This is a genomic window from Bilifractor sp. LCP21S3_F8 (assembly GCF_052117805.1).
GTDB lineage: Bacteria > Bacillota > Clostridia > Lachnospirales > Lachnospiraceae > Bilifractor.
The window spans coordinates 1-57,671 of the sequence record NZ_JBQKIK010000022.1 but is presented as its reverse complement, the minus strand read 5'-3'; the positions used below and the strand labels follow the sequence as shown (position 1 = coordinate 57,671).

Below are 57,671 nucleotides of genomic sequence, written 5' to 3'. Positions count from 1 at the left end.
ATGAACCCGATCCGTCCGGAAGAAGACGTCTCACCGTTACGATATTGTCGTAATCTGCATTGGTGTAGGTAATTCCCTGTGCTTCATTCGCCGCATTGATGATCTGGCCGTCACCGGCATAGATACCTACGTGTCCATCATAACAGATCACATCTCCTACCTGTACATCAGAATAGGAAACCTCTGTTCCGTCGTTCTCAATATCCCACGATGTTCTGGAAGTATTGATACCGAAATGATTGTATACCTGCTGAACGAATCCGGAGCAGTCTACTCCGTTTGTCAGACTGTTACCGCCATAGACATACGGATTGCCGAGGAACTGCTGCGCATATGCCAGAAGCGCGGAACCGGATGCTGTAGAGGTGCTCCCGGTCGCCTGATATGCCTGCTGTGCTGCCTGTCTGGCAGTGGAAACATCTGTTCCCGTGCTTGCCGCGATCTGCTGCGCTGCCTGCTCAATTGCCGCAGACGCCTGCGCGCTGTTTCCGGATGAGCTTCCGCCTGCAGAAGCAGTTCCGTCCGATGATCCGCCCGCAGCAGAAGCCGTATAGGTATACGTATCTGCGGAACCGCCGTCAGACGCAGCTCCATTGTTCGATGATGCAGCTGTGCTGTTTCCGGATGAGCTTTCGCTGTCAGATCCGGAGGCTCCGTTTCCGGAACTCTGAAGAGCTACCACCTGACTGATATAACCGTTCTGCTGATCAACCAGCTGCTGATACTCCTGTGCCTTCTGATATGCGTCCGCGATTCTCTGATCTGCGTCACTATACTGTGCCTTTACCTGTGAGATAAGGTCCTCCAGACGGGCCTTATCCGTTGTCAGCGTATCCTTATTCTTCTGAAGTTCAGCTTCCTCATTGTTCTGCTGCTGCTGAAGGTCCGTTACCTTTGTTACAGAATCCGCATATGCCTGAAGCTGCTTGCGGTCGTAATCATACAAAGTTCCGGTATAACTCTTCGAATTCAGCCATGCATTCAGATCGCCATCCTCAAGGAACACCTTGATCCATCCAGCGTCGCCGCCCTTCTCGTAGATATACTGAATACGGAGCTTCATTGCCTCGTGCTGCGTATCTCTGTCCGAGATTGCTGCCGCAAGATCCGTCTTCGTCTTCTCCATATCAGACTCAAGAGTCGTAAGTTTGCTGTTCACAGAATTGATCTCGGCAACCGTTGTGACAAGCTGTGCTTCCAGGTCATCAATCTGCCCGAGAAGCGCCTGTTTCTGAGCCTCAAGCTCATCAATCGAGTTGTTCAGCGAACTCTCTGTCACCGCAGACCCCGTATCATCCGCGCTGACCGGTACTGCCGGCGCAGCCGTGAGAGCAATTATAAGTCCGATCACTGCAAGTTTATTTCTCTTCATCAAAAAATCTCCAAAAAGTTAAATACTATTTCTCCGTGGAAACCTTATACATATTCTGATGCTCGCTGCGGGGCATCACCGTTCTCTGTTCCATATTTCAGCCCCATAGAAAAGGGAGCATTAATAAAAATGAAACATTTCATTAATCTTTCTCATAATAGCATAACTTTTCAGGTGTTACAAGGGCGAACGAAATGAAATCGACGCATTCTTTTAATTTTTTTAATATCTTTTACCCAAAAAAGACACCGTTTCTTTACAAAGCCTGAATCGACATCCGTGCTGACTTCGCTCATCTTCACAATCAGCCCGGGCTCGCGAGCAGAATCACCATCTCAGCCGTCTCCACAATCTTTGTGCCGGAATCCATCGCGCATTTCTGCAGATACCGGTGGGCCTCTGGTTCCGTCATATGGTTCCTTGCCATAAGGATTTCCTTCGCCTGATCAATCTTTTTCTGATCCTCTTCATTTCTGGGAACCGGCTTGTCCTCTTTTCTCCTCTGCGGGACCTCACCCAGCATCGGAGAAAGCGTCTGGAGAAGCTCATGCACCTTTAAGGGTGTCGGCAGGTAAACCGTGTTGGCGGGGAGAACCTCGTCATCGACATTTCGCGGAGAGGTTACCAGAAGGATCTGAAAGCTGTCCGGGATGCCCTCGGCGAGATCGAGATATATGCCATCGGCAAGCCGATAACCGCAGATCACAACCCCGCCGTACAGAGTACCTGCCAGCGAGATGGCCCGGTCTACCGTTGTACATACGCCGTTAACATTCAATCCATGACGAACCAGAATTGCCCGTATTTTCTTAGCATCTTCCAGCTTGGAATAAGCAACAATAATACTTCGCAATCACATATCCTCAAATCATCCAAAAATACACAGCCGAAGAGTCAGTATCTGCCAAGATAGGTCTGAAGCTCCCAGTTTGTGATAACCGAACGGAAGTCTCTCCATTCGCCAAGCTTCTTCTCCTTAAAGCCGTCATAGATAAAATCGCCCAGAACTTCACGGATCATGGGATCCTTATCCGAATATTCCATTGCCTCTCCCAGTGTCTCCGGCAGAGTATCAAGATGCATATTCTTCAGCTCCCACCTTGATTTTCCGGACAGACGGACATCCGCCTTCTCCGGCGCCTTCATCCTGTTCCGGATGCCGTCCAGGCCGGCTGCCAGGATGACCGCAAATGCCAGATAAGGATTGCAGACTCCATCGGGGCTTCTGTACTCGATGCGGGCATTATTTCCCTTGCGATGGGGCACATTGATCACTGCCGAGCGATTCGCCAGATTATCTGACCACGCGATCTGCGTAGGCGCGTCAAAACCGGGAATCAGTCTCTTATAGGAGTTTACAATTGGATTTGTGAACAGCGTGATCGATTTGCTGTGTGCCAGAAGACCCGCCACGAACTGCTGACCGGTTTCTGACAGGTCTCCGCTTCCGGTTTCATCCGCAAAGAGATTCTTGCCAAGCAGATCCCGGCAGATAATATTGATGTGCATTCCGGATCCGTTGACCCCCTCCGTTGGTTTCGGCAGGAAGGTTGCATAGAGGCCATGCTTTTTGGCTATGGTCTTCACCACCATCCGGAAAGTCACTACGTCGTCAGCGATCCGGTCCGCGCGTCCCTCCGCAAAATCAATCTCATGCTGTGCCGGTGAAATCTCGTGATGAGAACCGAGCACCTCAAAGTCCATCTCTTCCAGCGTGAGGATAATATCTCTGCGCACATTCTCCGCCAGATCGAGCGGAGCTACATCGTAAAACCCGGCGATCTCATGTGTTGTCGTTGTCGGATGCCCTTCGTCATCGGTATGAAACAGGAAAAATTCCTGTTCCGGACGGATCTCGAACCTCAGGCCCATGTCAGCCGCTTCCTTCAGAACTCTTTTGAGCACCTGACGGCAGTCGCCTGCAAAAGGCTCTCCCTCTTCTGTGTAAATATCGCAGTACATCCGGGCAACCTTTCCTGTCTGAGGTCTCCACGGATAGATTTCAAACGTATCAAGATCCGGGTACAGATACAGCTCCTCCGCCCCGTCCCGGATACCTCCGATGGCAGATGCCTCGAAGGTGCATCCATTGTTGAGTGCCTGCTCCAGGTGGCTTGCGGTAATTGCCAGATTTTTCGGCATGCCGAAGATATCGGTGAACTGAAGACGGATAAACTCTACATCCTCTTCCTCTACGATCCTGAAAATATCCTGCTTCGTATACTTGCCCATATATACCCTTTCCCGGAACCTGTCCGTTCCATACAGTTTATCTGCAATTAACAGTATGCATCATAGCGTTCAGCCGTGCGCTTTCAAATACTTAATTTATATCATATCCGTTCTAAATTTGCATTACAAGTTGTAAAACGATGGAATATTCAAAAAGTCCTTGAAGTGCTGTCCTGTCTCTGCTAGAATAGTGATGTTACACAGTGGGTTTGGCTCATGTCCTTTACAGTGAGCTTCCCGCAGATCAAATACGGAGATGTACTCAAGTGGCCGAAGAGGTCGCACTCGAAATGCGATAGGTCGGGTAACCGGCGCAAGGGTTCAACTCCCTTCATCTCCGCTTCTTAAAAAGACCTGTCCGGTGATCCGGGCAGGTCTTTTTCATGTTCTGACAAACGCTTTCTCTTACTCTTCTTTAATATTCTCTTAAATGTATCAGCGCTTTCGCTTATTCTTTTACGTATTAGCGCTTTCGCTTACTCTTCTTTGATATTCTTTTTAACGTATTCGTGCTTTCGCCTGCTCTTCTTTGTTATTCTTTTTAATGCTTACTTTTCCTATGCTGCTTCATTTTATTTGCTTTGTAAGAAGGTCACATACTTTTTCCGTTATGCCAGCGTTTCTGATCACCAAAAAACCGGCACCCTTTCGGATGCCGGTTTCGTTTCTATGCTTCTATGCCGCGTTTTGAATGCGGCGTGTCAGTTTGCGATTTAGTAAACCTCTGCCCACTCTTCGATGTTGCTCGGATCGAACTTGAACGGCTGTCCAAGGATAACCTCAGAAGCACCGTCAGCGTTTGCGGTAATCTCATACGGATTGCCATCGTTCAGATCTCCTGCGGAGAAGGTGTCGCCTACAGCGCCGGTCATGGAGCCGTTAACCAGAGCTACGGAAGCATATGCTGCCAGAGCGCCGAGGTCAATCGGGTTCCACAGGAACATGTACGGGCAGGAATGAGAATCATCGTCACCGATGTACTCTTTCATCTCAGACGGAAGTCCAAGTCCGGTAAGCTTTACAGAAGACTTCTGGTCCTGAAGAACCTTTGCTGCTGCAGCGATACCTACGGTTGTCGGGGAGCAGATAACCTTCAGATCCGGATATTTGGTCAGAAGAGCCTGTGTCTGGTCTGTGGACTTCTGAGCCTCATCATCGCCGTATGCGATCTCGTCAAGCTTCAGATCCGCATATTTGTCATCGGACTCAGCGATCTCTTTCATCGCGGCGATCCATGCGTTCTGGTTTGTCGCCTGAGAGGTAGCGGAAAGAATCGCGTACTCGCCGGAGCCGCCGGAGATATCATAAACTGCGTCCATAAGAGCCTGCGCGATTTCCTTAACGCCGGCCTGGTTGCAGAATACAGAACGATAATCAGCGTCAACATCGGAGTCGAGGGTGCATACCTTGATTCCGGCGTCAGATGCCTGCTTCAGTGCCGCGTCAAGAGCGCTTGCGTCATTTGCCGCAACCGCGATGGAGCTTACACCCTGTGAGATCAGAGACTGGATAACTGTGATCTGCGCATCAGCAGTGGCATTATCCGGATAAGATACGATGATCTGGTCATCAGAGCATCCCAGTGCCTTCAGAGCATCCTGGAATCCGGAAGCTTCTCTCTCGTTGAACGGGTTTCCGGCTGACTTCGGAACCAGTGCATAGGTGCCGGATACATCACCGACTCCGCCGGCTGCCCCGGATGTGGAGGCAACGGCCTCAGCACTGCTGGAAGAAGCAGCTGCGCTGCTCGCGGATGAAGTGCCTGCTGTGGATGATGTGCTTGCCGAGGAAGCAGAACTGCCTGAGGATGACTTGCTGCTGGTGGAAGTAGATGTGCTGCTTCCGCATCCCGCTAACAGTCCGGCTGCCATAGCGGCCGTCAGTACTACGCTAACTACCTGTTTTTTCATTGTTAAACCCTCCTGAATCATTCTGGTCTCATCGACCATTTGCTGTTTCCGGTCTCGCCGACCGGTTACCCCCATCAGAAACCTCCTGTGATTTCTGACTGTAGATTAAGTGTAACATCACCATTTTTTTCTTGAAATGGTAATATTTTTAGAAAAAAGGTACAATCCAACGATGCAGGCTCCTCGAAATCGCAAACAGCTCACCTGTCGCAAAGCCCCGTATGAACCCGTCCTGTTGGTCCATATCATTCGGGCGCGGCTCCGGAGCTCGTCGCGAAGCGCGCGTATAGGACCCGATGCGATTCTCATTTCGCCGCAATCGTTTTTCTTCTGTTCTTTATAGACTGATTGATTCCCGGAATAAGGGCAGACACAATCAGCAGGATACCGATGATGACCAGAATCGTCTGGCCGCTCATGTTCAGCTGTCCGAGGGCGATGCGGAGACATACGATGGTGAATCCCGCGATCGTCGCGCCGACGAGATTTCCCTTGCCGCCGGTGGTGGCGATGCCGCCAAATACGCACATTGCGATGACGTCCATCTCAAAGCCCTGTCCGGTTGTGGTATTGGCTCCGAAGGAGGTCGCAAGAAGGAACAGCGCACAGATACCTGCCATGGTGCCTACCAGCGTAAAGCAGATCTGACGGATCTTCTGAACCGGGATTCCCGCGTACAGAGCTGCCGTACGGTTGGATCCGACCGCGTACATCTTCCGTCCGAATGTTGTCCTGGACAGGATGAAGATAAAGATGATCGCTGTGATAATAATAAGGAAGAAGGCAATCGGAAACGGTCCGACCATGCCTCCGATTTTTGAGAATCCCATCGGATCTGACAGAGATATCGATCCGCCGCTGCCCATGGATACCTCCGCGATTCCGCGGAAGATGATCTGGGTGCCGAGCGTGATGATCATGGTCGGCAGCTCCTGGAAATGCGTCGCGATCACTCCGTTCAGGCTGCCGCAGAGGAATCCTACGCCGATGCAGACGATAATCTGTACGATCAGCGGTGCTCCCGCCCGGTTTGCGAAGCAGGTCATTGTTCCGGCCAGACACACAATGGCTCCGACAGAAATATCGATTTCAGCGATGACAAGGATGAATCCCATCGCGTACATCATGAACAGTTCCGACAGATATTTCGGCATCTCACGGAGAACATTGGAAAAGGTGAAGCTCTTGGAGACAATCGATCCGAAAATCAATACTGCGATAAAAATAACGATCAGGCCACTCTCCCAGCTTAAGACTTTGCTCTTAATACTGGTCTTCGGGGTGGCATCTATGGTTCTTCCTGATTTTCCTGCCATGATTACATCTCCCTTCTTTCCAGTGCGGCTCTGTCCATCGTGCGCTGCGTCAGTACGTTAATAAGAACAACGGCCAGTACCACGACACCCTTGATCAGGTTCTGCCAGATGGAATCCAGGCCGACCAGCGGAAGTGCCTTTGCGAGAACCGCGTAGAACAGGGCTCCGAGGAAGGTTCCCACAACTGATCCGCGGCCGCCGTTCATGGATGTGCCGCCGATGACGCAGGCCGCGATAACATCCATTTCTTTTCCGTACTGCATGTTCGGCTGTGCGGAAGCATAGATGGATACCGAGAGGGCACCGGCAATTCCTGCCAGAAGACCCATCATCGTGTAGACCTGAATCAGAACGCGGTCTACATTAATACCGGACACCCGTGCGGCATCGGCATTCGAGCCGACCGCATAGATGCGGCGTCCAAAGGTCGTCCATTTCATGACGACGAAGAAGACAACATAGGCGACAATCAGAACAATGTACGGGCCGACCGATCCGTCCTTTCCGAACTCGGCGAATTTTGCCACGTCCGCGCCGGATGCCCACTGGTTGTTGGATACCACATAGGCAAGTCCACGCCAGATATACATGAAGCCCATCGTACAGATAATCGGTGCCAGATGGCCCTTTGAAATGATCAGTCCGTTCAGGAAACCACAGGCGATACCGATCAGCGCGGCCAGCAGGAACAGAACCAGTGTATTGGTGAATCCTGCTCTCTTCTGCAGCATTCCGATGATCATTCCGGTAAAAGCAAGCGTTGAAGTAATCGAGATATCAATGCCGGCGGTAAGCATGACACAGAGCATACCGAGCGCCATCAGCATGGTCAGCGCATTATTCCGGAAGATCTGTCCGATGTTCGTCGGCGTCAGGAATGTGCCCCGGCTGAGAATCTGAACGATAACCAGCATCACAATGAGGATCAGCAGCAGGCTGACTTCACGGGAACCGGTGATGATTTTCCATAATGATTTTTTCTGATTCATTATTTAACTGCCTCCTTCCCGGTAGTCCTGCTGTTTTCCATGGAAAGCTCCAGAAGGCTTTCCTGAGAAGCCTCATTGATATCGAGGCATCCGGTAATCCGGCCCTTGCACATCGTGTAAATCCGATCGCTCATGCCCAGGATCTCTGCCATCTCGGAGGAAATCAGAAGAATCGCATATCCCTTCTTCGCCAGATCTCCCATGATGCTGTAAATCTCTGCCTTCGCGCCGACATCAACGCCCTTGGTCGGCTCATCCATGATCAGCACCTTCATATTATCCTGAACAAGTGCCTTCGCAACCACGACCTTCTGCTGATTTCCACCGGACAGGCTGCTGCCCGGATCAAAGATCGTCACTGCCTTTGTATCAACCTCTTCCAGGTACTTCTTCGCGAGCTCCCGCTCCTTCGATTCGTTCTTTACCTTGAAGGGTCCCTTTGCAAGCTCATCCTGCACTGGAAGAATGACGTTGTCCCCAAGCCCCCAGCTGAGGATCAGGCCCTGTTTCTGACGATCCTCCGGAAGAAGGACGATTCCTTCCTTCATCGCATCCGCAGGATTCTTGATATGAACCTCTTTTCCATTGACGAATACCTTGCCGGCATCCGGCTTTGTGATGCCGCATACCGCTTCCATGGTCTCTGTACGTCCCGCGCCGACCAGACCGGTCAGTCCCACAATCTCTCCGGCATGAATATTCAGAGATACATCCTTGAAATATCCTGTACGGCTCATTCCCTCAATGCGGAATACCTCTTCACCGATTTTCACCTCCGGCTTCGGATACATATCCGAGATCTCACGTCCGACCATCGCCTTGATCAGATCCGCCTCGGTGATCTTGTCTACATCATAGGTTCCGATGTACTGGGAATCACGGAATACGGTAACTCTTGAAGCAAGCCGGTACATGTCCTCCATGCGGTGCGAGATGAAGATAATGGAAACTCCCTCTTCTCTGAGCTGATCCACGATCCGGTACAGCTTCTCGGACTCATTTGCCGTAAGCGCCGCCGTCGGCTCATCGAGAATGATGATCTTGGCGTTTGTGGAAAGTGCCTTGGCAATCTCAACCATCTGCTGCTGAGCTACCGAAAGCGTTCCCATCTCGTCGCTCGGCTTGAAATCCGCGTCGAGACGGTCGAGAAGCCTTTTGGCCTCCTGATTCATCTGTCTCCACTGGATCATCCCGTGCTTAATAAATTCATGACCGATAAAAATATTCTCGGTGACACTCAGCGTCGGATAAGTCGTCGGATGCTGATAAACGGCAGCAATACCTGCTGACAGAGCATCCTTCGGCCCTTTGAAATGCACCTCCTTGCCGTTCAGGTACATGTGGCCCTCTTCTGCCGCATGAACACCTGTGATAACCTTGATGAACGTAGATTTGCCCGCTCCGTTCTCTCCCATCAGAGCATGTACTTCTCCGCGGCGGAGCTGAAACTGCACGTTATTCAGCGCTTTCACACCGGGGAAAATCTTGGTAATACCTTTAAGTTCCAGAATCAAATCCTCTGACACGCTCTTGTCCTCCTTTCCATATGAAAGAAGTATAGCATCGGACCAGAGTATGCTTTAAGAGGAATTTTTTATGGAATCGGGTAATATTTTTTCCGAATCTGATTCATTCCGTGCTATCATATGTTTGTATATTGTTGATTTAAACGAAAACACGAACAAAAACCACACTCTTGCGTTTTTCAGGGAGGTATCACCATTAAACTTCTGATTGTAGACGACGAAAATCTGACCCGCACGGGACTGACCTCCTCCATCGACTGGATCCGGCTCGGCATCGACGAGGTCTATGTCGCCGGAGACGGTCTGGAGGGGCTCCATCAGGCCTCCGTTCATAAACCGGAAATCATCCTGAGTGATGTGCGGATGCCCCGGATGTCCGGAATTGAAATGATGGAACGGATTCATACGCTCATGCCTGACACAGTCTTCATTTTCATGAGCGGTTATACCGACAAAGAGTACCTGAAGGCCGCCATTCGCCTTCAGGCTGTGAATTATGTGGAAAAGCCTCTGGATATCCGCGAGGTGGAAGAGACGGTCAGAACCTCCATCGAGCGCTATCACACCATTGAACAGACCAAAAACGCGGAGAGCATCACAGATTCCATTTCCGCCGCTCATCTGGCGCTCTGCCTGACGATGCCGTACCCCTCTTCGCGTAAATCCGTAGAGGATCTGAGCCGGAAGTACTGTACACGCTACGGGTCTGTCGACCTGTTTCACGCTGCCTTTACCGTTCTCCTGCAGACAGACGAACAGGTTGACCTGAGCCCCGATTTTTTCTCCCGCCTTCAGAAGCTGCTCCATGATTTTGCGCGTCAGCTGCATCTTCATGTGATCGCCGCCGAAAAGAAACCAAACCTGTTTGTCTTCCATCTGTTCCGGAAAAACTCGTTCACTCTGAACACGGTCCGGACGGTCACGGATTTCCTCTCCTGTCATATCGACACGGACAACTGGTATCTGTCTGCCGGACAGATCGTAAGCGGAATTCAGAAGCTTTACGATTCCTACAGTTCCGCCGCCATCCGTCTGCAGAGCAGTTTCTTCTATAATAATAGGACAGTTCTCTGCAGCGATCCGGAGTCAGTTTTCCCCTCCCGGGAAAACCCGGAGACAATCTACGAAGAGCTGACCAAGGCTCTGAGGAATCCCTCCCGCGTCATTCTGGAGGAACTCATGGAAAGGCTGTATCAGGCTGTCTTCGAGAACCCCGCTCTGATACGGGGGAATATCCAGACCCTGTACTACCGGCTCCTCGATGCCGTCTTCACACAGAGAAGGCAGCGCCAGCTCCCGGGTTCCGGCACCCAGAACAGCTTTGACAACACCCTGGATTCCCTCAACCGCTGTTTTTCGTATCCGGAACTCCACGACATGCTGAAGAAGACCATCAACGATTTCCTGAACGATGTGGAGAACTATGTTCCGATGAATTCCTCGGTCTATCTGATCAAGGAATATATCAGCCGCCACTACAGCAATCCGATGCTTTCCACAAAGGAAATCAGCGGGTATGCGTCTCTGTCCGCATCCTACGCATGCACGGTGTTCAAGAACGAGACCGGGCAGACCCTCAACCAGTATCTTACGGAATTCCGCCTGGAGAGAGCGAAGGAGCTGCTCGCGGATCCCCGGAACAATATATCCGACATTGCCGCGCGCGTCGGATATAATGACAGCAACTACTTCGGAAAGGCCTTCAAGAAATATTCCGGCCAGTCCCCATCCGAGTACCGGGAGAGCAGGTGTTCCCTTTGAAAAAAGAATGCAAAAAAAATACCAGATTTTCCCATCTCTACGGAGATTTGAAAATCCAGTACAAATTATTTCTGACGATTATGCTTGCGGTGGCGATTCCGATGATCGTCGCGGGGATTTTTTTCTCCACGAGACTGTATCAGCTGATCACCTCCGACACTCTCCGTCAGGAGCAGATTGAGACCGCCGCATCCGCCCCTATGCTTCAGCAGCGGATCCGCAGCGTCATCGATGTCTACGATCAGATCAGAACCAACCGGTTCTACAACAGTGTATTTTCAGAGACCATCGATACCTCTGTCCCGGATGCCCTGACCTCGGAGGATGCCGCCGCATTCTCGAGCGGTCTCTCCAGATATCTCTCTTCAAACGGCGTGTCGGCAATCCGGATCTATGTCGATCTCCCGAAGGACAGCCGCGTTTTCTCTGCGGGAAACAGCGTCTTCGCCTCCATGCACGACATAACGGCGACCTACTGGTACGGCATTTTTTACAGCACGCACCCATCGGAGCTGTTCTGCCCCCCTCTGTACCTTGGTGTCTCCGAGAAAAACGACCTGGGAGACTGCGCCTATATTCACCCGGCCTCTGTCAGGGATTCTTCCGGAACCATCACAAGGTGCTACGTAGCCTGCTATTTTCACTCCGATACTCTCCGGGAGATTCTGACCGGACACCCGACACCGGAGGGAGGCGTCTCCTATATCACAAATGAAAGAGATGCCATGGTCACAACCACAAATTCCAGGCTCTCCGGCATCTATTATATGAATTACAGCAGCATCCAGAATAATCTGATGAGTTCAAATGGGTTCCTGGAAAAAAAGGTCCTCGGCGAGACAGTCTATGTCTCATACTATTATCTTCCCGCGGCGGACTGGTTTCTGGTGAGCATCACGCCTTCCGCACCTCTCCGCCGGACGACCATGATGTACTGGCTGAAGCTTGTCACGATCTGGTCCGCGACTGCCGTCATCGCCATTTTTCTCGCCTACTTCCTGTCCCGCTCCTTCACGGACCGGATCAGCGCCGTCAGCCGGCAGATGAGCAGGGTTAAGAACGGGCCGCCAGTCCCCATGAATTCTCCGACCGAAAATGATGAAATCGGTGATCTGGTCGACTCTTACAACTACATGGCAAGGCAGATCAACAATCTGATGGAGAAACAGCAGAAACAGTCCGAGGAGCTCCGGATCGCCGAGTTCCGCTCTCTGCAGGCACAGATCAATCCTCATTTTCTGTACAACACCATGGAAATGATCAACTGGATGGCGCAGCAGGGACGGACAAGGGAAATCAATCAGGCTGTCCGCGATCTCTCCAGATTTTACCGTCTTACGCTCAGCCGCAAGGATTCCGTCGGCGTCCTGGAAGAGGAGATCGAACATGCCTCAATCTACGTGCGCCTTCAGAACATGCGCTTCGACAACGGCATCGACTTCGTCGTGGACGTGCCGGATTCTATGATGGAAAATCGGATTCCCCGGCTGACCCTTCAGCCGATTGTCGAGAACAGCATCCTGCACGGCATTCTCGAAAAAGAAAGCCGGAAGGGAACGATCGTACTGACCGGATGGATCGAAAACGGAACCATGATTCTGCTTCTCTCGGATGACGGCGTCGGCATCCCGCCGGAGAAGATCGGTGATCTGCTCACCGGAAAAATACCATCCTCCGGTAAGGGAAACCAGATCGCCATCTTCAACACACACCGCCGTCTGCAGATTCTCTACGGTGAGGACTACGGGCTCCGCTATTCCAGCACTCCGGGCCAGGGAACCGAGGTTGAAATCCGGATCCCCGCATACACCGATCCGGCTCAGCTGCCTCCAAAAACGGGGAAAGGCTAGATTTCCGTCGCCCAATCAATTTTTAAACTATTAAAGCCAGGTAACGGGACATAATTTACGATCTCCCGGAAACCTGGAACCGCCCGGAAGCGACAGCCTCCACTACCGTCTCAAAGAAGACTTCCGGACCGACTGCCGATGATGTCCGTATCTGCCGCTTCAGAATCCGGATCTCCGGATTCTCTCCGGCCCCCTGGCGGCACGCTTCCTCTGCCGCCTGCTCTCTTGCGGTTTTCTCCGCATATTGCTCCGCATCCTCATAATGTTCAAATTTATGTTTTCCCTTACCATCGGTCACCGAGAATCCGTCCGGAACCGCACCCTGATAATCCGCCTTCACATGAATGCTGACTCTCGCGGAAACCTTCCCGGCAATCGCTCCCAGCGCATTGGCAACGCCGGCGTAAGGATGGATGACTGCTCTCGTCCCAAGGTATTTTGCAACGGTCGGGAGAAAGATATGCACCGGCGCGCCGACGCCGATGATCGGCAGGTCCGTATGAATTCTCATTCCCGCCCAGTCCTCTGCGCCGCCTCTCCTGGCTTCCTCAAACGACCAGTCGATCATCTTCTTCACCCCGTCCTGTTCCAGGTAACGCCGCTGCCCCGGATGCTGCTGTGCCATCAGAATCTCCACGATTCTGCGGTACATCTTCTTCTCTACCAGGCGATATACCTCGTCCGCCACTGCCTCCTCCGGCCCCGTCTCTGCAGACTTTCCGGTCTCGGCTGTCTTTTTTTCATCCTCTGCATCTGCGCCATGATCGCGCATCGGATATGCGGTCTTCCCGCGCCCTGACATTCGATAATATTCCGGATCCGTATTCTGGATCAGGAAACGCACTGCCTCGCGAACCGCTCTTGCAGAATCTTCTCCGTACAGATCGATGTCTCCCTTCAGAACCATCATATCCGTCGGAGTCAGGCCGCTGCGCATGATCACGCCTTCCGCCTCCAGCCGCTCCGTTCCCGGCTTGTACACGCTTTCTCCGGCAGCTTCCGCAAAATCCTCCAAAATCAGCGGTCCGTTCCGCAGGACCTCGCAGATCCGGATCTCCTCCGGCGTATACCGGTCCCGAAGATCCGGATCAGCCAGAATATTATTCTGCAGCACCAGAAATTCATGAAGCATCCGCGTGTGTTTTTTGCCGGATTCCGCCAGCGCATGAAGCCTGTGGATGATCTGCTCCTTCTGTGCCGGGAACATCTGCACCAGAGCTGAAAGCGGTATCACCCGCTCCTTCCCAAGGAGAATGCGGCCGTTTTCAAATAAAACCTCGCTGTCTCCGCCGAGCAAAGTCGTATCGACATACAGCCCCTTGACCGTGGTTCTCCACTGCCCGATCGAGATCCCATGATCCGCCAGCACCGGCTCTCCCTCGCGGATCAGCGCGATATCCGTCGTTGTACCGCCCATGTCCACGAGAATCCCGTCCGGCTCTCCCGAGATCACACTCCCGCCGACCGCACTTGCCGCCGGCCCGGACAGCAGCGTTTCCACCGGTCTCTCACACGCGACCGCCTCAGCCATCTGATTTCCATTTCCCGCGACGATCGCGATCGGCATCTTCAGATGCCGTTCCGACAGCGCTCTGCGCACGGCGTCCAGAAAGTCCGAAATAATCGGAATCAATCGCGCATTCAGAAGTGTGCCGGCACCTCTTCGCAGCACATCCACATCATGGAACATATTCCATGCTGTCGTAACCTGAAATCCCTCTTTCTTCAGGATTTTTTCCGCTTCCTGCTCAAATCGTCCGCCGTTTGCATCCGGATAGATCTGCGTGATTCCCACCGCCCGGCAGCCCCGGAACCACTCCGGTCCCTTCTCCTTCAGTTCCTCCCAGTCCGGATCCTCCGGTTTCTCAAATAAATGCTCCGGCTTCCCATCAATGAAGACCAGCTCCTTCAGATCCCGGAACCCGTATGATCCATATACCTGGTCCAGATTGCTCATCGATTCCGGATTCATGCCGATCATCAGGCACTTCGCCCTTCCTCCCTTATTCTCCAGACAGGCATTTGTCGCGAGCGTCGTGGAAAGCGCCAGAAGCTCCGCCTGGTGGATATAGCTCTGATCCATGCTGTCCAATGCCTTGAGAATGCACACCTCCAGATGGTCCTTCGTCGTCGGGGTCTTCCCCGATCCGAGTACCTTGCCGCTTCCCATGTCATATACGACAATATCCGTATAGGTTCCGCCGGTATCTATTCCTATTCCGATCATATCCTGAAAAATTCCTTCTCTGTCTTTTCTTTGCGAAATCCGTCATCAACCGATCCCGGACATTTTCTTCCTTCACATTTTCCTTCATTGCCGCTGCTCTTATTCGTCTTCCACTGCGCGCTCGAACTCCAGCTTGTCTACAAAAACGTCCTGAAAGCTGCTCTCTGAGGCAAGCTCAATGAATTCGGTTTCCTCTGACAGCCTGCAGGCATACTCAAACTCTCCCCGGTTCACCGCCGCAAGCTTTGCGCCCTCTCCGGCGGCATTCCCCACCGCCGTGATTCTGTCCCGCAGCTCATAGGGTATCATTCCGATCTCACAGGCACTCCCGGAATCCATATAGTTTCCGAAGGCTCCCGCAAGAAAAACGTGCCGGATCTCTCCGGTCTTCTTTCCCAGTTTTTCCGTCAGAATCTGTATTCCTGCCGCAATCGCTCCCTTGGCCAGCTGAACCTCCCTCACGTCCTTCTGTGTCAGATAGATCTCTCCGCCGTCTGCGCTGTCCTCGCCTCTGACGAGCAGAAAGGCAGGCTGTCCATGAACGGTGATCAACCTGTCCTTCAGCCTGCATGCCAGAGGATCCTCCAGGTCCTCCGGATCACGAAAAGCGCCGTAATTATTGATAAAGCCATGGCGGATCAGAAAGGCAAGCGCGTCAATCAGACCGGAACCACAGATGCCGACAGGCTTCACATCTCCGACGACCTCCAGAGAAAAACCATCGTCCGACTCCCGCAGATGACTCACCGCGCCATCTGCTCCCCGCATGCCGCACTCAATTTTCGCGCCTTCAAAGGCAGGTCCGGCAGCCGTAGAGGTCGTAAGCATTTTTTTCTGATCTCCCAGAACCATCTCTCCATTGGTCCCGATGTCCACCATCAGAGTCAGCTCCTCCAGCCGGTCAAAGGCCGCCGATACCATACAGCCAATCGTATCCGCTCCGACAAATCCCGCAATATTCGGAAGGAGCAGGACAACTCCCTGTTTCTCATGAATGCTGTCCGCGCGTCTCATGTCCCGGCTGATCAGGAAGCGCTTTCCGCTGTCTTTATTCGCCAGAGTTTCCTTTTCAAGCTCAAATACAGGGATTTCCCCTGTCTTTTCCCCCATTGAACAGCAGGGCCCGAACCTCAGTCCCGTTTCCTCCGCCGTCAGGATCATTCCCTTCCGCACTGCTGGAACATAGGGAGCGTGCACAAGGCTGTCCGGAGATATCCCGAGGAAGAGATGATGCATACAGGTATTTCCGACCACAGCCGTCTGCAGAACATCCTCCACCTGAACCCCAGCGCTTTCCGCTGCCTCACGGATCAAATCGTTCATGGCTTTCACAATGCATGTTCTCAGCTCCCGGCTCCCCTCTTCTCCGTGTTCCAGCACATAATTCGCTCTCGAAATCACATCGGCGCCAAACGCATGCTGCGGATTCATCCGGCTGGCAACGGAAAGCGTCCGTCCGGTATGCCCGTCCAGAAGATATCCTACAACCGTCGTCGTGCCGATATCAAAGGCCATCAGGAAGAACGGAACACCGGATTCTTCTCTCCCTTCGGCCTTCACCTCTGCCTGATCTTCTCCCGGAAAAGCTCCCGGCTCCACCGGTACCTCCCTGGTCAGTCCCTCGGACAGTATTTTCCGGACCTTTTCCTGATACATCGTATCTACCGTCATGCTGCTGTCGATCCGGGTCTGACATGCCAGAACCACTCCGGTTCTCTTTCCCTTCAGGATATCCACTCTGCATTTTCCGCACTTGCCGCAGCCGCCGCAGGGCGCGTCCGGCTCCAGACCCGCCATTCTCTCCGCCTCCAGAATGGTCATTCCCGCATCGGCCTCTATTTCCTTGTTCTGCGGCCGAAAACATATTCTGTATTTTTCTGCCATGAACCATCACCTCTTATAAAAAATCTGCCGGCATCCCCGGCCATCCCGCTTTTACGGATCTTTACAGATCTTTATCTCTAACAGAAAAAGAGCCGACGCATACAAGCTTCCCCATGCGCCGGCCCATATACCTGTTCTTATGAAATTATTCTGCGCCAACCAGCTTCTTCGCAAGCTCAGCAGCCGATGCAGCATCCTCGGAATATCCGTCTGCGCCGATCTCATCCGCGAATTCCTGCGTAATCGGAGCACCGCCGACCATAATCTTGATGTTGCTGCGGAACGGAGCGCCGTTCAGTGCGGCAACAGTATCTCTCAGCGACGGCATTGTGGTTGTCAGCAGGGCAGACAGCGCAACAATCTTTGTATCCGGATTCTCATTGACCGCCTCGATGATCTTGTCGATCTGCACGTCAACACCCAGATCAATTACTGTAAATCCGGCGGACTCGATCATCATCGCAACAAGGTTCTTGCCGATGTCATGAAGGTCGCCGGCTACCGTAGCAATGATGACCTTGCCGAGCTTGCCTGCCGCTCCTGTTGCAAGATGCGGTTTCAGAACCTCTACGCCTGCCTTCATTGCTTTTGCAGCTACCAGCATCTCCGGAACGAAGATCTCATTGTTCTTGAACTTCTCTCCGACGATACCCATGGTATCGATCATACCCTTCTGCAGAATGTCGTTCGGATCAATTCCCTCATCCAGAGCAGCCTGAACTGCAGCCGGAACCTTCTTGGAACGTCCATGCTCAACCAGATTAGCAACTTCTTCGATACTTCCCATTGTAAAATCCTCCGCTTTTAAATAATTTATTTATATTCATTCCGCAATCACAGATTTCCTTTTCCGCAAGGATGTCTGTGAAATGAATATCATGTTGTGGTGCCCCTCCTGAGGGTATGTGCGTGTAATCCGTTTCTTATGGCAGTTTTTCCAACATTTCTGCCGCCTGTACATCCTCTTGAAGCAATATGCGTTTAACCCGTTTCTTATGCCTTCGGTTTCGGTCCGTACAGTCCATCACGGAATCCTTCAATATACTCCATGCAGTACTCATCGTTGCCGAGAAGCGCCTCGGTTGCGAAGATAACTCCCAGAAGATCCCGGTTCGTCGGATCGAAGATCGCGCTGTCAAGTCCTGCCTTCATAGCCAGAACCGTAAATCCGATATTGACAAGCTTCCTTGCCGGGAGATTGAAGGAAATATTACTTACAGCGCCGGTAATATGAATGCTCGGATACTCGCTGCGAATCGTCTGCATAACGCTCTCCACCATCCCGATTCCATCCTCGGACGTGCAAAGCATCTCGATCAGCGGATCAATATGGATACGGCTCGGAGCAATGTTGTATTTCTTCGCCTCATCCATGATATGATGGAAAACTCTGAGTCTGTCATCCGCCGTCTTGGGAATTCCAGTATCGTCACTGCACAGTGCGATAACTTCCCATTTCGTATCGGCAATCGCCGGGAAGAGAATGTCAATCTTGTCGCCTTCTCCGGAAACGGAATTGATGATTCCGGGCTTCTTGCAGTACGGGAATATCTCCTTCAGGACTCTGGGGCTCGGACTGTCAACCGCAATCGGAACATCCGTAACTTCCTGAATGCAGTCGATCATCCATTTCAGTGTCTCTACCTCCTCCGCTTCCGGAACGGACGCGCAGCAGTCAATATAATCTGCTCTCGCATTCGCCTGAATCAGCGCACGGCGCTTGATTTCATCTGCGTCACGATTCTTGATCGCTTCCGCGACTGCAGGAATCGATCCGTTGATCTTCTCTCCGATAATTATCATTGTAATACCCTCCTAAACATACTATCCAATCATCGCGTCTTCCTTTCCGCCAGAACACGCAGATGAGTATAGATTCAGTATAACACCCTATTGTTCAATGTATACAATGAATTAAAAATACACGTAAAAATTTATGCTATATTGTCGGCATTTTTTGTAAGCTTTTGCACAAATTCATGCGTTTTATCTCATTATCTCCGGTTTTTCCGTCATTCTGAAGCTGTATCTTGTCCACATGTACGGAGAACCCTCTCAAAATTCATACTGCCTCCGAACAGATCCAGAGCGCTTCCAATCGTCACATTGATACAATCCTTTCCCTCCAGTTTCAGCCAGCGAAGATCCTCAAAGCTTCCCACGCCCCCGGCATATGTAATGGGAAAAATCTTTTTCGTTCCATCTCTATGCGGATCCGGAATAGCCCCGGAAATTCTCTCCGATGCCTTCGCAAGAATATCCACCAGCTCCCGTTCGACTCCCATCGCCCTGCCCTCGACATCCGCCGCATGAATCAGGAACTCATCGCAGTACTTTGCAAATTCGCAAAGAGAATCAATGGTCACTTCCACGTCCGTAAATTTCTGCCAGCGGTCCGTCACGATATAATACCTGCCGTCCTTTTTCCGGCAGCTGAGATCCAGGACAAGGTGTTCCTTTCCCGCGGCAGACACCAGTCGTCCGAGCCGGTCCATGGAAACTTTTCCGTCACGAAAGACATAAGATGTAACGATGACATGACTCGCTCCCTTTTCCAGAAAACGAGCCGCATTCTCGGCATTGACACCGCCTCCGATCTGCAGTCCTCCCGGCCATGCCGCAAGCGCGGCCTCCGCCTGTCTCAGTGTTGCCTGATAGTATTCTGAGGACGGCGGGTTCAGCAGGATAATATGCCCGTTCCGAAGCCCGTACTGCCGGTACAGCCTCGCGTAGAATGCGGCATCCTGTTCGGACACAAAGTTTTCCGCGGCGAAATCCCCCGCATCCTTCAGCGTCCCTCCAACAATCTGCTTTACTTTTCCATTGTGTATGTCGATGCACGGCCGAAACTCCATGAGAATACTTCCTTTCTTGTCACTTTTGTTTTGTGGATGCCCCCCCTGAGACAATGTCGTTTTGCGGCTCAACCCCTGAGACATTTTAGTTTTGCGGCTGAGCCTCCTCAGACAATTTAGTTTTGCGGCTGAGCCCCCTTCAGACCGATAGGCCTTCACCCTTCTCTATTTTGTACCTTCAAAATCCGCCGGACAGTTACTGTCCACATGAAATATCCGTTTTGCCTTGTCAAACCTAACTCCTTCATAATATAATGCAATCATGATCAAGAAACTTTCTTCGCCGGATTTCCGGAAGGAATTTTTCACAAATCAACTTATTCAAATTACAGAAGGGATGGTATTAGCTATGCAAAAGTATGAATGTGGTCCTTGTGGATATGTATATGATCCTGCAGAAGGAGATCCGGACAACGGAATCGCTCCCGGAACAGCATTTGAGGATCTCCCCGATGACTGGGTATGCCCGATCTGCGGCGCCGGCAAGGAGGACTTCTCCCCGGTTGACTGATATCGCTCCGGCGAACCAGTCAGACATATATCATGACATTGGAAAAGCCATTTCAGGTCTTGTCCGGATCTCCGGACACCTGAGACGGCTTTTTTTATGTATAAGCTTATACATATCACAGTCTGAACAGCTCTTCGAAAACGCAGACAGGCTCGTCACACGCAAAGCGTGTGTAAGAGACTGAATGCGAATAGTCTTACTCAGGCGGCAATATAGCTCAGGAACTGATACGAATTCTTCTTGAAAAGCGCATCCGCATCATCTGTAGCTACCGCCTTTGCCTTCCCGCTCGTTTTATCATAAATCCAGATATTATACTCGTCATACCCGATCACATAATATACACTGCTGTCTGAAACCTTTGCGAGCACCGGATAACCCTTTGAAAGCTGATAGTACAGCTCCTCACGCGTACATCCCGACAGATTCAGCACAGTATATCCGGACCCGAGCAGATTTCCAAGCGCATCGGAATCATAGGCAAGCTCCAGGAAACCCTCCGGAATCGTCGCGGTATCAATCGTATAGGAAGACGGCCAGTCTCCTCTGACCCACACATATCTCTGTGCGCTGTCAAGCACCAGTCCCGACACACCATCCGCCGCCGCGATTGCCCGGTTCGCGCTGCTGTATATCCCCTGCAGCGTTCCAAACCCATATACAGAATACAGGTTCTGATCCGACTCCGGCCACTCCAGAATGGTCTCGGACCCGGCTTTTGTATAGAGAATCTCCGCACTCTTCTGTGTGATTTTTTCAGCGGAACCACTTCCGAGAGTAAGCACCTTCTCCTGCCCCGTCCGGCTGTCGGTCGTGGTGCTTAGGCCAACACCAGTATCTTCCTGTCCATTCTTTACGATGCGGTCCGTTCCCGCATCCCGGTAGGTACCGTCGGACAATGTAGACAGCCTGAGTGCGAGTGCGTCATGCTCCTCTGACACCGCGGTGACATACTGATTCTCCTTCTGGTAATCCTTCTTGACCGTTCCGTTAATATCCTCAATGACAAGACGATACATTCCACACGTAATTGTGCCGTCACTTCCGGTAACCACATCCTCATCCTTAACCAGCCCGTACACATAATCATTGTCCACAAAGCCGCAGGAAACAATGGCCTCCCCATCCGGCGCCGGAATCTGCAGTGTCTTTCCGCTCTCCAGATCGAGCATTGTCGCCGTCTTCGAGCCGCCTGTATTGTCACTGTCAAGCCATGCGACCATCTGCTGCGAATCCGACGACGCGAATCCGCTGCTGTCAATGGTATCCTGCACCACGTCGTACGACCCGTCCGTAAGGTTAATCTTGCACAGCTCCGTCCCGAGAAACAGGTACAGCTCATCCTTGCTGCTCACATAGGACAGCCGGGAAATATTTCGTTTCAGCACATCGTAGCTCTGATTGAGAGGAATAAACATCCTCTCCTCTGAAATATCCGTGTTCGCCGAATACGTAAATACGGCGGCCCCCATCCGTCCCTCATGCGCTCCGGACGGCATATAGCCGTACAGCACAAAGGTGACGTCCCCGTTTTCCGACACATTTTCAATTGCAAAGTCATGCTGCTCATTTTCCGTACGGTCATCAAAGGTATAAGCCCCGTTTGCTTTTTCACGGAAGGAAAAAAGGCAGCTCAACGCTCCGGTTTCCGTATTGTACGACCAGAGATCTCCGTTTTCCGCAAAAACAGCAATATTTCCCGTCTCACTGGACGCATAGGAAATGCTGCTGTCCTGAACGCCGAGCAAAAGCCCGCTGTCTGTCAGAACCGGAAGGCTGCTGTCGAAGATCAGCGCTGCCGTCCTCTTGAAGTTCAGCAGTGAGATATTTGTCGTGCCGTCCGCGTATTTCATGCGGTAGAAATCTTTTACCTTATAGTACTCCGTCTGCCCCTCACTGTCCTTCGAACTGATGATGTAATCCGCTTCCATGCTGACCGTAGTCGTATTGCACTCGCAGATTACCGGCGCAGCCTCCGTTACCATAGACGGCGCGAGGTCTCCCCAGGTAACGGTATCCGTATCGGATGTAATATCCACATCCGTAAAATCTCCTGACGTGCCGCTGTCGTCTGTTTCCAGATAGCCCGCAAGTGTGTCCTGATTGTTCTTGTCCAGACACATCATCCCGAAATCACTGACAAATTTCAGATATCCGCTGAAGTCAATACCGCTGCCCTGCACTAGTCTTGTGTAATATCGGACATCATCACCGCTCTTCAGTTTCAGATCAATGCAAAGCATATATTCCTGGCCTGACCGGAGGTTCGAATTTGCCGTAAAAGAAGCAGTGACCGAGCCATCCTCTCCGGTCTTCTGACCCGTGATTTCTCCGTTCTCCACCAGACTCTCATCCGCGATGGACGAAATCTCATAACTTACTCCCGTTATCTCCGATTCCTTCGGATCTATACGGAACGACAGTTTCTTCGAGGATGGAAGCGGAGTGACCGAGTCCCTCTCCGAGGTTTCCTGCAGATTTCCGCGCACCCCGAACATCTCGTTCACATCCGTTCCGTCAATCTCCATGAAGACGACCGGAAGCGTCGGCCCCGTTGCCTCCTCAGTATTCTCCGGCTCCTGCCTGCGGTTGATCTGCAGCGAAAACACAATCACCCCCGCCACGAAAATCACCAGCAGTATTAAAAAAACACGAATAGCTTTCTTCATAAATCCTGCGATGCTCCCCTGAATTTAATTTTACATATATCGCATACGACGGCAGATCAGATCTCCTCCATCCGGATCTCCCCAAAGCCCCTGAAATTCTCCCCCTCCGGCAGTGCCCGAATCTCTGTCTGAGCTTTGCTCCACGGATCGGTAAAGATCAGACGGAACGCACACAGAGCCGGAAAATTTCCATGCTCTCCCCATCGTTTTTTCGTGTGTTCCACCTCCCGGCAGCTCTCAACACCGTATTTCCGGTCTCCCACAATCGGCATTCCCGCGTGAGAAAGCTGCAGCCGGATCTGATGATGCCTGCCCGTGCCAAGATCAATCTCCAGCAGTGCCTTCTTCGTGCCGGACTCATAAACGTCAGCCGGAATCTCTGGTGCCTGCTGTTCTTTCCCGGAATTATCACCGGCACGGTCAGTTCCCTTCTTCCCGGAGAACCGCTCCTGCCCGTGACTATCGCCGCTCCGGGATGCCATGCTTCTTCCGCAGTCCAACTCCTGCCCGTGACTTTCGCCACTCCGGGATGCCGCGTTTCTTCCGCAGTCCAACTCCTGCCCGCGGCTTTCGCCACTCCGGCATGCCACGTTTCTTCCGCAGTCCAACTCCTGCCCGCGATTTGTTCCGGCCTGAGTCGCCCCGGAAATCTTCAGAATTCTGTACTTCAGAACTGCCCTCTGCGCGCCCGGTACTCTCTCTCCGACAATCTCAGATCGGTTGCTTCTGCCATCGCTGTGCATGAAATCTGAAAGCTGATGCCATTGCCCGTCAAGCGGCCCGATCCCGTCATCCATTCCGGTGTCACCGGCCGGAGCCATCCCTTCATCCATTACAATGTCACCGTCCGGACCGCTCCTGCCACCCGTTCTGACCTCTCCAGCCATATCGATCCTGCTGCCAGAGCTGATTTCCTTCGTCAGGTATACAACAGCCAGATACTCCTTGCGGATCTCGTGATTTCTCAGCATCTCCGAGAGCTTCGCCGCAGCCTTCGGATTTTTCGCGAAGAGAACGATCCCTTCCACAGGCTGATCGAGACGATTGATCACCGCCAGATACGGAGCCCTGGACATCCGTGTCTTACCCAGTATGCGTCTCTCCTTGCGCTGTCTGGCCGCAAGCTCATTCAGAAGCTCATTCACCAGATCCATCTGCCCCAGCCTTCCCGACTGAGTCGCTATGCCGGCAGGTTTTCTTACCGCTATATAATTTTCCGTTTCTCTGAGAATTCTGATCATCCGGTTTTGCCCCGCCCGCTCCAGTTGTCAGATCCTGGGTCTCATCCGCTTCCGTTAACAAAATCTGCGCTTTGATTGCTTCATCCATCAGAACCTGCTTATTGTTCCCTTTAGTTCCCTTCAGTTACCATAAGTAACTGTCATGGATTGAATTATACACCAAGATATCCCGCCTTATCTACACAAAAACCCCTGCCGGTAATATAAATTTATAATTCCTCCCACCGGCAGTGCCGGTTCCCACATCATATTTCCGGAATACCCTCCGTACATGCAAGAAAAACAACAGCGGGGTGGCAAACGCTCTCATTTGCCATCCCGCTGAATCACACATCCGTAAAAGGTACCTGATATACGTCCATCTGACATCTCCAACGAGCAATCCCATGGAAGACGTCAGCCGGTAAAACCAATAACATACGAATGCACCAGATATTAAGCAGAAAAATCAATAGTTCTCTTCATGAACCTCAAAGAAGGACTGCGGATGATTGCATACCGGACAAACCTCCGGAGCTTCTGTTCCCACAACGATATGTCCGCAGTTTCTGCACTCCCAGACCTTGACCTCGCTCTTCTTGAAGACCTCTTTCATCTCTACGTTGTGAAGCAGCTTGCGGTAGCGCTCCTCGTGTGTCTTCTCGATCGCGGCAACACCGCGGAACTTCTCGGCCAGCTCGTGGAAGCCTTCCTCGTCGGCATCCTTTGCCATACGCACATACATATCGGTCCACTCATAATTCTCGCCAAGAGCACCGGACAGCAGATTCTCTTCTGTGTCGCCGAGCATACCGAGTTCCTTGAACCAAAGCTTTGCATGCTCTTTCTCGTTGTCCGCTGTTTTCAGAAAAAGTGCCGCAATCTGCTCAAATCCCTGCTTCTTCGCAACGGAAGCGAAGAATGTGTATTTGTTGCGCGCCTGTGACTCACCGGAGAAAGCCTCCAGCAGGTTCTTCTCCGTCTTGGTACCGGCATAAGGATTCTTCTTTTCTTCATCCACCGGCTCAAATACATTCTTCTGATGACACTTCGGGCACTCCTCCGGAGCCTGATCTCCCTCGTAGATATACCCACAAACCTTACATTTGAACTTCATAACACGCCTCCTGTCTGATTGCTCCTATATGATTCTTTCCTGATTTGTGCTGTCTGAGTTTTTGTGATAATTCCATCCTATCCATCACAATATTCAGCACGTAACTGTATTATACCCGATATTGTCATGATAAGTCCAGTCACAATATTGCCGATTCGCAGTGCTGTAGTTGTCATGCCACAGTTGTCAGCATTATCTTTTAATTCTGCATCCGGATCTGCTGTCCCTTTATAAGTTCGTACGAGGTGAGACTGCTCCCGTCAAGATCTGTGTGATGCATGTCAACCGCCGTGATCTGACTGTTCTCATACGTCGTGTAATAATAGATTCCCTTGTCCATATTGCAGCAGGAGCTGTAGATCGTATACTCGCAGACCGGGTTCCCGTCCTTGTCCGTCGCAAGACGGCAGCATCCTTTCTGCTGCTCGACAGATCCGAGGATTTTGAAAAACTGGCTGATACTTGCGGATTCATCCTCCGCCTTCAGGGAATTCATCTTTGTAAATGCGACCTTTACAAATCTTGAGGCCGAGGAAAGATCTCCCGGAATTCCCATTCCGCCCATGCCGCGGCTGTACGCGTTCAGCTCCACGCCCGGGATCAGCTTCTGCTCCGGAAGCCCGGCGGATGCGTTCATATAATCTGCGAGATGTGTCATCTGATAATCAAAGGTCGGATTATTGGTCATCACTCCTACCGGGTTATCGTAGATCTGCGCGCCCCGCGTCGTCTGTTCGAATACCACGCACTCCTTCTGATCGGCGACAATCCAGTGAAGCGGTGAAGGCGGAAGCTCCGCCGCAAAAGCGTCATCGGTCAGGTTGATTCTTGACAGATACTTTCTGGCTTCCTCCACACTTCCGCACTGACCCAGAATCCATGAAATGAATTCAAAGGAAGCGACATTGTCCTTTCCCTCCTCCGGCTTTCTGTAATCCGCGTTTCCGGGAAAGTTCAGACCTGCCATCGACAGTCCCTTTTCATTCATTGCATCATAATATAGCGGATAATCTCCAACCACATATGCCATGCCGATCATTGCCAGGTGGTTTGGTATAGGAGCCAAATGACGGAACACAAGTTCCTTGTTTCTCGGTGTGACCGTTACCGATTCATGATAGGAATACTCCAGATCAAGATTTCTTCCAAAATAATGATCCTTACCTGTATATGTTGCCGCTGTACACATAATCTGTCCTTTCTGCAGTTCTCACTGCGATGCTGAACTCAGTTGATGTCCGTTCTTTCGGTTTCCTATACACTATACTTCATTTTCCAGACACTGTCCTGTGATTTTCTGTTTTTTCACGTAATATTTTTATATTTTCTCATTTTTACGCAACGGAATCACCCGGTCAGAAGTCCTGACCGGCCTCACCTTCTGTACAAAAAGGCAGTCTTCATCACCAGACAGCCTCTGACCGGGAATGGCCCGCATCACCTTGCACACAAAAAGGCAGGGACTTTATTGACACGTCCCTGTCAGTGCATGAAATGGTAAAACGCCAAATGCGAGAATGCAAAGCCGGGGATGATCTGGGCGCATGAAGCACAGATCTCAGCAATTCCCGGGCTGTCGGTTCTTTCCCCTTCCGTCTTCTTCTGCCTTCAGCATCCGGTATCCGATACCGATGTGTGTCTGAATAAAATGCTGCGAGCCCTCCTTATCTTCCAGCTTTTTTCGCAGATTTGCCATAAATACCCGCAGCGACGCCATTTCGCTCTCCGCGGATTCTCCCCAGATCGCCTTCGTGATATAGGAATAGGTCAGAACCTTTCCCTCATTGTGCGCGAGCAGAGAGATCAGCTTATATTCAATCGGCGTCAGGTGGAGCTCCCTTCCGTCCAAAGTCACCGTCTCCGCCGGAAAATCGATGACCAGTCCCCCGTTTGTGAACACCGGCGTCGGTTCCGCCGCCTGCTTCAGAAACGGCAGACGTCTCAGCGAGACGCGGAGCCTTGCCAGAAGCTCCTCCACAGAAAACGGTTTTGTCAGATAATCGTCCGCCCCCGCGTCGAGTGCCTCGATCTTGTCGGTCTCCTCGCTTCTCGCGCTGATCACAATGATCGGAAGCGCGGACCAGGTCCGCACTTTTCGGATTACCTCTACGCCATCCATGTCCGGCAGTCCCAGATCCAGAAAAATAACATCCGGGCTGCGGGTAGCCGCCTGCATCACCGCAGTCTGCCCGTTCCCGGCTGTAACCGAATCGTATCCGTACATCTTCAGAGCCGTCGTAATCAGGTTCTGCACAGAGGGATCATCCTCTACCACAAGAATCGTTGCCTTAGACATCCGTCCGAACCTCCTCCGCCGGTATTGTAAACCGGAAAATACTGCCGTGCGGAACATTCTCCTCATACCAGATCTTACCGCCGTGCGCCTGCACAATTTCCCTGCAAAGGGCAAGACCGAGGCCGAGACTTCTGCTGCTGTCCGCCACTGTCTTTTTACCGCTGTAAAACATGTCAAAGATATGCGGCCGGTCTGTCTCAGACACACCAGCCCCGTTATCCTTTACTGAAATCTGAATCATATCCCCCTTCCGCTCCGTGCAGATCCGGATATCCGAACCCGGCGGCGTATACTTCACGGCGTTATTCACCAGATTGACCAGTACCTGAATAATCAGGTGCGCGTCCATTTTTCCCAGCAGCACCTCCGATGACTCCTCTGTAAAAAACCTATGCTCGGAAAGCTTCCGGCTGCAGTGCCTCCGAGCCTCTTCAATCACCTCACTGACGAATTCCGCGGAGGTATGAATTCTGGTCTGATCATCCTTCAGCCGCGTAATGGACAGCAGATTCTCCACCAGATCCTCCAGCCACATAGAATCCTCATATATATTGGAATAAAGATTTTTCCTCGACGCATCATCCAGCCTGTCCCCATCGGACAGCAGGAGGCTCGCTGTGCCTGAAATCGATGTCAGCGGAGTCCTCAGGTCATGAGAAATCGAGCGAAGAAGATTCGCGCGAAGCTGTTCGTTCTTCGCCATCAGCCGTGCCTGTTCCTTTTCCTGCTCGTTCCGCTTATTCTCCAGGGCAATCGCGGCTTCCCCGAGTATCGCCGTCACCATGCTCTCCTCATAGGTGTCCAGCTCATTTTCCCGGACATCAATTCCCATGACGCCGTACACCACCTGATTCAGTCGGATCGTCAGGTACACACAGGCTGCGTCCGGGAAGAAATCCGTACTCCTCCCGGTTTTCCCACCATCTTTAAATGCCAGTTCCGCCGCCTTTTTCTCTTCTTCGGGACAAAAGCCAGGTTCACCGGAATCGTCCGACAGAAATACCGCCGGTTTTTCTTCCGTACTCTCTCTATACAAAAGCACATTCCTGTGGAGAAGCCTCACAAGCTGCTTCGCTGTGATCTCCTTGATCTCGTCCTGACTCCTGCACTTTTCCACCAGCTGATTCGTCTCGTACAGAACACTGACCCGAAATGCCATGCGCGCGGAATTCCTCGCCTGCGTCCGCAGTCTGGCGGCCATTACACCGGTCAGCAGAGCGATCAGCAGCATCACACCGAAGGAAACCGTATAGCGGTTGTCATAGGCGTGAAGCGTGAATTCCGGAGCCGTAAACAGAAAATTATAGATCACGACGCTTAGTCCAGCAGCGCAGACACTGTAGATCCAGTTTGCCGTGCGCACCGAAATCAGAAAAACAAAGAAGATATAGAGCACCACGATATTGGATTCCACACCGTTCAGAAGCTTAAACCACCAGCAGATCACGGAGCATAGTCCCAGCATCCCTGCAGAAAATAAAATCTCCCGGATTCTTTCCCGCGTGCTCACCCTGTCGTTTATCGACGATATGGCGGTTTCAACCGGTATTTTTTCTCTCTCCTTTGCTCCGGCATTCCTGACCTGTCCATTCTCCATACAGATTCCGCAGCCCCTTCCAAATCATCATCATTTACTGTCCTTATTCTTATTATGGTAGTATTTCTCTATCAGTTCGTCAAATGAAGATATGAGGTGATCACCCACAATCGCAAGCACCGCAAGGAACGCTATCAACAACAATATCTTCATAACGATCCCTCCTTCCGATCTGTCTCACTTTCCCCGGCATCTCCGCTGTCTTCGGTCTTTATATGAGCCCCATATGCCGTATCGCAGTTATTGCAATTCCGCTGTCCTTCTGTTTTTACGTGAGCCGCATCTGCCGTATCGCAGTTATTGCAATTCCGCTGTCCTTCTATCTTTACGTGAGCCGCATCTGCCGTATCGCAGTTATTGCAATTCCGCTGTCCTTCTGTTTTTACGTGAGCCGCATCTGCTGTCCCGCCGTTACGCCAGCTTTCTCAGATCCGGAAGCATTTCTGCATATCCTTGTTCTTCCCGAGCACCAGAAGATTTTCTTCTGCCGTCAGAACCGTCTCGGATGTGATATTCATATCAATCCGCTCATCGGCCTTTAGGGCGAGGATATTGATCCGGTAACGCTTCCGGATATTCAGCTCCCCGACCGACTTCCCGACCCAGTTATCGGGAACAGACACCTCGAAGATGGCACAGTCATCATCCATGGCAAAATAATCAAAAACGTGATCCGAGCTGTACCGGATAGCCGCCCATCTCGCAATCTGCTGTTCCGGAAAAACAACCTCGTCTGCCCCGTTCCTCTTCAGGAATTTCGCCTGAACCTCGCTGGCGGCCCTGGCCACCACAAGCTTGCCACCGAGCTCCTTTACCAGTGATGTCGTCTCCAGGGAATCCTGAAAACAGTCCCCGATCGCCACAAAGCACAGATCATAATTCCGGATTCCCAGCGACTTCAGAAACTCCTCGTCCGTACTGTCGCCGATTCTGGCATTGGTCACATAGGGCATGATCTCATTGACACGCTTTTCATTGCGGTCAACTGCCATGACCTCGTGATTCATCTCCCGGAGCTTCATCGCGATATTTTTTCCGAAACGGCCGAGTCCGATCAGTAAAATTGACTTCATCTGCATCTCTCCTCCTCCATATTCCTCAAAAGCAGGCTTCATCCCACCGTGATCCGTTCCTCCGGAAGTCGCCCGTTGTTCATTCCCTTCTCTGACACTGTCGCAAAGATCAGCGTCAGTCCTCCGACTCTTCCGAAATACATCAGGAAAGTCAGAATTCCCCTCGATACCAGCGACAGTCCCGGTGTGATTCCCATGGTCAGACCCACCGTTCCGATTGCGGACGCCGTCTCAAAAAGGCAGTCCAGAAGAGGCAGTCCTTCGACCCTGCTGATCACCATTCCCCCGAGAGCAAAGAGCATGGTATAGAGCAGAAGAATGGCGCCGGCACTCCGGATCGCGTCCAGCGGTATTCTTCTGCCGAAAATCTCCGCGTCCTTGCGCTGCCGGAACACCGCTGCGGCAGACGCGAGAAGAACCGCTGCCGTCGTCGTCTTCATCCCGCCCGCCGTTGATGCCGGTGAGCCGCCGATCAGCATCAGAATGATTAATACGAAGATCCCTGTCTCACTCATTTTTGTCAGGTCCGCGGTATTAAAGCCGGCAGTCCTGGGTGTCACCGACTGAAAAAACGAAAGCAGTACGCGCTCACCTGCCGGTCCCTCCGTGAATTCGCCGAAATAAAAGTAAATGGCCGGTACCAATATGAGTGTCAGTGTCATCGTCAGAATCACCTTGCTCTGCAGGCGGAACCGCTTCAGATGAAAACCGTTGATTGCCACGTCCATCCACGTCAGAAAACCGATTCCGCCCACAATAATAAGCGTCATGATTGTGATATTAATCAACGGATTTGCAGCGAAATGCGTCAGTGATCCGTATTTTCCACTCTCCCCCATCAGGTCAAATCCGGCATTGCAGAACGCCGACACTGAATGAAAAACCGCGTACCAGATTCCCTTTCCCGCGCCGAATCTACGGATAAATACCGGCATCATCACCGCCGCTCCGATCCCCTCACAGACGAAGGTGGTCTCCAGGATAAACCTCGTAAACTTCACAATCCCGCTGATCTGCGGAGCGGAGATCGATTCCTGCATGATGTTTCTCTGAATCAGACCAATCTTTTTGCCGGATACAAGAGCCAGTGCGATCGCCACCGTAAATACACCAAGACCGCCTACCTGAATCAGTGTCAGAATCACAGCCTGACCGAAAAAACTCCAGAACGTCGCCGTGTCCTGCACGACCAGTCCCGTCACACACACGGCGGAGACCGCCGTAAACAGCGAATCCGCGAATCCCGCAGATCCTGCGCCACGCGAGGAAAAAGGAAGCATCAAAAGCAGCGTTCCCGCAATGATTACCATCAGAAATCCGAGTATGATCACCTGTACCGGCTTCAGGTGCTCCAGCTTATTCACTAGTTGTCTCATCATATCAGGCATCTCTTTTCCAGGATCAAATAACATCGTATTTATCTCTTATCAGATCCACAATCAGATGACATCGTATTATCTCTTATCAGATCCACAATCAAATGACATCCTATTGTCTCTTATCAGATCCACAATCAAATGACATTCTATTATCTCTTCATCAGAATCAGCAAAGACGTCATATTAACCTTTTTATATTCTTATTATCCGGCAACGATCATAAAGACAGTATTAATGTTGCCGGTCTGGTATTAAGATTTTATTAAGATAACACGTGCTCAGACGGCTTAAAAAAAATACTGCGAAGACGTTTTATTTGTTGTATAATAAAGTGTGAAATTATTATCAATTTTATAAAATATTATTAGGAGTTGGGGTGTTTAAATGGATACGCTAAGTATTTTAAAGGACATAGCTATTATTATTATCGCAGCCAAGTTTCTGGGCCTCATTGCGCGAAAACTCAAGGCGCCTCAAGTCGCGGGCGAGATCATCGCCGGTCTTCTCATCGGGCCAAGTGTCTTCAATATCGTTCAGACCAATGATTTCCTAACCGGAATGGCCGAAATCGGCGTCATCCTTCTGATGTTCAACGCCGGCCTCGAGACCGACCTCGATCAGCTGAAGAAATCCGGAATAAAGGCGACCCTCATCGCCTGTGCTGGAGTCGCGGTTCCAATGGCACTCGGAACCCTTCTCTTCATGTGCTTCTACGGTTTTTCCGCACCGGGCACCGAGAACTTTACCCGCGGCCTGTTCATCGGAACGATTCTTGCCGCGACCTCTGTCAGCATTACGGTTCAGGCGCTGCGCGAGCTCGGAAAGCTTTCAACCGAAGTCGGAACCACAATCATGAGCGCAGCGATCATCGATGACGTCATTGGTATCCTCGTCCTCACCGCTGTCATCAGTCTCAAGAACCCGAAGGCAAATATCGGACTTGTTGCGCTGAAGACACTTCTGTTCTTTGTGTTTGCTCTGATCGCTGGGTATCTCGTTTACCAGCTCATGAAAAAAATCGACAGCCGGTACCCGCATACCCGCCGGATTCCGATCATCGGACTCGCCCTCGCCTTTGCGCTCTCCTACGTCGCCGACAAATACTTCGGCGTGGCCGACATCACCGGTGCCTACTGCGCAGGCGTCATTCTCTGTTCTCTGAATGACGCGGAATATATCGGCCGGAAAATGGACATCAATTCCTATATGATCTTCGGACCGGTTTTCTTCGCAAGCATAGGTCTTCAGACCAATCTGAGACAGCTGGACACTACCATCCTCCTGTTCTCCGCCGCATTTGTAGTGGTCGGCCTGGTCGGAAAGATCATCGGCTGCGGCGCCGTCGCACGGGTCTGCGGATTCAGCGGCCCGGACAGCCTGAAGATCGGCGTAGGTATGATGACCCGCGGCGAGGTCGCCCTGATCGTCGCGCAGCGAGGTCTCAAGGCAGGAATGATGGACAGCCGCTATTTTACCTCGGTCATCCTTCTGATCATCATCAGTTCGATCATCACTCCGATCGCTCTGAAGGCGCTGTACGCAAAATCCGAAAAGACAGAGACTCCACAGCCGGAAAAGGTCGCCTGAAAACGCGCTCTGGAAACCTCTTGAAAAAGCGGCCGGATAATGTGCTCTGGAAACTTCTTGAAAAATCAGCCGGAAGAAATCTTCCGGAACCAAAAACAAATAGCTCAAAAACAGCCCGTACCGCAGGGGAACACTGTCCCCCTGCGGTACGGGCTGTTTCATAGCTTCACAGATGAAATCCTATTGTTTTTTCTTCCTTACATCGGATGATCCGCCAGATACTGAATGATATCCATGCTCTCATACAGCGGTTTTCCATCGATGAACAGGCACGGAACCTGATCCATGCCGCCGTCGCGGATGAGACGCGCATGGTTCTCCGGATCCTCCAGGATATCCCTGTAGACCACATCAGTTCTTCCGTTTTCGCGGATCCATCCCATCACTCTCTGACAGTACGGGCAGGTATCCTTCTTGTAAAGTTCAAGTACCATCCTTTCTCTCCTTTCTGTTGTCCTCATTTTCTTATATTTCCAGTCTTACATATTCCTGACGATTTTGCCAGTGGCAATCCCAGAATCTCCCCTGCCGCCTTTCCGTTCCGCAATTTCACTGGCTGTTTTTCCGTCGCGCAACCATAGAGACCATCTCATGCTCGTCTCCCTCTACCGAAATAATATTCAGCGGAGAGAGCCTGGAATAGATACCGGCGAGGTGTCCCGCATACAGGTACATCCCCGTCATGTTCGCGAAGCTGTGCACCCGTGGGCTCTTCTGCCCTTTCGCCTGCTCCTGCCAGGGATTGTCCGTGTAATCTGTATCCGTGTAGTCCGCATTCAGAGTCCGGTACGGGCTGACATACTCCTGAATTACATACCCTTTTCCCGCGCGGTCCCTCAGCAATTTCTGCCACTGTTCATCCGTGAAATTGCCGCTGTAATAAATTCCGTGCGCGCCGTAGGAATCCTCCGGCTTCAGAATCCATCTGCGGCTTCTGCCTCCCTCATCTGACCACGTCGTATGCATGAATTTTTCCACATGCAGAAGCCCGGAAACAAGGTCCGCCGTGTATGGAATGTGCTGCGCGACATACCGGTTTTCCTCCTCCGTCAGGAACGCTTTTGTGCGATCGAGGTGCAGAACCTTAAACAGAATCTTGTCATGAACGACCTGTGTACAGAAGTCGCCAATCAGACAGACCTTACGGTCCCTCACTGCATCCAGAAACGGCCGGATCTCCTCCCGATGCTCCAGAATATCACTCGTCACCGCCCGCCGGTAAATCGCGTCCACGCGAAATCCCTCCGGCGTATACAGGTGCTCGCCGTCATAGGTAAGGCTGCGAATATCCGCCACACATGAGCGGCTGCCTCTCTTGCGGAAGGCTTCGGCAAATCGCTCCAGCTCCGCCGAAGCAATGCTCTTTTCAAGAAAATCCACAATGGCCACCTGCGGATGCTCCGGATAACGGCCCGTCTCCTTCACCAGATCGAGGAACACACGTGCCCATGAATCAAAAAGCTCAAACTCCTGTTGTTCATATTCCTCCGAGAAGCACCGGTACATCAGGGTTTTGCGGTAGGCCTCCGTCATGATCCGGTTTTCGTTCATCGCGCTGCTGCCATCCGCGTTGAACTCGCAGAACTTAAAGTCCCCCGTCTTCTCATCAAAAAACATATCCAGCCTGCACACCGGGAGCAGAACGGAATACTCCGGTCCCCTGCAAATCATTTCCTCCAGCTCCTTCGGAAAGCCGAAAAGCTTCCGGTAATCCGGATCATCCAAGTATTCCCGGATCACCTTCACCAGGATCTTCCAGGCCGTCTCGCCTGCCTCACGGATCTTCAGAAAGCCCTCCTCTGTGAATAACTTGGGAAAATACAGCATCTTGACCGGTACGCCCCGGTACCTTGCGTCTGACTGCTGAATTTCTTCATTTTCTTCCTGCCCAGACTTATCATGTCCTTTGATGTCTTGATAATAGAAATGCTCCGCCAGCTCCTGAAGCGTCAAAGCATGCTCTTCGCTTCTGTCTGATTCTGCAGTCACTGTTTCTCACCCTCTTCCCATGCACATGATATAAATTGAGGATAATACAAACATTTCTAAAAAGCAAACACCGCTTTGCCGCTGCCCTCCGTATACCTGCAATTTCGCAGCTCCGTTTCATTCCCAATCAGCCAGTCCCCTGCTCTGCTTTTCCATGGCCTCATCCAGACTGATCTTCTTGACCGGGAGACTTAAATACTCCTTAAGCTCCTTCAGCCCGTCACCGTTCATATTGTTGATGCAGAAAATTTTCTCACAGCAGCAATTCTGAAGCCACTGCCTCACCATCGGCACATTTGCGTACGGAGAGTCGATCTTCGTGATGATGCCGATGAGCGGCCTGTTCAAAAATGCATTGCAGTTCGGCGTGAAAAGCGAGAACGGTTCATCCGCGGCCACTACGATCGCGACGACATCCGCCTCGAACGAGAAGCAGGCCAGTCCGACGCCGACTTCCTTCGACTCCGCGTACTCGCCCGGTGTATCGATTACAGAATCGCCAGCATACGTGTACTGCGTCTTCTTATATACAATCTCCTCTCCCTTCAGAACCTGGGAGAGCGTTGTCTTCCCGGCCTCACTGCGGCCCATCAGAAACAGTTTTCTCATTGCTTCAGCTTTCCTCTATATCACAGACGTGAAAATGCAGATCATCCTTGAAAAAAGAACGGACGTTCTCGAGTGCCGTCCGTACTTCCTCCCTGCTGCCCAGTATAATCACGGTACCGTTAAACCGGTCCATAAAACCGATTTCCACATGTGCCGATTTCAGGGAGATATCCGCTGCCGGAACCGTGCATTCCCAGGGTGTAAACTTCATGATACCGATGGTCTCTCCCGTGTGATCTTCACCGGCATGCACACCGATGTGCAGCCCAAGATTCTTGTAGACCTCCTGCACGGATGTCCCGATCACATGTGCCATCGTCATATCTCTGCCCGGAGTCCGTACGCGCACAATCCTCAGCTGTTTGTTTTTGTCTCTTCTTTTCTGGCTGCTGATCCACTTCAGGAGTTCTTCAGCCGTCATCCTGTCAGCCATAGACACTCCTATCGTTTCGTGACCGGGCAGACGACATAGTGCAACTCATCACGAAAATAATCAACAACAGCCGTGATCGCGGCTGTCACACCCGCAATATCGCCCGACACGATCAGTGTTCCCGTGAAACGGTCTGCAAAGCCCAGATAGACATCGCCGCTTTTGACAGCAATATCAGACGCAATGACTGCAGACTCCGGCGGCGTCATATTCATAATGCCGATCGCCGATGAGCTGTAGTTAATGGCAGGGTTCATGCCAAGCTTCTGATATATGATCGGAGACGGGCTGCCCATTATGTGCGCAAGGGTGATTTCCTTGCCAGCCACCGTCTCCTGTACGATTCGAATCTGTTCATCACGGTTGTCCATCTGTTTCCTCCAACATTTTCGAGATAAATCACGCCCCGGTCTTGCCGTCAGCCTTCATCTTTTCGATAGTGATTCAGACTGCGCATACGCGCAGCCTGATCACAGTCATCCATTATGTTATATACCTGCTGCGTAGTTTTACGCAAGATCCGCCCAGTTTGCAGGATATACAAAATATGCGTAGCGGCATGTCTCCGGTGTCTGGAAGTGAATATGGCTTCCCTTCGGGATATAGATGATATCTCCCGGATCTCCGGAAACAATTCTTCCATCAATCTCAATCTCCAGCCTGCCCTCAAGAACCACGTCGTACTCATCATAAGTCAGTGTCCACTCAAAGCTGGTGTGATCCAGTTCCATCACACCTGCTCCCATTCTCGGAGCTTCGTCCAGCGTCACGACATCCTTGAGAGCAACACCGTCCTGCTTGAACGGTTCGCATTTCACTGTCGAGGTCTTTATTCCGATGATTCCGCTCGGATCGATTTTTTTCTCAAACCCGCAGTTACTATTCTTAGATGGAGCAGCAGACTGCTCCATAACTTTTGTGATAATTTCACGGATCATTTCTTCCGTAATACTCATGGTATACATTCCTTTCTTCAATCAGGGCCTGTCAAATCATCTACTTCTCCATCGTTGCATTAACCTTCTGCAGCAGTTTCGGCGACAGAATATTCGCAACGATCAGAGCGGTAATACCTGCTACAAGCTTTCCGATGATGACCGGAGTAACCATGGTCTGGTCAACGCCTGCTGTGAATCCCAGGTGATCGCCAAATACGAAAGCAGCGGATACGGCAAACGCGACATTCAGAAGTTTTCCTTTCGGATCCATTTCACCGAAAATGTTGAACATGGCGATATTGTTCGCAAGATTCGCAACCATACCTGCGGAAGCCGTCTCGTTGATTCCGAGAAGGTGACCAAGCTTCTTCAGTCCGCCTCCGAAAGTCCTGGTGATCCACTCAACCATTGGGAAGGCACCGATCAGTACAATACCGATCTGTCCGCAGGTCAGAAGTCCTGAATCGAGCGGTGTCAGCCCTGTTGAAGCATCCGGTGTTGCCATCTGATCAAACAGCGGGAACATGATACCAGTGATCTGCTCAAATACAGCAATTGCAGTCAGGGCAGTGATCACGACGGTAACGCCGATCCCGAAGCGGTTGAATCCGCGGATCATACGGCCGGGACGGAACCACAGACCGATAACGATCAGTGCCGCGATGATGATAACCGGTATCAGGTTCTGCACGATACGCCCGAGACTCAGCTTATAGCTCGTCATCGCTGTCATACACAGGCCGCCGACGATACAGCCGATCGGAATAGTGATCATACCCGCGAGCACACCTGCTCCGAGGTAACCTCTGTCCTTCTTATCAATGATACCAAGTGCGACCGGAATTGTAAATACAATCGTCGGTCCCATCATCGTTCCCAGTATCAATCCCGCGAATTTTCCGATTGCTTCATCTCCAGCCAGCTGCATCGCCAACGGATAGCCTCCCATATCGCACGCCAGCAGTGTGGTTGCAAACATCGAAGAATCCGCACCGAAGAAATTGTATATCGGCTTGATGACCGGCCCCAGCACCTCCGCAAGCACCGGAGCTGCCGCTACAACGCCGGCCATGGAAAGCGCGAGAGGTCCGATGGCGTTAAAGCCTTCTTCGAATTTCTCACCATATCCCTTTTTATTGCCGCAGATCTTGTCTATCGCGCCGACAACCATGAATATCATCATGATCATCATGATTACTTTATTAATGGAGAGGGTCGTCGCCCACTCCCTCAGGCTTGATGTAAATGTGCTCATATTTTGCCCCTAAGAATAAACATTTTTTATAGTTGCTGCTAAAATAACCGCGACCGATGAGGATCCTGTGATTCAGGAATACCGGACTCCGGACTCCTGTCTTTCTATCCTCTGATTACTCCTGATAAACGATTTCCAGGTCGTCCACGATTCCGACTACAGTTGCATCAACGGGCGCGCTCATGTCATTGACCGCACTTCTTGCCGAGCTGCCATTGACGATGAGCACCGTCTCTCCGACGCCTGCGCCGATGAGATCAGCCGCGACAGTTGGAACGCTGTGCGATTTCTCATTACTGACGTCCAACGGCTGGACAACCAGAAGCTTCAGACCGGAGAGCCTTTCATCCTTTCTTGTGGCCCAGATATTCCCGATGACCTTTGCAACCTTCATCTTTTATCCCCCTTTTAATCGCAGCAGAAGCGGATACCCTTACGCTCAGCGGTTTCTCTCGCGAGATCTGTGATGATACAGTCTTTTCTGACCCGGATACATGTCGCGCCGGCTTTCACCGACTCGATCACATCCCTTTCTGTCACAGCCTTTCGGCTGATGATGCATTCCTTACCGCAGGCTTCGCAGCCATCAGCGGATATGGAATTTTCCCCTCTCAGCATCTTCCCCGCTGATTTGCTGACAGCAGCACATTCGGTTTTCTCCGCCGATTTGCCGACAGCAGCACATTCGGTTTTCTCCGCCGATTTGCCGACAGCAGCACATTCGGTTTTCTCCGCCGATTTGCAGCTGGCAGTACAAACCGATTTCTCTGCCGATCTGTCCATGACTGTGTCGACCAGTTTCTCAGCCGGAACGACAGTCAGCCCGCAGCTTTTCAGAAACTCCAGATCCCCGCTCATCCTCTTCCACATGGGTGATGGCATATTCTTTCTGTATCGCAGATATTCAATTTCATCCTCTGATACCAGCAGTCTTTTGCCGGACATAAGCGCCTGCAGCGCTGCCTTCAGATACGGAGTATCTGCCATTCCCACACAAAGTTTTGAAAGATTCGCGCACGTCAGATTGTACAGAACGACAGTATCTATCCGTTCCATATCGATGCTGTTGTCACTGCTGTCATCGGAAAGAACCGCGCTCTGTACATTGTACTTACCCGTAATCTCACTGTTCTCCAGGAAGGCCCTGCCATTCGTTCCTTCCTCTTCGGTCAAAATCAACAGAATTCTGCGTCCGCTTTTCGAAGCGGCAGACGATTCGCACGTTCCGGTTTCACTGCAGGAATTGCCCTGTGATGCGTCATTCGAACCGTTCATACACGCTGTGATCTCACTGTCAGAAACAGTGATCCCCATCTGCTCCAGTTTTTCTTTCACTCTGGCAGCGATGCGGTCTGTCAATTCTCCTGTTTCCATATTTCCTCCTTTCTGTCAGTCTTTAACCGGAAACGATGCAGTTCATCGCGATTCCGGCCGGCGTCACAAGGAAGGGATCCCGGGGCTTGATGGTTCTGATCCCCGTTACCTTCTCAAAGACACTTTCAATTCCTGTCAGACAGGACGTTCCGCCGCACAGATAGATCGTATCTGTCTCGGACGGATCGATATACTTTTTCACAATGGTAGCCATCTTTTCGACCACCGGACGTACCACCGGCATAATCTCTTTATGACGGCTGTAGTCCTGCTTGATTTTTTCAGCTTCTTCGAAAGATACGTGGTAATTTCCGGCAAGCACCAGAGACAGATGCGTGCCGCCTGTCGGCTCATCCTCTATCTCAATAACCTTTCCATCTTTAAACAATGCGAGGCCGGTGGTGCCGCCGCCGATATCTACCACAACACCGTTCTGAATCTGATATACAGAATTCGCAGCCGTAGGCTCATCGAGCACATTGGTGACTTCGAACCCTGCTCCTTCTGCCACATATTCATGAGTCCGGACACTGGAGTCTGTACCGGCCGGCATGGCAATCGCGCACTCGACAAGCTCCCGGTCAATCCGCTTTTCCAATTTGTCCTTCAATTCCTGCACAATCGTCCGCGCGCCGCTGAAATCAACCACGACACCGTCCCGCAGAACGCTCGCAGCCTTTTTCTCACAGGCTACCGGCTGATTGTTCTCATCCAGAACGACGAGAACAATATATGCGGTACCCAGATCAAGCCCCGTCTTCAGTCTTCCGGAAGACGGAAAAACCTCCTCCTGGGACTGTGATACCTTGTCCATGTATGTGTCAATTCGCTTCAGATCAAGCATAAACGCACCTTTCATTTCAAATTCGTGTAATTCTGAAATTCCCGCTCCGGACTATCCTGCCCGTCACCAGATTTCACTGCAGCCGTTTTCCTTACGGACAACGATCCTGTCCGTCACCAGTTTTCACTGCGGCCGATTCCCTTACGGTCAATCTTCCGTATGATTCTTCCCATCGTAAAGCCATGCACGAACGCAGCATTTGCCTCATCAAAATCGATATGCATCTTGCAGCTGAAATTCTGGCTGACACGAATGATCACATCCTCAAAGATTACCGGCCTGTCACTGAGTACTTCCACCGCAACTCTGTCCTTATCCTTAAGATTCAGCAGCTTCGAGTCCTTCTCCGTCACATGAATATGATTGTGTGCAATAATCACGCCCTGTTTGATCTCCAGCGAACCGGCAGGCCCCTGGATGGTGATGGCACCGCTTCCTTCGACATCCCCGGACTCCCTCAGCGGAGCATTTACTCCAAGCGCGACGCAGTCGCTCTTGGAAAGCTCCACCTGTGTTGCGCTGCGGACGGGGCCGAGCACAGCAACATGACTCATGGATCCCTTTGGTCCGATCAGGGTCACTCTCTGATCGGAAAGGAACTGGAATGGCTGCGAAAGATCTCTTTTCGGCGTAAGCGTTGCTCCCTTTCCGAACAGGACCTCACAATCTGACTGCGTCAGGTGAACGTGCTTTGCAGAGACCTCGATCTCTACCAGTCCGGCCATATGGATGGAATCCATCACGGCTGAAACAATATCCTTCATCAATTGCCTCCTCCTGTGTAGTCTCCGGCCAGATATTTGCACATCATAATATGAAGTGCACTGGACAGACGGTTGAGTTCTTCAATAATATCTCCGCGTTTATACTTCCGGCCTTCCCTGAACGCAGTGCAGGCGGACAGCTCTGTCTCCCTGATCTGTGTCCGGATACGATTAAGATAAGCGTAGTTGATTCCCATGCTGTAATCCGGAAGCAGCATCTGCTTAATCTTATAGAACTTCATCGGATCATGAGAGCGCTCGCGCAGCTCAGCATGAGTCAGTCCGATCGTTGTCATCTCCGGAACGTCCTCGCCAAGAACATCACAGCGCATCAATTCCCGAAGATGGCGCAGAATATCATTGAGATCGTCGACAAGTGACTGACAGCCGTTCTCATAAATAACTGCCTGAGCCAGGACGATCAGTGACTGTACCGAATCGAGTTTCCCACGAAAAACGATTCTCGGATCATCTTTGTTCACCAGTTCATTGCCGTAAAGCTGGGTCATGTGTTCCGGTTTTTCATAGAAGAATGCTCCGGTCTCATGCTCCGTGTATTTCGGACGCAGAACGGCCACTGTTTCTGTTTTTTCTGCAGCAGGTGCCCTCTGTTCCTGCGGAGCAGGGGCGCCGGTACTTTCTGTTTTCTTCTGTCCGCCCTGACCGGGATGGACCTGATCATGAAAATTGCTTTTCATCTGATATTTGATTTTTTTCTGCTGCAGATACTCTTTTGCTGCGGGAGTAAGGATGGCTCCGTCCGGCACGATATATACGTCTGGCTCGGAATTTCTCAGCTCATAACGGAGTAGTTCCTCGGTTATTGCTTTCATACGCCTTCACTCCTTCTTCTTTTATCATTTCCGGAGCTGTATGCTCCCTGTCATCCTCTCGGTATTATGCTTTATTGTTCTGCAGTATTGCCGAGCGTCGGAAGAATATACTCCACGTCCATATGCGGTCTCGGAATGACATGTACCGAAATCAGCTCGCCGACTCTCTCGGCTGCAGCCGCGCCGGCATCCGTCGCCGCCTTTACTGCTCCCACATCGCCTCTGACCATGACGGTGACAAGGCCGCCGCCGACACGCTCTTTACCGATCAGATGTACGTTTGCAGCCTTAACCATCGCGTCTGCCGCTTCAACGGATGCTACCAGACCCTTTGTTTCGATCATTCCCAGTGCTTCTGTAGTTTTTGACATAATTATTCGTTCTCCTTTCCAATAGACGGAAGAATGTACTCAACTTCCTCGTGCGGTCTCGGGATGACATGTACGGAGAGAAGCTCACCGACTCTCTCGGCCGCTGCAGCGCCCGCATCAGTCGCCGCCTTTACCGCTCCGACATCACCTCTTACCATAACGGTAACAAGGCCGCCGCCGACACGCTCTTTACCAATCAGATGTACGTTTGCTGCCTTGACCATAGCGTCTGCTGCCTCAACAGCCGCAACCAGTCCCTTAGTCTCAATCATTCCAAGTGCATCATTTACTGTTGCCATTGTTTTCTCCTCTCAATATAATTGGCATGTCCGTACTCATCAGGTTCGTATATGATGGATACGTCGCATCAGGTTCGTTTGAATGATCACATCGCCTTCAGCCGTGCGATCACGCTCTTCACAATCTCATCGACATTGATGTCCGACAAATCAGGCTGGTTATCCGCACTCTCCACACAGGAATCGATTTCCGCGCGGATATCCTCCATCTCTTTCTGCCCATACGCCACGTATCGCCTGTTGATCAGCTGCATCGGGCCGACATTCTCACTGGTTGCACTTCCGCCGACTGCGCCGCATCCGAGTGTCAGAGCCGGCTGCAGTGCTGTGGAAGCGCCGATGCCGCCAAGTGTACTCGGTGTGTTGACAACAATGCGGGATACCGGAACACGTTTTGCAAAATAATCAACGATTGCTTCATTTTTTGTGTGCATGGAGAAGGTGTGCCCTGCGCCCTCGTAATAAAGGATCTCACAAACCTTGTCACAGACATCGTGATAATCCTTACCTGTGTAGAATCCCATGATCGGTCCGAGCTTCTCATTGGAATATGGATGACCGCGACCAACCCCGGTCTCTCTCGCAATCAGAACCTTCGCATCCTTCGGAACCTTGTCCAGGTGAGCCAGCTTTGCGATTGTCTCAACGCTCTTTCCGACGATCTCCGGATTCATGGTTCCATTTGCGCGGAGGATGAACTTGCCGAGTTTTTCACTCTCTTCCTGATCCAGGATATATGCTCCCTGCTTCTTCAGTTCAGCCATAACCGGCTCCACCATATCCTCGTCGCAGATGATCGACTGCTCAGATGCACAGATTGTTCCATTATCAAACGTCTCGGAGTCCAGAATTCTCTTCACTGCCAGAGGAAGATCACAGGATCTTTCAATATAGGCAGGGCCGTTTCCGGGTCCGACGCCGATCGCCGGTGTACCGGAGGAGTACGCTGCCCTTACCATGGCCGATCCACCAGTGGCGAGGATCAGTGCTACGTCTCTGTGATGCATCAATGTATCCGTTGCCTCCATCGTCGGGATGGAAATACAGGATACAAGATTCTCATTTGCGCCTGCCTCCGCGATGGCCTGACGAATGACCTTAACCGCCTCCATGATGCAGCGCTGTGCCGTCGGATGCGGGGAGAATACGATTGCATTTCCCGCCTTGACAGCAATTTCTGCCTTATAGAAGGCAGTAGAGGTCGGATTCGTGGACGGGATAAGTCCGGCGATGACACCTACCGGAACCGCCAGCACGCGCAGTCCCTTCTCATCGTCGCGGGAAATCTCTCCGACTGTCTTCATATCCTTGATATGCTCATATACGCCACGGCTTGCAAACACATTCTTGACAATTTTATCCTTTACCTTGCCAAAACCGGTATCCTCGACCGCCATTCTGGCAAGACGCTCGGCATTGCGGACACCAGCGTCCGCGATGCAGCGAACAATATGATCTACCTGAGCCTGATCCATGCGCGCAAGCTCTTTCTGCGCTTCCTTGGCTGACTCAACCAGATCCCTCACTTCCTGCATTGAGATCAGGTCTTTATCGATTATCTTCATTCTGCCATTCTCCTGTTATTTTTCTGTTCTGCTTAATCCCTCTCTGTCACAAAATGCTTTTATACCTTCCAGCAGCACGTCTTTACGTGCGGATCGGATCTGCTCCCGTGTCAACGTATCGATTCCAAGTTTCTTTGCGAGATTTCTTAGTTCGCCAACACTCTTGCTGCCAATCTCGTCCAGGGAAATCAATGAAGACGCAGGCTTTTTTGCGATCGGATCCGTTGCTTCCGACGACACCTCCGGTTTTATGTCCGGCAGATCCGGAGCGCCGCTCTGTACTCCGTCACGTTCTTTCAGATTATCCTCCGGGATATCCAGATTTACGTCTGGTTCTTTCGGATCATCGTCCGGTTCCTCCGGATCATTATCCGGTTTTTCCGTATGATCGTCCTGTCCTTCCGGATTCCCATCCGGTCCTCCAGGATTCCCGTCCGGTCCTTCCGGATCATTATCCGGTTTCTCCGGGTGCACCTGACCGAGGATCTGTTCCACATCACCGTGTGGTCGCGGGATCACGTGAACCGAAATCAGCTCACCGATTCTCCCTGCCGCGGCTGCCCCTGCGTCAACCGCAGCTTTCACCGCTCCGACATCTCCCCGGACCATTACCGAGACCAGTCCTCCTCCGGAGTATTCCCTGCACTGAAGAGTTACATTGGCGGCTTTCAGCATAGCGTCCGCTCCTTCTATGGACGCAACCAGTCCTCTGGTTTCTATCATGCCTAATGCCTGCATATACTACCTCCGATACTGATCATTCTTCTCGCGGGCTTGAAGCAATCGCCTCAACAGCCGCAGCAAAGGCATCGCAGGCGGATTTGCATGCCGACTGGCTTCCTGTCAGCAGCGCGCCTCCGAAGTTGGTTTCTGACGGCGGTGCGTAAAGAACACAGCACTGCACATCCGCTGCCTTGAGTGCCGCATCCACTGCATACATAGCCTCAAGCGGCGGTGCAATCAGGTACGCGATTGCCTCCCCTTCCTTAATGCCGCAGGAAGCAGACAGGTAAGAACCTGTCCTTGATATGCAGTGCGCATAATAGCAGATCGAATCATCGTCGTTCGCAGATACGAAATGGCAGACATTCTCAATCATGTCAATACATGCGTCCAGTCCTGCCCTCGCCTCTGCCGGATTTGGAGCTGCCAGAATACCGATGATCTCACCGGCCAGTGCAGTGTTCGCATTGGCTGCACCTGCATACATACTCTTTGCGTAAACGACTTCACAGTCTGCTTTCTTCGTAGCCTCATCCAGTGCTGTGTAGGTGACATCATCGATGTCGGCGGTAATAAGTGCCAGGGACTTCTGATCCGGCCTTAACTTCAGCTCCTTTGCAAGGTCCGGAGAGACATTCGCGATTAGTCTGGTCGCCAGAACCTTTGCGAACAGTGGATCTCTTTTCATTCTTCAATTCCTCCATTCCGGTTAAATTACAGTTTCAGGTCCGTACCGCTGGCTTTCTTTTCGAGCATGATTTTAATAATTTCCGCAATGTGGGCGCCGGCCTCCGAAGGATTCGTTCCTGCGCTGTGTATATTGGAAACAACTGTTCTTCTTGCCTCCGGCATTCCCACTGTCGCCTTGTAAGCGATATAGGCAGACATAGAAGTCGCAGTAATCAGACCCGGACGCTCTCCGATCAGTGTACAGACAACCTCTGCGCCGACCAGCTCGCTGATCTCATCCTCTACCGCTACGCGGCCGTACTTCACGAAGAACGGCGTTCCGGTATCAATGTGATAACTTTGCAGTCCCTGCATGATCGCCGGAAGAAGATCCGGGATATTCGCTGCTACTGCCGCAGAGGACAGACCATCGGCAACGTAGATCTGAACTGTCGGGTTCTTCTTGCATTTCTCTTTAATCGTCTCAACCGCCTCAGGGCTCAGCTTGCGTCCGAGATCCGGTCTGGTCAGATACGTATCCTTGCTGTCACATTGTGTCTGGACGATGAAAAGTCCCTGACTCTTGATGAACTCTTCATCTACATCGTTGAAGACTGCATCCTGCGCAGCAGAATGTGCCGCTCTGAACTCGAGCTGCGGAAGTGTTTTGTAACGGGCTCCTGCCTTTCCGATACCCAGTCGGCACGGAGCAGCTGCCTTCTGCTCTGCGTATGCCTCTTTATTGACCGGGTTCTCCACCAGATACTGCTTGCGCAGATCAATCGCAGTGATATCCGGAAGCTCTCCATCTTCAACATAAGAGGGATCAAGACTTACCCCTTTATCCGGAATAACCAGCTGACAGCTTCCGGCATTCGAGGCGCCGACCGCCTCTTTTACTGCAGAGCTGACGGAGGCAGCCGTACTGCCGACCCCTTCCGCTCCCGGTTTAAGATTCATTTCTTTGAGAACTTCCTCAATGACTGTTCTTAAGTCCTTTGATTCCATTTTCTTTCACCGCCTCCCTTATTTGCTCATGAATACGGAAGCATCGCCCGCAAGTTTTGTCAGTTTACCGTTCTCTGAGAAGCCCATCTTCTCAAGCCACATATCGAATTCGTGAATCGGACGAAGGCCCATAACCTCACGGAGAGCTGCCGCCTCATGATATCCTGTGCACTGATACATCAGCATGCAGTCGTCGCCTTCCGGAACACCCATGATGTAATTGCAGCCTGCAGCCACAAGCAGTGTTGCCAGGTTCTCGATATCATTCTGATCCGCCTTCATGTGATTGGTGTAGCAAGCATCGCATCCCATCGGAACGCCGGTCAGCTTACCCATGAAATGGTCTTCCAATCCGGCACGAATGACCTGCTTCGAATCATACAGATACTCCGGTCCGATGAAGCCGACAACCGTATTCACCAGAAACGGCTGGAACCTTTTAGCAAACCCGTAGCAGCGAGCCTCCATCGTCACCTGATCCCATCCGTTATGCGCGTTGGATGAAAGCTCCGATCCCTGTCCGGTCTCAAAGTACATGACATTCGGTCCGGTGCATGTTCCCCTCGTCAGCATCGTCTGACGACCTTCCTCCAGCATCTGAGCGGTCAGACCAAACGCCTCATTTCCCTTCTGGGAACCGGCAATGGACTGGAACATCAGGTCAAGCGGGGCTCCAAGCCTTTTCGCTGCTTCGGTCTGGGTCGTTACATGGGCCAGAACGCAGATCTGAGTCGGAATATCCCATTTATGTTTAAATTCATCAAACATCTTCAGGATGCGCGCCACACTCTCAACCGAGTCGTCAACCGGGTTCAGACCGATGACCGCATCACCGCATCCATAAGAGAGTCCTTCCATAACAGACGCAAGGATTCCCTTCGGATCATCGGTTGTATGATTCGGCTGCAGACGGGATGAGAACGTACCCGGAAGTCCGATTGTCGTGTTGCAGTGTGCGGATACACGAATCTTTTTTGCCGCGTAGATGAGGTCGAGATTGCTCATCAGCTTGCAGACACCGGCGATCATCTCAGCGGTGAGCGCCCGGGAGACACGGCGGATCATATCCGGTGTCGTATCTACATCAAGAATCCACTCGCGAAGCTCGGAAACCGTCCAGTTCTTAATCTCATTGAAGATTGTCTCGTTGACATCATCCTGGATAATCCGGGTAACCTCGTCCTCTTCATACGGAACTGCCGGATTGTTGCGCAGGTCATTCAGCGTCAGATTGGCGAGCACGTACTTTGCCGCAACTCTCTCCTCCGCTGTCTCGGCTGCGACACCTGCCAGTTTATCACCTGATTTTTCCTCGTTCGCCTTGCCCATTACTTCTCTTACGGATTTAAATTCGTAAGTTTTGCCAAATAGTCTTGTTTTTAAAATCAATTGTCACACCTCTCTTAAGAATTAAATACCAGTGTTTTATTAACCACAGGTACTACTGTTCCGCCGGCCAGCGGCTCACCGATATCAATATAATCGCCGCCCGCCGCACGGATCCCGTCGATGCAAATAACCGGTTTTTTGAAATCAAGCTGAATATTCAGCGCGTTTCCCAGAACCTTTCCAATATCACACTCCACTACCACAATCAGCGGATAGCTGCTTTCTATCACCTCCCTGGCTCCTTTGATGATGGCTGCCGCCAGCTTCTGGATCTGTTGAAAGCCGGTCCAGCCTTTTCCCGAAAAAGCGATCGCTACCTGCTCCATCCTGCCCTCGGTGTAAAACAGGGGAAGCTGTGTCGCGATTGCCTGACTGAATGTCTCAAAATCAGTCTCGCTGTCCTCCGATATTTTCAGAACCGGTACATTTTTCAAAGGAAGCTTTCCTTTGTCATACCGGATGGTGCTGCCGCTTACATCTGTTGAATGTGTTCCTGCGCCCACGACCGTAGCGCGGATTGTCTCCTTCGCCTGATAGCGGGTCAGTGCCGCGATCGTCCTGTTCTCGCGGATGGCCTTCCCCAGCAGAACGCCGATGTCCCCGTAGCGAAACAGTTCACTGTCGTTGTCCTGATAAATGCAGTCAGCGACACCTCCGGAATATGTGACCGCCCGGATGCCGATATCTTCTCTCAGCATCTTGCCGTCATTGGTGTACAGGGCGCGATGCTCGTCGTCAGGCTGCGCCAGACGCAGCGCTTTCGCGAGCTCATCTGCCATGATCCGGCAGACCTTCATCAGCACCTCCGGATCTGCGCGGTCACCCTCAGCGATCCTGATTCCGTGGTTTGCCGCCAGTTTCACGATTTTGTGGAAAATATAAGAAATTTTCCCATCCACGATCTTGATCAGGCGTCCGCCGATATCCAGACAGCAGGTGCCTTTAAGCGCGCCTTTTTCATAGACCGCGATGTTGGTGGTGCCGCCTCCAATATCCAGGTTTGCCACCGTCGTGTGATTTTCCTGAGAAATCGCATCTGTGCCGGCGCCGCGTGCCGCCAGCACCGACTCAAGATCCGGTCCGGCAGTGGCTACCACAAAATCGCCGGCCATATCCGAGAGGGCCTCCAGCACCTCATTGGCATTTTTCTTGCGCGCTGTCTCACCTGTGATGATCACGGCGCCGGTTGACAGATCCTCCGGTTTCATACCCGCAGCCTGATACTCACTCCGGATAATTTTCTTGATCGCGTCCGCATCAATCTCCGTTGCAGATTTCAGCGGAGTGAAGTAAATCTTACTTCGGTAGATAACCTCTTTTTCAATGATCGAAACCCGCGGAACCGTGTAGTTTCCGGCAACGTTTTCGATCACCAGCCGGCTGAAAACCAGCTGTGTCGTTGATGTGCCGATATCAATTCCGATACTCTTGATTTCCTGTCTCATTTTTTTAATAGCCTCTTGTCTCCTACGAGCACTTATCGATAGGTTTCATGATCTGATTAAGCCAGCTGAACCAGGTCCTCGTTCCACTGCTGTCGGAGGAGATTCGAATATCACCCCGAAGCTTGTCACGCACGAAGGAACGTACAATCGACATGCCGAAATTCTCGCTGCTCTGATCAGAAGCATCATATCCCACGCCGTTATCCTCTACCGTAAGCTCCGAATACAGCTCTCCCTGATGCACATGGATACTGATCTGACCTTCCTCCCGGTCCGGAAACGCATATTTCACGGCGTTCTGTATCAACTCGTTGACCACAACGGAAACCGACGTGGCGACATCCGAATCGACCTTGAAATCCTCTCCGCTCACCGTAATGGCTATCTTTCTGTTTCCGGAAAACGCAAGAGTGATGTTGTTTTTCAGGTTCTCCAGTACCTCCCGGAGACTCACATAGTCGGCAACCTCGCTCGACAGCAGCTCGTGGGTATTTGCGATAGAAAAAATACGATTCATTGTCTCCATCAGCACTTCCCGTACTTCGTCATTATCCGATTTCCGCATCTGAAGATTCAGCAGGCTGATAATTGTCTGAAGACTGTTCTTGACCCGGTGATGCATCTCCCGGATCGCTGTCTTTCTCAGCACCAGCTCCTTCTCCTGTTCCTTCTGCCGCGTGATATCGCGCATCAGCACAGCCTCGGAATAGTAACCGGATTCGATCGGTACGGTTTTTACGCTGATGATCCTGCTTCCAACCAGTACCTCTTCGTACGAATAATCATGATCATACGTGTCGATGCTTTCCGCAGTCAGTCTCACGTTCGCGTAAGGCTGATGCAGAAGATCTTTCACATAGCCAAGTTCTTCATACATTTCTTTCGCGACATGGTTCCGCAGCGAGATGATTCCTTTTTTATCCACCAGCAGCAATGCCTCGTCGATACATTCCGCAAGCCAGTTGTTGTCGGGCATGATTTTGGTGACCGCCGCGGCAATCTCTTTGTAACCGCTCATCGAGATATGCAGTTTTTCGCGCGGCTGTATTTCGTCGCTGGTCTGTTTCTCGATAATCAGCACACCGATCACACGATCTTGTACCTTTATCGGCTCCACCGTCTGAATCGTGATGCCCTTTTCCTGTGTTGTTGCCTTCATCTGACGGGTGCCCACGCCCAACCGGAACGTTCTGGCTACGGCAGGCTCATTTTCCTTCGTAGCGATCATGCCGACGACGCTGCCCTTATAAGAGGACGGAACCTTTGTCGGCTTTGCTTCTGCCACCACAAGAGAATCTCCGCTTTGCATCAGACAATCGATGAAAACATCTGCCTCTTCGATATCGGCGATTGAGGGAAGCAGTCTCGCCATCGCCAGTATTTCCGTCATTTCCTCTTCTGTCAGATCTACGTATCTCATGCACAATTCGCGCAGATTCTGCTCATCCATAATCATATGCTCCTGACAAGTATCATCTCCGAGACCCTTCTCATGGACAGATGTTTTTGCTGACTGATCTGTCTGATATAGCTGTAAGCCTCTTCCTCACTCTTTTGATCCCGCAGCATGATCATGCCCTTGGCTTTCTCAATAATCACGCGGCTTTCCAGTCTTTCCTGCGCCCTTTCTACTTCTGCGCGTATCTTCTTCATCTCGCGGCTGCGGCTGACAGCCAGCTCAATGCTCGGAATCAGCGATTTTTCATAATACGGCTTCACCAGATATCCGGATACGCCACAGTCCTTCGCTGACTCAATAAATTCCGGATCCGTATAGGCAGTCAGCAGAATGATCGTGTCCGCCAGCTTTTCCTGAAAAATAATCTTTGATGCCGAGAGTCCGTCGAGAAACGGCATCTTAATGTCAAGAAGGACAAGATCCGGCTTGTTTTTCCGGCACTCCTCCACCGCATCAAAGCCGTCGGAGGCCTCTCCTACAACCTCATATCCCGAATCTTCCAGAAGTTCTCTCAAGTCCATCTTTGCGATCGGCTCATCGTCTGCAATTACTATTCTTAATGCGTGTTCTGTCTTATCCATATGTCAGAGCCTTCATTCAGCCGCGTTCAATGATCTGCGGCATTGTCAATCCACCGGCATATCCAGTGCCCGGAGCAGTTCTTCCACACCCTCACCTGTCACACTGCTGATGCGATAAATCCTGTGTGCTCCAGCTGCCTTCAGATACACCTCTGCATCACTGATTTGTTTTTTATCTGCGATATCGATCTTCGTCACAACTCCAAGACACGGTTTTGTGAACATCGTTGAAAACTGTGCCGGATACATCGTCCCGTTCTCCGTCGCATCCTGCAGAAAAAGAATGATGTCCGCATCGGCCGATGTGACCATCAGCGCTCCCCGGAATCCTCTCCGCTCCAGGTATTCCCCCGGCGTGTCAATCATTACTTCATGTTCCACGGTGACTGTCTGGGTTTTGTGGTACCGGATATCATCGTTGAAAATTCTCTGACACAGTGTCGTTTTTCCGGCCGTCGACCGTCCGATCAGCATTATTCTTTTTCTTTTCTGATTTGTCATCTGTCTGTCATGTCCTTGTGATCACCGTGGAGGAAAATCCCATCATGTCCTTGTGATCACCGTGGAGGAAAATCCCATCATGCCGCAGAGAACATTCATGACGTTTTTCAGCGCCTCCTCCACAGCCGCCACATCGCCGGTGATTACCAATGATCCGTTGAAACGGTCCACAAAGCCGATTTTAATATCCGCAGCCTTCGAAGCCACATCAGCAGCGATCATAGCGCCCTCACTCGGCGTGATCGTCATGATTCCGATTGCGCCCGATGCGTCCAGAAGACCCAGCTTCGAATACAAATCCGCATCCGGGCTGGCGATCACATGCGCCAGAGTAACCTGTTTTCCGGGAACAAATTCCTGGATAATTCTCTCTTTGTTGTCACCGTTCCCGCTGTTCGTTCCAAACATAGCTCCTCCTTCCGCCCTGCATACCGGCAATCATCCCTGGTAAGCTATTTCTTACGCCCTGCCGGTAAACGCCTGACGATAAAGCGTCTTGATATCCTCCAGCGTGACCTCTCTCGGGTTCGATGCAGTGCACGGATCAGCAAGCGCTGCCTTTGCCATCTCATCCAGCTGTGCATTAAAATCATCTTCTGTGACACCTGCCTCTGCGATTGTCGCCGGCATGTTCATTTTTTCCATAAAGCGTTTTGCCGTGCGGATCAGCATCAACGCGCTCTGACGCGTTCCCACGCTGTCCATGCCCAGCTGCGCGACGATCTCCGCGTATCGGCTCGCGGCCGGTGTCAGATGGTCATGGCATCCGGCATTGAAGCTCATGACATACGGAAGAAGAATTCCGTTTGCCCGCCCATGCGGAATATGAAAATGCGCACCCATGGCGTGCGCCATACCGTGGTTCAGCCCGAGACCGGAATTTGCGAACGCAATACCAGCCATGCACGAAGCATTGTGCATGCTCTGCCGCGCGTGAAGGTTCTCGGGATTTTTATACACTTCAAGGAGGTTGTTCTGTAAAAGCTGCAGTGACTTGATGGCCATGGCATCCGTAAAATCATTGTGTTCCCTGGAGACAAAGGCTTCCACCGCATGTGTAAATACGTCAATGCCCGTATCTCCGGTGACCTTCGGCGGCGCGCTGACTACCAGACTCGCGTCCAGTACAGCGATATCCGGCACCAGACTCTCGTCCACGAGCGGATATTTTGTCTGCGTCGTTTTGTCTGTAATCACAGCAAACGTGCTCACCTCGGAACCGGTTCCGCTGGTCGTCGGAATCGCGATGAAGCGGATGTTTTTATATTTTTCATTCACACGTCTCGCGATAAAAACGATCGCTTTCGCCGCGTCGATGGACGCGCCGCCGCCGAGGCAGATGACCGTATCGGGATCCAGCGCCTCCAGCCTTTTGATACCGGCAGTCACGACTCCCAGATCCGGCTCAGCCGCCACATCCGAAAAAACATCGTACTGCTTTCCCGCGCGATCCAGCCGGTCCGTCACATACGAAACCTTTTTGCTGACCGCAAGAAAATGATCCGCTACAACAAACACCTTTTTCATATCATTCACCAGCTGATCGAGCTGATCACCGATCATGATCCTGGTGCTGACTCTGAATTCTCCCATTGCTTCCCCTTTCTTCTGTGTTAAATTAATAGTAAATTTTTACTGTTATTCCGAGACAAAAAAAGCAGCATTTTAAACATACTGTTTAAAATGCTGCATCGCACTTAAATACATATTACCTCATTCTTCTGCGGCTTCCTCGCCCGGCAGAAAAACACACTTCCCCCTGCTTCGTATTCATACTCAAAGCTTTGTATTCATACTCAAAGGAAAGAGTAAATACGCAAAGCCAACGGGAAAATGCGGGTTTATGAAATTGTTGGCATCCTTTCAAAGCGAAAAAGAAAAGGGAAAGCACCGACCGTTCCGCCCGACACTTTCCCTTTCGACATTGCATCCGCCGGATTGATAATTAAGAGAGGTGGCGCAATGAAAAATTCGATGGTGAAGCACTTAACGGTCTTCCCTGTTCATAAAATACCGGTTCCATTCCATGGACACGGCCGAAAAGCCATCAGCTGCATCGCTGAGGGCAGGCACTCTCCCAGATCCGAGGAGAATTCATGTGCGTTATACACGGGCAGGTCTTCTGACTGCGGCGTCATCACTTTTTCTCGCCTTCTCAGGTTTCCCCAATGGCATAAGAGAAAAAGCTAAGCCAACACAGCAACGGCATTGTGCAGGATTCACACCTGCTTCCCTTTTCACCGGCAACAATTTACCGACACCTGTGTACCATCAAATTTATGTTGTCAGTTTATAATATTGACAACCTTTTGTCAAGCGTCATGTTTTGTATAATTTTCAGTCATGTTTTGTATAATTTTATCAGCTGATTCTGTATATTTTGCCGGATATTTGTCCAAACACCACTGGTTAATAAATCCCGCTCCTGCTAATATAGGATGTGCGCAAATCACGCACATGCTCAGATCTTCTGTTAAAGACCGTAAGCTCCCATACGATACATCGTGCCACATACAGTATCAGCTGCGGATTGCTCCGTACTTCGCCGCTAAGATACAACAGAAGGTTCATGACTCATGCAGCAATGATGCAGCAACCATGACGCAGCACAATGATGCAGCAGCCATGACGCGGCAGCAATGATACAGCACAAAAATATTAACAACGAGGTTATTTCACAAATGTCATCATCTGATTCCAAAGCAATTACCCAAAACAAAAGAACCGCCAGAAATGAGATCGATATGATCCACGGCGGCCTGGCAGGGAAAATCATGCTCTTCGCGCTCCCGATCGCTGCCGCGAGCATTCTGCAGCAGCTCTTCAATTCTGCGGATTCCGCGGTCATCGGACAGTTTTCCTCTCCTGAAGCACTGGCCGCCGTCGGTCTCAACGCGGAACCCATCGGCATCATCCTCGGCCTGATCACCGGTCTCTCCGTCGGCGTCAATGTCCTGATCGCCCGATACATCGGAATGAACCGTCGGAAGGAAATTCCGGCGGCTATTCACACTTCCATGCTCTTCAGTCTCATTGTCGGCGTCATCCTGATGATCTGCGGTCTCGTGGCCGCCCGGCCGCTCCTGATCCTGATATCCACTCCGGACAATATCCTCGATCTCGGCGTGCGCTATCTTCAGATTTACATGCTCGGAAGTCCGTTCATCGTAATTTACAACTTCGCAAGCGCCATTCTGCGGGCTAAGGGTGACACCAGAAGACCCCTTTATGCTCTGATTTCCGCGGGAATTCTGAATGTCATACTGAATCTTTTCTTTGTTATTGTGTGCCGCTTAAATGTAACCGGTGTCGCTCTCGCGACGGACATCTCCAATGCCCTGAGCGCAGCGCTCACCGTTTCCTTTCTGATGAAGGAAACCGATGAATTTCATCTCTCCCTGCGCAATCTTCGTCTTAAGGGAGATCATGTGAAGCGTCTCCTGGCCATCGGCCTGCCTGCAGGTATACAGGAGGCAGTGTTCTGCGTCTCAAATGTATTCATCCAGGCCGCCATCAACGGCTTCGGGTCCGACGCCATTGCAGGAAGCGCCGCCGCCCTGAATTTTGAGTACTTTGGATACTTTGCCGTAGCCGCCTTCACGCAGGCCGCCACCACCTTCATCAGCCAGAACCACGCCGCCGGACAGAAGAAACGCTGCGGAAAAATTTTCCTGTACTGCCTCATCTTCGGAGCCCTGGCCGGCGCCGTGCTCAGCGTTCCGATCGCGCTCTCCGGGACCTTCTTCATGCGGATTTTCTCCTCAAAAGAGGCCGTCCTGATGTACGCCATCCGCCGGAACCGCCTGGTCCTCCTCTGGGAATATCTCGTCACCCTGTATGAGATTCCTGCAGCCGTTCTCCGGGGAAGAGGTCATTCTCTGCTCCCCTCCGTCGAAATTCTGTGCGGCACCATCCTGTTCCGGCTGATCTGGCTGTTTACTGTGTTCGCACACCACCCGGTCTATGAGGTCCTATGTCTCGTCTGGCCGGTCTCCTGGCTGCTGACGGCCGCGGCGCTGTATATCTCGATTCTGGTCATGAAGAAGCTTAACCTCTACGACTGACCGATTCCATATCCAGTCTGCCTGTTCCCATACTGCGTCCGCCTGTTTCCACATTGTGTCCGCCTGTTTCCATATCCCGGAGGAAGGAATCCCGCAGTGCTTCGGCGGCTTTCCTGTCCGGAAAACGAAATCTTCCAAGAGACTGCACCGGCATGATTCCCATCAGAGAATTGGTGATGAACATGCCGGTGAATTTTTTCAGATCTTCCGTCCGCACCACCTGTTCCCGGAATTTCAGACAGTCCCCTTCCTTCCGATCCAGCATCCATTTCTTCCCCGGATCAAGCAGATAGCTCCGGATCGTTCCCTTCAAAAGCCCGCTTGTTACCGGAGGAGTCACAACTTCATTTCCCCTGGTGAAAAAAACATTGCTTACGGATCCTTCGCAGATCTCGCCCTTCGTATTCACAAAAACCGCTTCATCATACCCCATCTTCTGAATCTGCCGGTGCACCAGGATATTGTCCCCGCAATTTAAGGTTTTATAGTAGGTAAACGGCGAGGTTTCATTTCGCAGAACCGGGCTGAAGCGCAGCCGGAGCCCCTCCTGGAACTGCCGGTCCGTATAGGGATTCTCCCGGGTGCTGAACAGCAGATTTTCCTCCGTCACGGTAATTTTCAGCGCCCCTCTTTCCCATACCCGTCCTTTCTCAAGTCCCGACAGATATTCGTGCAGCATCTCCGTCAGCCAGGTCTCCATCCCGCTTTTTCTGCCGTTTCCGCACCATTCCCCCCTGCCACGTTCTTCCCCGCTGCCATGTTCTTCCTCCCACTTCAGATACGCTCTGTTTTCAATATGCAGGTCACGAAGTCCGCCTGCCAGCCTGCGGATATGCAGGTCCTCCAGCATTGCCGTCCCATGGATTATTGCAATTGTCTCGAATAATCCCATTCCGAAGAAAAAGCCATCATCCGCCTTACATCTGATCTCTTCCATTTCACACCTCTGTTTCCAATTCTTTCTGTCTGAACTGTACCGCATTTCTCCCCGTCCAGAGCTCTTCCTGCTCTCCTGTTGCCGCGCAGACCGTCTCAGGCAACGCCGCCTGCTATCTTATTTCCTTATCCTCTCATTCTTTTACTGTATAGCCTAATAAGTTGTGGGGCCAAGCCCCATTAAAAAAGCGCAAAAAACCCCTATCCAATCTAAACGTGCTTTTATGGGGTAAAATATCAAATGCTATGCG

Annotated in this window: 53 protein-coding genes, 1 tRNA gene, 1 pseudogene and 1 riboswitch (1 of these 56 running past the window's edge); of the genes and pseudogenes, 6 read left to right on the top strand and 49 right to left on the bottom strand. The window is 51.5% G+C overall.

Annotation, left to right across the window (positions count from 1 at the left end; all coding sequences use genetic code 11):
* The 3 genes from ACTQ3A_RS10455 to ACTQ3A_RS10445 form a co-directional block, all read right to left on the bottom strand.
* Nucleotides 1-1,372: the 5' portion of a C40 family peptidase gene (locus tag ACTQ3A_RS10455; protein WP_441099647.1), read on the bottom strand. It extends 2 nt beyond the left edge of the window; the window shows 1,372 of its 1,374 coding nt (coding positions 1-1,372); it begins with the start codon at nt 1,370-1,372; only part of the stop codon is in view: it crosses the left edge, with 1 base visible at nt 1.
* A 304-nt stretch (nt 1,373-1,676) separates the two neighbouring features.
* On the bottom strand, nt 1,677-2,225 hold the full coding sequence (locus ACTQ3A_RS10450) for an ANTAR domain-containing response regulator (RefSeq protein ID WP_441494783.1): 549 nt from the start codon (nt 2,223-2,225) through the stop codon (nt 1,677-1,679).
* Between the two features lie 41 nt (nt 2,226-2,266).
* Nucleotides 2,267-3,604, bottom strand: a complete 1,338-nt coding sequence (locus tag ACTQ3A_RS10445; RefSeq protein ID WP_441099645.1) for a glutamine synthetase family protein — start codon at nt 3,602-3,604, stop codon at nt 2,267-2,269.
* Nucleotides 3,605-3,856: 252 nt separating this feature from the next.
* Here ACTQ3A_RS10445 and ACTQ3A_RS10440 point away from each other — a divergent pair.
* Nucleotides 3,857-3,944, top strand: a tRNA-Ser gene (locus ACTQ3A_RS10440).
* Nucleotides 3,945-4,317: 373 nt separating this feature from the next.
* On the opposite strand, the gene ACTQ3A_RS10435 is transcribed toward ACTQ3A_RS10440, so the two are convergent.
* From ACTQ3A_RS10435 to ACTQ3A_RS10415, 5 genes are all read right to left on the bottom strand, one after another.
* Nucleotides 4,318-5,589 carry a substrate-binding domain-containing protein gene (locus tag ACTQ3A_RS10435; RefSeq protein ID WP_441494784.1) on the bottom strand — a complete coding sequence of 424 codons (1,272 nt, stop codon included), beginning with the start codon at nt 5,587-5,589 and terminating at the stop codon, nt 4,318-4,320.
* A 230-nt stretch (nt 5,590-5,819) separates the two neighbouring features.
* Nucleotides 5,820-6,830, bottom strand: coding sequence for an ABC transporter permease (locus ACTQ3A_RS10430; protein ID WP_441099643.1), 1,011 nt, complete (start codon nt 6,828-6,830; stop codon nt 5,820-5,822).
* Nucleotides 6,831-6,832: 2 nt separating this feature from the next.
* Nucleotides 6,833-7,819 (bottom strand): ABC transporter permease, encoded by a 987-nt coding sequence (locus tag ACTQ3A_RS10425; RefSeq protein ID WP_441099642.1) that lies wholly within the window; start codon nt 7,817-7,819, stop codon nt 6,833-6,835.
* Nucleotides 7,819-9,345 carry a sugar ABC transporter ATP-binding protein gene (locus tag ACTQ3A_RS10420; protein WP_441099641.1) on the bottom strand — a complete coding sequence of 509 codons (1,527 nt, stop codon included), beginning with the start codon at nt 9,343-9,345 and terminating at the stop codon, nt 7,819-7,821. Before ACTQ3A_RS10420 ends, ACTQ3A_RS10425 begins: the two co-directional genes overlap by 1 nt.
* Before the next feature lie 54 nt (nt 9,346-9,399).
* The gene (locus tag ACTQ3A_RS10415; protein ID WP_441099640.1) at nt 9,400-9,678 is read right to left on the bottom strand and encodes a hypothetical protein; all 279 of its coding nucleotides are present in this window, start codon (nt 9,676-9,678) and stop codon (nt 9,400-9,402) included.
* Between ACTQ3A_RS10415 and ACTQ3A_RS10410 the strand changes: the two genes are divergently transcribed.
* The gene (locus ACTQ3A_RS10410) at nt 9,571-11,106 is read left to right on the top strand and encodes a response regulator transcription factor (protein WP_441099759.1); all 1,536 of its coding nucleotides are present in this window, start codon (nt 9,571-9,573) and stop codon (nt 11,104-11,106) included. The two genes, ACTQ3A_RS10415 and ACTQ3A_RS10410, sit on opposite strands and share 108 nt — an antisense overlap.
* Nucleotides 11,103-12,956 (top strand): sensor histidine kinase, encoded by a 1,854-nt coding sequence (locus ACTQ3A_RS10405; protein WP_441099639.1) that lies wholly within the window; start codon nt 11,103-11,105, stop codon nt 12,954-12,956. The genes ACTQ3A_RS10410 and ACTQ3A_RS10405 overlap by 4 nt, the downstream gene beginning before the upstream one ends.
* A 55-nt stretch (nt 12,957-13,011) precedes the next feature.
* Here the strand turns inward: ACTQ3A_RS10405 and ACTQ3A_RS10400 are convergent, their stop codons facing one another.
* The 5 genes from ACTQ3A_RS10400 to hisA form a co-directional block, all read right to left on the bottom strand.
* Nucleotides 13,012-15,183 carry a hydantoinase/oxoprolinase family protein gene (locus ACTQ3A_RS10400; RefSeq protein ID WP_441099638.1) on the bottom strand — a complete coding sequence of 724 codons (2,172 nt, stop codon included), beginning with the start codon at nt 15,181-15,183 and terminating at the stop codon, nt 13,012-13,014.
* A 99-nt stretch (nt 15,184-15,282) separates the two neighbouring features.
* Complete coding sequence (locus ACTQ3A_RS10395; RefSeq protein WP_441099637.1) at nt 15,283-17,067, bottom strand: ASKHA domain-containing protein; 1,785 nt, start codon at nt 17,065-17,067, stop codon at nt 15,283-15,285.
* A gap of 145 nt (nt 17,068-17,212) precedes the next feature.
* Nucleotides 17,213-17,854, bottom strand: a complete 642-nt coding sequence (locus tag ACTQ3A_RS10390) for a cobalamin B12-binding domain-containing protein (RefSeq protein ID WP_441099636.1) — start codon at nt 17,852-17,854, stop codon at nt 17,213-17,215.
* A gap of 206 nt (nt 17,855-18,060) precedes the next feature.
* The gene (locus ACTQ3A_RS10385) at nt 18,061-18,870 is read right to left on the bottom strand and encodes a methyltetrahydrofolate cobalamin methyltransferase (RefSeq protein WP_441099635.1); all 810 of its coding nucleotides are present in this window, start codon (nt 18,868-18,870) and stop codon (nt 18,061-18,063) included.
* A 209-nt stretch (nt 18,871-19,079) separates the two neighbouring features.
* Entirely contained in the window at nt 19,080-19,922 is an 843-nt protein-coding gene (gene hisA / locus ACTQ3A_RS10380; protein WP_441494785.1) for a phosphoribosylformimino-5-aminoimidazole carboxamide ribotide isomerase, read from the bottom strand.
* A gap of 349 nt (nt 19,923-20,271) precedes the next feature.
* On the opposite strand from hisA, the gene rd reads away from it, so the two are divergent.
* Entirely contained in the window at nt 20,272-20,433 is a 162-nt protein-coding gene (rd, locus tag ACTQ3A_RS10375; RefSeq protein WP_441099633.1) for a rubredoxin, read from the top strand.
* 200 nt (nt 20,434-20,633) lie between these two features.
* On the opposite strand, the gene ACTQ3A_RS10370 is transcribed toward rd, so the two are convergent.
* From ACTQ3A_RS10370 to ACTQ3A_RS10325, 10 genes are all read right to left on the bottom strand, one after another.
* Nucleotides 20,634-23,102, bottom strand: coding sequence for a hypothetical protein (locus tag ACTQ3A_RS10370; RefSeq protein ID WP_441494786.1), 2,469 nt, complete (start codon nt 23,100-23,102; stop codon nt 20,634-20,636).
* A 56-nt stretch (nt 23,103-23,158) separates the two neighbouring features.
* A complete protein-coding gene (locus ACTQ3A_RS10365) occupies nt 23,159-24,256 on the bottom strand; it encodes a pseudouridine synthase (RefSeq protein WP_441494787.1) in 1,098 nt (365 codons plus the stop codon).
* Nucleotides 24,240-24,431: a hypothetical protein gene (locus ACTQ3A_RS10360; protein WP_441494788.1), complete on the bottom strand. Its 192-nt coding sequence runs from the start codon at nt 24,429-24,431 to the stop codon at nt 24,240-24,242. Before ACTQ3A_RS10360 ends, ACTQ3A_RS10365 begins: the two co-directional genes overlap by 17 nt.
* A 360-nt stretch (nt 24,432-24,791) precedes the next feature.
* Entirely contained in the window at nt 24,792-25,439 is a 648-nt protein-coding gene (rbr, locus tag ACTQ3A_RS10355; RefSeq protein ID WP_441099470.1) for a rubrerythrin, read from the bottom strand.
* A 199-nt stretch (nt 25,440-25,638) separates the two neighbouring features.
* On the bottom strand, nt 25,639-26,628 hold the full coding sequence (gene bsh, locus ACTQ3A_RS10350) for a choloylglycine hydrolase (protein ID WP_441494789.1): 990 nt from the start codon (nt 26,626-26,628) through the stop codon (nt 25,639-25,641).
* A gap of 369 nt (nt 26,629-26,997) precedes the next feature.
* Complete coding sequence (locus ACTQ3A_RS10345) at nt 26,998-27,735, bottom strand: response regulator (protein WP_441099468.1); 738 nt, start codon at nt 27,733-27,735, stop codon at nt 26,998-27,000.
* Nucleotides 27,728-29,332: an ATP-binding protein gene (locus ACTQ3A_RS10340; RefSeq protein ID WP_441494790.1), complete on the bottom strand. Its 1,605-nt coding sequence runs from the start codon at nt 29,330-29,332 to the stop codon at nt 27,728-27,730. The genes ACTQ3A_RS10345 and ACTQ3A_RS10340 overlap by 8 nt, the downstream gene beginning before the upstream one ends.
* 30 nt (nt 29,333-29,362) lie before the next feature.
* Nucleotides 29,363-29,485, bottom strand: a complete 123-nt coding sequence (locus tag ACTQ3A_RS10335) for a hypothetical protein (RefSeq protein ID WP_441475736.1) — start codon at nt 29,483-29,485, stop codon at nt 29,363-29,365.
* A gap of 272 nt (nt 29,486-29,757) precedes the next feature.
* Entirely contained in the window at nt 29,758-30,405 is a 648-nt protein-coding gene (locus tag ACTQ3A_RS10330) for a potassium channel family protein (protein WP_441494791.1), read from the bottom strand.
* A 38-nt stretch (nt 30,406-30,443) separates the two neighbouring features.
* Nucleotides 30,444-31,781 carry a TrkH family potassium uptake protein gene (locus ACTQ3A_RS10325; RefSeq protein WP_441494802.1) on the bottom strand — a complete coding sequence of 446 codons (1,338 nt, stop codon included), beginning with the start codon at nt 31,779-31,781 and terminating at the stop codon, nt 30,444-30,446.
* Nucleotides 31,782-32,168: 387 nt separating this feature from the next.
* Here ACTQ3A_RS10325 and ACTQ3A_RS10320 point away from each other — a divergent pair, with 387 nt between their 5' ends.
* Nucleotides 32,169-33,371: a cation:proton antiporter gene (locus ACTQ3A_RS10320; protein ID WP_441099464.1), complete on the top strand. Its 1,203-nt coding sequence runs from the start codon at nt 32,169-32,171 to the stop codon at nt 33,369-33,371.
* 197 nt (nt 33,372-33,568) lie between these two features.
* Here the strand turns inward: ACTQ3A_RS10320 and ACTQ3A_RS10315 are convergent, their stop codons facing one another.
* The 25 genes and pseudogenes from ACTQ3A_RS10315 to ACTQ3A_RS10195 form a co-directional block, all read right to left on the bottom strand.
* On the bottom strand, nt 33,569-33,805 hold the full coding sequence (locus ACTQ3A_RS10315) for a glutaredoxin family protein (RefSeq protein ID WP_441099463.1): 237 nt from the start codon (nt 33,803-33,805) through the stop codon (nt 33,569-33,571).
* Between the two features lie 115 nt (nt 33,806-33,920).
* Nucleotides 33,921-35,360, bottom strand: coding sequence for a hypothetical protein (locus ACTQ3A_RS10310; RefSeq protein WP_441099462.1), 1,440 nt, complete (start codon nt 35,358-35,360; stop codon nt 33,921-33,923).
* A 117-nt stretch (nt 35,361-35,477) separates the two neighbouring features.
* The gene (locus ACTQ3A_RS10305; protein WP_441099461.1) at nt 35,478-35,969 is read right to left on the bottom strand and encodes a EutP/PduV family microcompartment system protein; all 492 of its coding nucleotides are present in this window, start codon (nt 35,967-35,969) and stop codon (nt 35,478-35,480) included.
* A gap of 4 nt (nt 35,970-35,973) precedes the next feature.
* The gene (locus ACTQ3A_RS10300) at nt 35,974-36,402 is read right to left on the bottom strand and encodes a BMC domain-containing protein (RefSeq protein ID WP_441099460.1); all 429 of its coding nucleotides are present in this window, start codon (nt 36,400-36,402) and stop codon (nt 35,974-35,976) included.
* A gap of 8 nt (nt 36,403-36,410) precedes the next feature.
* On the bottom strand, nt 36,411-36,773 hold the full coding sequence (locus ACTQ3A_RS10295; protein ID WP_441099459.1) for a BMC domain-containing protein: 363 nt from the start codon (nt 36,771-36,773) through the stop codon (nt 36,411-36,413).
* A 138-nt stretch (nt 36,774-36,911) separates the two neighbouring features.
* Complete coding sequence (locus ACTQ3A_RS10290) at nt 36,912-37,358, bottom strand: cupin domain-containing protein (protein ID WP_441495312.1); 447 nt, start codon at nt 37,356-37,358, stop codon at nt 36,912-36,914.
* Between the two features lie 40 nt (nt 37,359-37,398).
* Entirely contained in the window at nt 37,399-38,595 is a 1,197-nt protein-coding gene (locus ACTQ3A_RS10285) for an ethanolamine utilization protein EutH (RefSeq protein ID WP_441099457.1), read from the bottom strand.
* Between the two features lie 115 nt (nt 38,596-38,710).
* Complete coding sequence (locus ACTQ3A_RS10280) at nt 38,711-38,989, bottom strand: EutN/CcmL family microcompartment protein (protein WP_441099456.1); 279 nt, start codon at nt 38,987-38,989, stop codon at nt 38,711-38,713.
* Between the two features lie 14 nt (nt 38,990-39,003).
* On the bottom strand, nt 39,004-39,969 hold the full coding sequence (locus ACTQ3A_RS10275) for a hypothetical protein (RefSeq protein ID WP_441494792.1): 966 nt from the start codon (nt 39,967-39,969) through the stop codon (nt 39,004-39,006).
* Between the two features lie 22 nt (nt 39,970-39,991).
* Complete coding sequence (gene eutJ / locus ACTQ3A_RS10270; RefSeq protein ID WP_441495311.1) at nt 39,992-40,828, bottom strand: ethanolamine utilization protein EutJ; 837 nt, start codon at nt 40,826-40,828, stop codon at nt 39,992-39,994.
* 98 nt (nt 40,829-40,926) lie between these two features.
* Entirely contained in the window at nt 40,927-41,577 is a 651-nt protein-coding gene (gene pduL / locus ACTQ3A_RS10265; RefSeq protein WP_441099453.1) for a phosphate propanoyltransferase, read from the bottom strand.
* Entirely contained in the window at nt 41,577-42,410 is an 834-nt protein-coding gene (locus tag ACTQ3A_RS10260) for an ATP-binding protein (RefSeq protein WP_441494794.1), read from the bottom strand. Before ACTQ3A_RS10260 ends, pduL begins: the two co-directional genes overlap by 1 nt.
* A 71-nt stretch (nt 42,411-42,481) precedes the next feature.
* A complete protein-coding gene (gene eutM, locus ACTQ3A_RS10255) occupies nt 42,482-42,781 on the bottom strand; it encodes an ethanolamine utilization microcompartment protein EutM (RefSeq protein WP_441099451.1) in 300 nt (99 codons plus the stop codon).
* A gap of 2 nt (nt 42,782-42,783) precedes the next feature.
* Nucleotides 42,784-43,080, bottom strand: a complete 297-nt coding sequence (eutM, locus tag ACTQ3A_RS10250; RefSeq protein WP_441099450.1) for an ethanolamine utilization microcompartment protein EutM — start codon at nt 43,078-43,080, stop codon at nt 42,784-42,786.
* Between the two features lie 86 nt (nt 43,081-43,166).
* Entirely contained in the window at nt 43,167-44,645 is a 1,479-nt protein-coding gene (locus ACTQ3A_RS10245) for an acetaldehyde dehydrogenase (acetylating) (RefSeq protein WP_441099449.1), read from the bottom strand.
* 480 nt (nt 44,646-45,125) lie between these two features.
* Nucleotides 45,126-45,383: pseudogene (locus tag ACTQ3A_RS10240) on the bottom strand (BMC domain-containing protein); the annotation flags it as partial.
* A gap of 19 nt (nt 45,384-45,402) precedes the next feature.
* On the bottom strand, nt 45,403-46,056 hold the full coding sequence (gene eutL, locus ACTQ3A_RS10235) for an ethanolamine utilization microcompartment protein EutL (RefSeq protein WP_441099448.1): 654 nt from the start codon (nt 46,054-46,056) through the stop codon (nt 45,403-45,405).
* A gap of 26 nt (nt 46,057-46,082) precedes the next feature.
* Nucleotides 46,083-47,045: an ethanolamine ammonia-lyase subunit EutC gene (eutC, locus tag ACTQ3A_RS10230; RefSeq protein ID WP_441494795.1), complete on the bottom strand. Its 963-nt coding sequence runs from the start codon at nt 47,043-47,045 to the stop codon at nt 46,083-46,085.
* An 18-nt stretch (nt 47,046-47,063) separates the two neighbouring features.
* On the bottom strand, nt 47,064-48,434 hold the full coding sequence (locus ACTQ3A_RS10225) for an ethanolamine ammonia-lyase subunit EutB (protein WP_441099446.1): 1,371 nt from the start codon (nt 48,432-48,434) through the stop codon (nt 47,064-47,066).
* 14 nt (nt 48,435-48,448) lie between these two features.
* Nucleotides 48,449-49,879, bottom strand: a complete 1,431-nt coding sequence (gene eutA / locus ACTQ3A_RS10220) for an ethanolamine ammonia-lyase reactivating factor EutA (RefSeq protein WP_441494796.1) — start codon at nt 49,877-49,879, stop codon at nt 48,449-48,451.
* A 22-nt stretch (nt 49,880-49,901) separates the two neighbouring features.
* On the bottom strand, nt 49,902-51,329 hold the full coding sequence (locus tag ACTQ3A_RS10215; protein ID WP_441494797.1) for a sensor histidine kinase: 1,428 nt from the start codon (nt 51,327-51,329) through the stop codon (nt 49,902-49,904).
* Nucleotides 51,330-51,331: 2 nt separating this feature from the next.
* Nucleotides 51,332-51,919 (bottom strand): ANTAR domain-containing response regulator, encoded by a 588-nt coding sequence (locus ACTQ3A_RS10210; RefSeq protein ID WP_441494798.1) that lies wholly within the window; start codon nt 51,917-51,919, stop codon nt 51,332-51,334.
* Between the two features lie 45 nt (nt 51,920-51,964).
* Nucleotides 51,965-52,393 (bottom strand): EutP/PduV family microcompartment system protein, encoded by a 429-nt coding sequence (locus ACTQ3A_RS10205; RefSeq protein ID WP_441495310.1) that lies wholly within the window; start codon nt 52,391-52,393, stop codon nt 51,965-51,967.
* A 69-nt stretch (nt 52,394-52,462) separates the two neighbouring features.
* Entirely contained in the window at nt 52,463-52,828 is a 366-nt protein-coding gene (gene eutS, locus ACTQ3A_RS10200; protein ID WP_441494799.1) for an ethanolamine utilization microcompartment protein EutS, read from the bottom strand.
* A gap of 51 nt (nt 52,829-52,879) precedes the next feature.
* Nucleotides 52,880-54,013, bottom strand: coding sequence for a 1-propanol dehydrogenase PduQ (locus ACTQ3A_RS10195; protein WP_441475718.1), 1,134 nt, complete (start codon nt 54,011-54,013; stop codon nt 52,880-52,882).
* A 502-nt stretch (nt 54,014-54,515) separates the two neighbouring features.
* Nucleotides 54,516-54,700, bottom strand: a riboswitch (cobalamin riboswitch).
* A gap of 401 nt (nt 54,701-55,101) precedes the next feature.
* Between ACTQ3A_RS10195 and ACTQ3A_RS10190 the strand changes: the two genes are divergently transcribed.
* A complete protein-coding gene (locus tag ACTQ3A_RS10190; RefSeq protein WP_441494800.1) occupies nt 55,102-56,484 on the top strand; it encodes an MATE family efflux transporter in 1,383 nt (460 codons plus the stop codon).
* Here ACTQ3A_RS10190 and ACTQ3A_RS10185 read toward each other — a convergent pair.
* Complete coding sequence (locus ACTQ3A_RS10185) at nt 56,468-57,421, bottom strand: aminotransferase class IV (protein WP_441099438.1); 954 nt, start codon at nt 57,419-57,421, stop codon at nt 56,468-56,470. The genes ACTQ3A_RS10190 and ACTQ3A_RS10185 overlap by 17 nt on opposite strands.
* Between the last annotated feature and the right edge of the window lie 250 nt (nt 57,422-57,671).

Bases quoted from the DNA above. Each gene is read 5' to 3' on its own strand.
- ACTQ3A_RS10445 (WP_441099645.1), bottom strand. From the start codon at position 3,604: ATGGGCAAGTATACGAAGCAGGATATTTTCAGGATCGTAGAGGAAGAG.
- ACTQ3A_RS10435 (WP_441494784.1), bottom strand. From the start codon at position 5,589: ATGGGGGTAACCGGTCGGCGAGACCGGAAACAGCAAATGGTCGATGAG.
- ACTQ3A_RS10430 (WP_441099643.1), bottom strand. From the start codon at position 6,830: ATGGCAGGAAAATCAGGAAGAACCATAGATGCCACCCCGAAGACCAGT.
- ACTQ3A_RS10425 (WP_441099642.1), bottom strand. From the start codon at position 7,819: ATGAATCAGAAAAAATCATTATGGAAAATCATCACCGGTTCCCGTGAA.
- ACTQ3A_RS10415 (WP_441099640.1), bottom strand. From the start codon at position 9,678: ATGAACGGAGGCCTGATGGAGCCCCTCCAGACCGTCTCCGGCGACATA.
- ACTQ3A_RS10400 (WP_441099638.1), bottom strand. From the start codon at position 15,183: ATGATCGGAATAGGAATAGATACCGGCGGAACCTATACGGATATTGTC.
- ACTQ3A_RS10395 (WP_441099637.1), bottom strand. From the start codon at position 17,067: ATGGCAGAAAAATACAGAATATGTTTTCGGCCGCAGAACAAGGAAATA.
- ACTQ3A_RS10390 (WP_441099636.1), bottom strand. From the start codon at position 17,854: ATGGGAAGTATCGAAGAAGTTGCTAATCTGGTTGAGCATGGACGTTCC.
- ACTQ3A_RS10385 (WP_441099635.1), bottom strand. From the start codon at position 18,870: ATGATAATTATCGGAGAGAAGATCAACGGATCGATTCCTGCAGTCGCG.
- hisA (WP_441494785.1), bottom strand. From the start codon at position 19,922: ATGGAGTTTCGGCCGTGCATCGACATACACAATGGAAAAGTAAAGCAG.
- rd (WP_441099633.1), top strand. From the start codon at position 20,272: ATGCAAAAGTATGAATGTGGTCCTTGTGGATATGTATATGATCCTGCA.
- ACTQ3A_RS10370 (WP_441494786.1), bottom strand. From the start codon at position 23,102: ATGAAGAAAGCTATTCGTGTTTTTTTAATACTGCTGGTGATTTTCGTG.
- ACTQ3A_RS10365 (WP_441494787.1), bottom strand. From the start codon at position 24,256: ATGGATCTGGTGAATGAGCTTCTGAATGAGCTTGCGGCCAGACAGCGC.
- ACTQ3A_RS10360 (WP_441494788.1), bottom strand. From the start codon at position 24,431: ATGGATGAAGCAATCAAAGCGCAGATTTTGTTAACGGAAGCGGATGAG.
- rbr (WP_441099470.1), bottom strand. From the start codon at position 25,439: ATGAAGTTCAAATGTAAGGTTTGTGGGTATATCTACGAGGGAGATCAG.
- bsh (WP_441494789.1), bottom strand. From the start codon at position 26,628: ATGTGTACAGCGGCAACATATACAGGTAAGGATCATTATTTTGGAAGA.
- ACTQ3A_RS10345 (WP_441099468.1), bottom strand. From the start codon at position 27,735: ATGTCTAAGGCAACGATTCTTGTGGTAGAGGATGATCCCTCTGTGCAG.
- ACTQ3A_RS10340 (WP_441494790.1), bottom strand. From the start codon at position 29,332: ATGGAGAATGGACAGGTCAGGAATGCCGGAGCAAAGGAGAGAGAAAAA.
- ACTQ3A_RS10335 (WP_441475736.1), bottom strand. From the start codon at position 29,485: ATGAAGATATTGTTGTTGATAGCGTTCCTTGCGGTGCTTGCGATTGTG.
- ACTQ3A_RS10330 (WP_441494791.1), bottom strand. From the start codon at position 30,405: ATGAAGTCAATTTTACTGATCGGACTCGGCCGTTTCGGAAAAAATATC.
- ACTQ3A_RS10325 (WP_441494802.1), bottom strand. From the start codon at position 31,781: ATGAGACAACTAGTGAATAAGCTGGAGCACCTGAAGCCGGTACAGGTG.
- ACTQ3A_RS10320 (WP_441099464.1), top strand. From the start codon at position 32,169: ATGGATACGCTAAGTATTTTAAAGGACATAGCTATTATTATTATCGCA.
- ACTQ3A_RS10315 (WP_441099463.1), bottom strand. From the start codon at position 33,805: ATGGTACTTGAACTTTACAAGAAGGATACCTGCCCGTACTGTCAGAGA.
- ACTQ3A_RS10305 (WP_441099461.1), bottom strand. From the start codon at position 35,969: ATGAGAAAACTGTTTCTGATGGGCCGCAGTGAGGCCGGGAAGACAACG.
- ACTQ3A_RS10300 (WP_441099460.1), bottom strand. From the start codon at position 36,402: ATGGCTGACAGGATGACGGCTGAAGAACTCCTGAAGTGGATCAGCAGC.
- ACTQ3A_RS10295 (WP_441099459.1), bottom strand. From the start codon at position 36,773: ATGGACAACCGTGATGAACAGATTCGAATCGTACAGGAGACGGTGGCT.
- ACTQ3A_RS10290 (WP_441495312.1), bottom strand. From the start codon at position 37,358: ATGAGTATTACGGAAGAAATGATCCGTGAAATTATCACAAAAGTTATG.
- ACTQ3A_RS10285 (WP_441099457.1), bottom strand. From the start codon at position 38,595: ATGAGCACATTTACATCAAGCCTGAGGGAGTGGGCGACGACCCTCTCC.
- ACTQ3A_RS10280 (WP_441099456.1), bottom strand. From the start codon at position 38,989: ATGAAGGTTGCAAAGGTCATCGGGAATATCTGGGCCACAAGAAAGGAT.
- ACTQ3A_RS10275 (WP_441494792.1), bottom strand. From the start codon at position 39,969: ATGGAAACAGGAGAATTGACAGACCGCATCGCTGCCAGAGTGAAAGAA.
- eutJ (WP_441495311.1), bottom strand. From the start codon at position 40,828: ATGAAAGGTGCGTTTATGCTTGATCTGAAGCGAATTGACACATACATG.
- pduL (WP_441099453.1), bottom strand. From the start codon at position 41,577: ATGAAGGATATTGTTTCAGCCGTGATGGATTCCATCCATATGGCCGGA.
- ACTQ3A_RS10260 (WP_441494794.1), bottom strand. From the start codon at position 42,410: ATGAAAGCAATAACCGAGGAACTACTCCGTTATGAGCTGAGAAATTCC.
- eutM (WP_441099451.1), bottom strand. From the start codon at position 42,781: ATGTCAAAAACTACAGAAGCACTGGGAATGATCGAAACAAAGGGTCTG.
- eutM (WP_441099450.1), bottom strand. From the start codon at position 43,080: ATGGCAACAGTAAATGATGCACTTGGAATGATTGAGACTAAGGGACTG.
- ACTQ3A_RS10245 (WP_441099449.1), bottom strand. From the start codon at position 44,645: ATGAAGATAATCGATAAAGACCTGATCTCAATGCAGGAAGTGAGGGAT.
- eutL (WP_441099448.1), bottom strand. From the start codon at position 46,056: ATGAAAAGAGATCCACTGTTCGCAAAGGTTCTGGCGACCAGACTAATC.
- eutC (WP_441494795.1), bottom strand. From the start codon at position 47,045: ATGGAATCAAAGGACTTAAGAACAGTCATTGAGGAAGTTCTCAAAGAA.
- eutA (WP_441494796.1), bottom strand. From the start codon at position 49,879: ATGAGACAGGAAATCAAGAGTATCGGAATTGATATCGGCACATCAACG.
- ACTQ3A_RS10215 (WP_441494797.1), bottom strand. From the start codon at position 51,329: ATGGATGAGCAGAATCTGCGCGAATTGTGCATGAGATACGTAGATCTG.
- ACTQ3A_RS10210 (WP_441494798.1), bottom strand. From the start codon at position 51,919: ATGGATAAGACAGAACACGCATTAAGAATAGTAATTGCAGACGATGAG.
- ACTQ3A_RS10205 (WP_441495310.1), bottom strand. From the start codon at position 52,393: ATGCTGATCGGACGGTCGACGGCCGGAAAAACGACACTGTGTCAGAGA.
- eutS (WP_441494799.1), bottom strand. From the start codon at position 52,828: ATGTTTGGAACGAACAGCGGGAACGGTGACAACAAAGAGAGAATTATC.
- ACTQ3A_RS10195 (WP_441475718.1), bottom strand. From the start codon at position 54,013: ATGGGAGAATTCAGAGTCAGCACCAGGATCATGATCGGTGATCAGCTC.
- ACTQ3A_RS10190 (WP_441494800.1), top strand. From the start codon at position 55,102: ATGTCATCATCTGATTCCAAAGCAATTACCCAAAACAAAAGAACCGCC.
- ACTQ3A_RS10185 (WP_441099438.1), bottom strand. From the start codon at position 57,421: ATGGAAGAGATCAGATGTAAGGCGGATGATGGCTTTTTCTTCGGAATG.